Origin of the sequence: Streptomyces sp. NPDC087428 (assembly GCF_044744085.1) — a bacterium.
In the GTDB taxonomy this organism is placed as follows: domain Bacteria; phylum Actinomycetota; class Actinomycetes; order Streptomycetales; family Streptomycetaceae; genus Streptomyces.
Map to the genome: position 1 here is coordinate 681006 of NZ_JBIUXR010000002.1, position 56591 is coordinate 737596.

Here is a 56591-nt window from a genome sequence, read left to right on the forward strand (position 1 = left end):
GGCCACGTTGACGACGGAGACGTCGAGGACGACGAGGAACTGGCCGACACAGGCGGCGAGCACCACCGCCCACGTGCGGGTACGGGTCCGGGGGGTACGGCGTGTGGGCGTCGAGACGTCAACCATGGCGTCATACTCGCAGCCGCCCGGCACCCCGTACATCGGTTTCCGGACCGTACCGCCCCCCGGTCCGGGGGGGGCGGGACCGGCGCCCCACCGGGCCCCGCGGACCCGCCCGTCCTCAGCGGCGCAGAAGTGTCACCACGGCCGCGCCGCCGAGCCCGATGTTGTGGGCGAGTCCGGTGCGGGCGCCGGGCACCTGGCGGGCGCCGGCCTCGTCCCTGAGCTGCCAGGTGAGTTCGGCGGCCTGGGCGATTCCGGTGGCGCCGAGCGGGTGCCCCTTGGAGATCAGGCCGCCCGACGGGTTGACCACCCAGCGGCCGCCGTGGGTGGTGGCGCCGGACTCGACGAGCGCCCCGGACTCGCCCTCGCCGCACAGCCCGAGCGCCTCGTAGGTGAGGAGTTCGTTGATGGAGAAGCAGTCGTGGAGTTCGATGACGTCGAGGTCGTCGGCTCCGATGCCCGCGCTCTCGTACACCTGGCGGGCCGCCTCCCGTGACATGGGCAGGCCGACCGCGTCGATGCAGGTCCCGGAGGCGAAGGAGTCCCCGGTGTCGGTCGTCATGGCCTGGGCGGCGATCTCGACGGCCCGGTCGCCGAGCCCGTGCTCCTCGACGAAGCGCCCGGAGACGACGACGGCCGCGGCCGCGCCGTCGGAGGTCGGTGAGCACTGGAGCCGGGTCAGCGGGTGGTGGATCGGTTTCGCGGCGAGGACCTCGTCGACCGTGTACGGGGCCTGGAACTGGGCGTACGGGTTGCCCGTCGAGTGGCGGTGGTTCTTGGCCGCGACGGCGGCGAGCTGCGCCTCGGTCGTGCCGTACTTCTTCATGTGCTCGCGGGCCGCGTTGCCGAAGATCTGGGCGGTGGGCGGGGTCATCTCGAAGCCGTGTCCGGCGGCCATGATCCCGTAGTGGCGGGCGACCGGGGACGTCTTGAAATCACCCGCTCCGCCGTCGGACCCGCCGCCGCCGAGCGATCCGCGCGCCATCTTCTCGAAGCCGAGCGCGAGGACGCAGTCGCTGCCGCCGCCCTCGACGAACTGCCGGGCCATCATCAGCGCGGTGGAGCCGGTGGCGCAGTTGTTGTTGACGTTGTAGACGGGTATCCCGGTCAGCCCGAGCTCGTACACGGCGCGCTGTCCGGCGGTGGAGGCCTGGAAGCAGTAGCCGACGGCGGCCTGCTGGACGTCCTCGTAGGCGACACCGGCGTCGGTGAGCGCGGCCGTGCCCGCTTCCTTCGCCATGTCCCAGTACTGCCAGTCGCGGGTCTCGGGCTTCTCGAACTTCGTCATCCCTACGCCGACGATGTATGCCTTCGCGGCCTTCGCTGTCATGGTGTGTCCTTTCGGAGGGGCGGTGGCCCCTCTCAGTCCCTCGGCAGGCCGAGGATGCGCTCGGCGACGACGTTGAGCTGGACCTGGGTGGTGCCGCCCGCGATGGTCAGGCAGCGGGACATCAGGAATCCGTGCACGGCCCGTTCGCCCGCTCCCTCGGCCACCGCGCCTGCGGGGCCGAGGAGTTCGAGGGCGAGTTCGGCGACCTTCTGCTGGTGGGCGGTCTGGATGAGCTTGCGTACCGAGGCGCCGGCGCCGGGTTCGAGGCCGGAGACCTGTTGCAGCGTGGTGCGCAGCCCGATGCAGGCCAGTGCGTGGGCCTCGGCGGCGAGTGCTCCGATCCGGGCCCGGCAGGCGCCGTCGAGTCCGGCGGAGCGGTCGATCAGGGCTTCGAGGCCGGTGTCGAAGGTCATCTGGTCGGCCATGTGGACGCGTTCGTTGCCCAGGGTGTTGCGGGCGACCTGCCAGCCGCCGCCGGCCTCGCCGACCAGGGCGTCGGCGGGCAGCGTCACGTCGTCGAAGTACACCTCGTTGAAGAGGGAGTCCCCGGTGATCTCCTTCAGCGGGCGGATGTCGATGCCCTCGGTGTTCTTCATGTCGACGAGGAAGTAGCCGAGGCCCTGGTGCTTGGGGGCGTCCGGGTCGGTCCTGGCGAGCAGGATGCCGTGGTCGGCCCACTGGGCCGCGCTCGTCCAGACCTTCTGGCCGTTGATCCGCCAGCCCTCCGGGGTGCGTTCGGCCCGGGTGCGCAGCGAGGCGAGGTCGGAGCCCGCTTCGGGTTCGGAGAACAGCTGGCACCACAGGAGTTCGCCGCGCAGGGTCGGCAGCAGATAGCGGTCCTGCTGCTCGGGCGTCCCGTGTGCGAGGAGGGAGGGCACCACCCAGGTGGCGATCTGGAGGTCGCTCAGTTTCACGCCCTGTTCGCGCAACTCCTGTTGTACGGCGAGTTGTTGTACGGGGCCGGCGTCCAGGCCGTAGGGCGCGGGCAGATGCGGGGCGGCGTAGCCGGTGGGGGCGAGGGCGCGGCGGGCCGCCTTCGGGTCCAGGCCCCGGGCGGCGGCGACGGCCTCGCGGGCCGCCGTGCGGTGTGCGGCCGCCTCCGCCGGTAGTTCCAGGGTGAGTTCGCGGCGCGCCCCGGCGGCGGCGAGCCGGACGGCGCGCTGCCGGTGGACGTCCCCCGACCCCAGCAGTTGGCGGGCCACCAGGGCGCGGCGCAGGTACAGGTGGGCGTCGTGCTCCCAGGTGAAGCCGATCCCGCCGAGGATCTGGATGGCGTCCTTGGCGCAGGTGTACGCGGCGTCCAGGGCGGTCGACGCGGCGAGGGCCGCGGCCATGCCCCGTACCTCCGGTGCCTCGTCGGCCGCGCGGGCGGCATCCCAGACCAGCGCGCGGGCCTGTTCGACCCGTACGAGCATGTCCGCGCAGAGGTGCTTGACGCCCTGGAACTGTCCGATGGGGCGGCCGAACTGCTCGCGGACCTTGGCGTGTCCGGTGGCGGTGTCCAGCGAGCGGGCGGCGGTGCCGCAGGCCTCGGCGGCGAAGAGGACGGCGGCGAGGTCGCGGACGAGTCCGGAGTCGGTGGGCAGCAGCCGCCCGGCGGGGACCAGGACGCCTTCGGCCCGGACCTCCGCGGTGGGGCGGGTCGGGTCGGCGCCGCGGTGCGGGCGTACGGCCAGTCCCCGGGTGCCGGTGTCGACGGCGAACCAGCGGGTGCCGGTGACCGTGGCGGCGGGGAGCAGCAGCAGGTCGGCCCCGGCGGCGGAGAGCACCGGCGGGAATTCGCCGTCCAGCAGGTGGCCGTCCTCCTGTTCGACGGCGGTGAGGCTGCCGGGGCCCAGCGCGACGGCACCGATGCGGCGGCCCGCGGCGAGGCCCCGTACCAGGGCGGACGTGTCCGGCGCCGAGGCGTGCAGCACCGCGGAGGCGAGGGCGCTCGCCAGGAAGGGGCCGGGGAGCGCGGCCCGGCCCGCCTCTTCGAGGACGACGGCGAGATCGAGCAGCCCGCCGCCTCCGCCTCCGTCCTCCTCGGGAAGATGGATGCCGAGCAGGCCCTGTTCCGCCAGCCCGTCCCAGTAATCGGGGCGTGCGCCGGTGGCGGTGGGGGCGTCCGCGTCAAGAATTTTCCGTATTTCCCCGGGCGGTACGGTCCGCGCGAGCCACCCCCGTACGGCCTGCGCGAGCTCCCTGTGTTCTTCGGTGATTCCGATGCCCATGCGGATCCTCGCCGGTCGCAGCCACTGGAACGGCGCAAGAGTAGAACACGTTCCAATCTGACGGAAGGTCAGATGCGCATCTGTTTCCGGCCGGAGGCGCACTCGCGGCCGCCGCCGTGTCCTGTTCGCACCTCGTTCACCGGAATACCTCGGACGTGCGGAAGGTTGCACCCTGCACACACTTGGCGGGCGACGCTGCCCGCAGCACGGCCCGCACGCCTTCCCGTCCCTCCCTCTTCCGCTGCCCGGAGGCCGCACGTATGCCACAGACGACGCACGAACAGCAGCCCGCGGAGCTTCCCTCGCCGCGGACGTCGAAGACGGGCAAGGGGATCGTCCCCGTGCTCGCCTTCGCGGGTATCACCGTGGCGGTGATGCAGACCCTGCTCGTCCCCGTCATCAAGGACCTGCCCGCCCTTCTCGACACCGACCCGTCCAACGCCACCTGGGTGATGACGGCGACCCTGCTCGCCGGAGCCGTCTCCACACCGATCATGGGGCGGCTCGGAGACCTCAACGGCAAGCGGAGGATGCTGCTGGCCAGCCTCGCCGTCATGGTCGTCGGCTCCCTGATATGCGCCTTCACCGATGACCTCGTGATCATGATCGTGGGCCGCGCGCTCCAGGGCTTCGCCATGGGCGCCATCCCGCTGGGCATCGGCATCATGCGCGACGAGCTGCCGCGCGAGAGGCTCGGCTCGGCCATGGCCCTGATGAGCTCCTCGATCGGCGTCGGGGGCGGACTCGCCCTGCCCGCCGCCGCCCTGGTCGCCCAGCACACCGACTGGCACACCCTCTTCTTCGGCTCGGCCGGCCTCGGCGTGCTCGCCATGGGGCTGACCGTGCTCGCGGTGCCGGAGCCCGAGCTGCGGGCCCCCGGCCGGTTCGACGTCACCGGCGCCCTCGGCCTCTCGGCCGGACTGGTCCTGCTGCTGCTGCCCATCACCAAGGGCAGCGACTGGGGCTGGACCTCTCCCACCACCCTCGGGCTGGTCGCCGCCGGACTGCTGGTGCTGCTGCTGTGGGGCGTCTTCGAGCTGCGCAGCGACGCGCCCCTGGTCGACCTGCGGACCACCGCACGCCGCGAGGTGCTGCTCACCAACCTCGCCTCGATCATGGTCGGGGTCGCCTTCTACGCCGTCTCGCTGGTCCTGCCGCAACTGCTCCAGCTGCCGCTGTCCACCGGCTACGGCCTCGGCCAGTCGATGGTGGTCGCCGGGCTGTGCGTGGCGCCGCTGGGCCTGACGATGATGCTCGTCGCCCCGCTGTACGCCCGGCTGTCCGCCCGGTACGGCCCCAAGGTCACACTGATGCTCGGCATGGCGGTCATCGCCGTCGGATACGGGGCCGGGCTCGGCCTGATGAGCGCCGCCTGGCAGACCGTCGTGATCGCGGTGGTGCTCGGTGCCGGCATCGGGCTCGCCTACTCCTCGCTGCCCGCACTGATCATCGGGGCCGTCGACGCCTCGGAGACGGGTGCGGCCACCGGGCTCAACACCCTGATGCGCTCGATCGGCACCTCGGTGTCCAGCGCGGTGATCGGCATGGTGCTGGCCCACACCTCCGTACAGACGGGGCCGGTCGCGGTGCCCAGCATGCAGGGCTTCCGCACCTCGTTCATGATCGCGACGGGTGCGGTGCTGGCCGGACTGGTGCTGGCCGCGTTCCTGCCGTCGCAGCGGGCGGCCGCCGCGCCGGTCCTGCTGGCGAGCAGCGCGGGCGACGCGACGGCCCGGCTGTCCGGCCTCCCGCTCCCGCTCCCCGGCTCCGGCTTCCGCGGCCGGGTCCTCGAGGCCGACGGGACCCCGGTGGCCGGCGCCAACGTCACCCTGATCGACCGGCAGGGCCGGCAGGCCGGGCTCACCACGACGGACGCGGAGGGCCGGTACGCGCTCGCCGCCCCGGCCGGCGGCAGCTTCGTCCTGGCCGGATCGGCCGCCGGATACGCGCCGCGCGCCTACCCGGCGGCCCACCCGGCGAGCGGCCGGCCCGCCGAGGCCGATCTGGTGCTGTCCCTCAGCGCACCGGCGCGTCGAACCTCGGTGCGGTCGTGAGCAGATGAGAGACGTCCGTCCCCGCCGGGAGCTCCTGCGGCCGCGCGCCGCGGGTGAACAGCCGCGCAGGGCGGGCGCCCTGGACCCGGGCCTGGCGCCCGTTGACCCGCAGCCATGAGCCCTCGCGCAGCCCGAGCACCGGGACGTCGTTCTCCTCCAGGAACTCGGTGAGCCGTTCCTCGCGGGTCTCGCCCTTGTGGGTGCTGTCCGGGTCCGGGTCCAGGTAGTGCGGGTTGATCTGGAACGGGACGAGGCCGAGCGTCTCGAAGGACGGCGGCTGCACGATCGGCATGTCGTTGGTGGTGCGCAGGGTGGGCGACGCCATGTTCGTGCCCGCGCTGGCCCCCATGTACGGCAGCCCGTCGCGCACCGCCTCGATCACGGCGTCGCGCAGCCCGGTCCGGTAGAGCGCGCTCAGCAGCCGGAAGGAGTTGCCGCCGCCGATGAACACGGCGTCGGACGCGGCGAGTTCGGCGACCGGGTCGGCGTTCTCATGGACGCCGCGGACGCTGATGCCGGCCGGCTCCAGGGCGTCACGGACCCGCGCGGTGTACGTCGTGTAGTCCGCGAGCGCGTACGGCACGAAGGCCAGCCGGGCGTCGGAGGGCAGGAACGCCCGCACCGTGTCGAGGGCGTGTTCCAGGTAACCGCAGCCGTGCTGGGTGGAGTTGGAGAGCAGGAGCAGATTCACGGGGTTCCTCTTGGGTTCTCTTCGGTTCAGGTCGTGCGGGTGGAGCGGGGCCCGATCGCCGGTCAGGTGGTGCGGCGGGACCGGGGCTTGGGGCGTTGCGGCGGGTGGGTGAGGCGCCTCTCCAGCATGTCGGCCGCCTTGCGCAGCGCGTCGATCCGGTTCTCCGGCGCCCCCTCGAACCGTGCCTCCGCGCCGCCCAGACTGAGGCTTCCGTACGGCTCGCGCCCGAGGAAGACCGGTACGGCGAGGGTCGCGATGCCGGTGTCGTACTCACCGACCGTCCAGGCGTACCCCTGGGCGCGCACCTTCAGCAGCTCCCGCTCCAGCAGGTCCGGATCAGTCACCGTCCGGTCCGTGAACCGGGCCATCGGGCGTCCCCGGAAGAGCCGGTGGCGCTGCTCGTCCGGCAGGTAGGCGTAGAACGACTTACTGGTCGCCCCGGCGTGCGCCGGGTAGAGCTCACCGACCAGGGGGTAGTAGCGCAGCGGCCCGGTCTCGCCCTCCTCGGCCGCCACGCACCGCATGTGGAAGCTGTCCGGCAGGCAGAACAGCACGGTGTCGCCGGTGACCCGGCGCAGCTCCTCCAGGACCGGCCCGGCGAGCAGCTCCAGCGATCCGGAGCGCTCCCAGAGCCTGCCCAGGCGCAGCACGGCGGGGCCGATGCGGTAGCGGCGGGTGGCCGGGTCGGAGACCAGGAAGCCGCGGCCCGCGAGGGTGGCGAGCAGCCGCTGGGCCACCGAGGTGTCCCAGCCGAACTCCTCGGCGACCTCGGTGACGCCCCAGTCGGGCCTGGTCCGCTCGAACGCGAGCAGCACGAGAAGCGCCCGGTCGACGGTTTGCAGGGCTCCGGCGGGCGTCCGCCGGTCAAGATCGAAGTCCGCCATCGTCATCTCACCCTTCAGACCCGAGTTGCAAATAACGGGAAATGGTTGCGCTCAACGCTATCGGATCCCGAATCTGCTCTCAGCACCCCGTCCGGCGTCCTTCTCCCTGCCGGGCGCCGGACGGGTGTGATGGATGCGCGAGAAAGGCCCCCCATGTTGAAGTACGTACTGGACATCGTCGACCTCCTCGACGACCCGCAGGCCAATGGCAAGACGGTCGTCGAGTACCTCGACGCCGTGGCGGGGGCCGAGGGCTCGTCCGCGGAGGTCACCACGGTCACCGGCGAGCGGGGCTCGACGGACTTCGTGATGGTCCGCATCCCCGGCTCCCGGGGACGCACGGCCGGGGGCACCGCCCGCACCCTGGGCGTGGTCGGCCGGCTCGGCGGCATCGGCGCCCGGCCCGAGGTGACCGGCCTGGTCTCCGACGCCGACGGGGCGGTCTCCGCCGTCGCCACCGCCGCGAAGCTGCTCGACATGCGCCGCCGCGGCGATGTGCTGCCCGGCGATGTGATCGTCGCCACCCACATCTGCCCGAACGCGCCGACCGAGCCGCACGACCCGGTGCCGTTCATGGGCTCGCCCGTGGACATCGCCACCATGAACCGCCACGAGGTGACGGACGCCATGGAGGCCGTGCTCTCCATCGACACCACCAAGGGCAACCGCATCATCAACCACAAGGGCCTCGCCCTGTCGCCCACCGTCAAGGAGGGCTGGGTGCTCCGGGTGAGCGAGCAGCTCGGGGAGCTGCTGGCCGTGGTGACCGGTGAGCCCTTGGTCACATACCCCGTGACGACTCAGGACATCACGCCGTACGGTAACGGTGCACATCACATCAATTCGATCCTCCAGCCCTCCACCGCGACGGCCGCCCCCGTCATCGGTCTGGCCATCACCTCGGCCGCCGCGGTGCCCGGCTGCGGCACGGGCGCGAGTCACGAGAGCGACATCGCGTCCGCCGCCCGCTACGCCGTGGAGGTCGCCAAGGCCTACGGCGCGGGCCACCTGGACTTCCACGACGCCGTGGAGTTCGACAACCTCGTCAACCGCTACGGGTCGCTGTCCCACCTGCAGACCTTCGGCCGCACACCCCAGGAGTCCTGATGGCTGCCGCCCCTCCGGCCGACGCCGCGGTCAACGAGACCAAGAGCATCGGCAGCGACGACTACTCGCTCTCGCGCGTCCCGCGCGACAAGCGGTTCGGCTTCTGGTCCATGCTGCTCCAGTGGCTGGCCCAGTCCGGCTCGATCTCGCAGTTCACGCTCGGCGCCACCATCGGCGTCGGCATGACCTTCGGCAACGCCTTCCTCGCCTTCACGCTCGGCGCGGTCATCCTGGAGATCGTGATCTTCGCGATCGGCCTGGCCGGTATGCGCGAGGGTCTCGCGACCCCGATGCTGACCCGCTGGGTGGGCTTCGGCCGCAACGGCTCCGCGCTGGTCAGCTTCGTCATCGCGGTCAGCCTGGTCGGCTGGTTCGGCGTCCAGAACACGATCTTCGGCAACAGCGTCTCTGCGCTGGTCGGCGGACCGTCCTGGATGTGGTGCGTGATAGCGGGCATCGCCATCACCGCCCTGGTGATCTTCGGCTTCAAGTACATGGCCGTCTTCGCGAAGATCGTCACCCCGCTCTTCTTCGCGATGGTCGCCTGGTCGGTCATCACGACGCTGAAGGACCACTCCCTCAGTGACCTGATCAACTCGCCGCCGCCCGGCCAGACGATTCCCCTCGCGGTCGCCGCCACCGCCATCGCGGGCGGCTTCATGACCGGCGCCATCGTCGCGCCGGAGATGACCCGCTACAACAAGAAGGGCTCGCACGTCTTCGTGCAGAGCGCCTCCTCGATGATCCTCTCCGAGTACATCGTCGGCATGACCGGCGTGCTCCTGGGCCACCTGGTCAAGAGCAACGAGGTCTCGCACATCGTGCTCTCCACCTCCGGCGCCTTCGGCGTCATCGTGGTCCTGATGTCCACGGCGAAGATCAACGACTGGAACCTGTACGGCTCCTCGCTCGGCGTCGTCAACTTCTTCCAGGTCGTCTTCGGCAAGCGGATCCACCGCGGCGCCGTCACCATCGTCCTCGGCATCGCGGGCACGCTCCTGTCCGCCGTCGGGATCATGACCCACTTCACCGAGTTCCTCACGATCCTCGGCGTCGCGATCCCGCCGATCGGCGGCATCATCGTGGCCGAGTACTGGGTCGTGAAGCGGATGCGCAAGCCGCTGGACGAGACCCGCGAGGCCGAGACCCTGCCGAAGTCCTCGCCGACCTGGGTGCCGATGTCCATCGTCATCTGGATCGTGGCCTTCTGCGTCGGCAAGTTCTACGACGGCGGCATCCCGGCCCTGAACTCGCTGGCCACCGCATTCGTCCTGTACTGCGTCCTCGGCCTGCTGGGCTGGGTGAAGCCGTACGGCACCTCCACCACCGAGGACGACGAGGACAACGCGGTCCCCGACGCCCCCGCCACCACCCCTGTGGGAGCAGCATGAGCACCCCCGAACCCACCGCCGCCGCCCTGGTCCCCGCCTCCGACGAGGCCCAGGCCGAGGTCATCGACCTCTGCGCCGAACTGATCAGGTTCGACACCTCCAACCCCACCAGCAACGAGCGCGCGAGTGCCGACTGGGTGGTGGGCCGCCTCGCCGAGGTGGGCATCGACTCGGAGCTGATCGAGTCCGCCCCGGGCCGGGCCAGCGTCATCGCCCGGATCGCCGGCCGTGATCCCGAGCGCGGCGCCCTGATGGTCCACGGCCATCTGGACGTCGTCCCCGCCGACGCCTCCGAGTGGCAGGTGCCCCCGTTCTCCGGTGAGATCCGGGACGGCTACCTGTGGGGCCGCGGCGCGATCGACATGAAGGACACGGTGGCCGTCATGCTGGCCACCGCCCGGCACTTCGCCCGCACCGGCACCCGGCCCTCGCGCGACCTGGTCCTGGCCTTCCTCGCCGACGAGGAGGCGGGCGGCAAGTTCGGCGCCCACTGGCTCGTCGAGCACCGCCCGGAGCTGTTCGCCGGGGTCACGGAGGCGATCGGCGAGGGCGGCGGGTTCTCCTTCGCCCTCGACGACACCCGGCGCCTCTACCCGATCGAGAACGCCCAGCGCGGCATGGCCTGGATGGAGCTCACCGCGACCGGCCGGGCCGGCCACGGCTCCTCGCCCAACGACGAGAACGCGGTCACCGACCTCGCCGAGTCGCTGACCCGGATCGGCCGCGAGACCTTCCCGATCCGGCTGATCGAACCGGTCCGCGCGCTGCTCGAAGAGGCCGCCCGCCTCTACGGCGTGGAGTTCGACGAGGACGACATCGAGGGCAGCCTCGCCAAGCTGGGCCCGGTCTCCGACTTCATGCAGGTGGTCCTCCGCAACTCGGCGAACCCCACCATGTTCAACGCCGGTTACCAGACCAACGTCATCCCCGGAAAGGCCACCGCCCGCGTCGACGGCCGCTTCCTGCCCGGCCACGAGCAGGAGCTGATCGACACGATCGACAGGCTGCTGCTCCCCTCCGTCAGCCGCGAGTGGGTCAACCACGACATCGCGATGGAGACCACCTTCGACGGCCCGCTCGTCGACGCCATGTGCGACGCGGTGCGCGCCGAGGACCCGGACGGCCACCCCGTGCCGTACTGCAACCCCGGCGGTACGGACGCCAAGGCCTTCACCCACCTGGGTATCCGCTGCTTCGGGTTCAAGGGCCTGAAGCTCCCGCACGACCTTGACTACGGCCGCCTGTTCCACGGCGTGGACGAGCGCGTCCCGCTGGAGGGACTGCGCTTCGGCGTCCGTGTCATGACCCGACTCTGGCAGAGCTGCTGACCACTGCGTCACGGCTCCACCAGGGGCCCGCCCCGACCCGGGCTCACCCCACCTGCGCCCCCGCCGACACTCTCGGCGGGGGCGCAGGCATTCCCCCGCGGCCCGGACACACCCCCGCGCGCGCCCCCGGCCCGGACGTGCGGCACGATGGGGCGCCGTCGACATGCCCCGTCCCCGCATCCCGCCCCATCAGGAGGAACCCCGTGGCCGCCGAGCCCCAGCCGGAGATTCTTGCCGCGTTCCAGGCCGCCAAGGGCTTCATGCCGGTGGTGGAGGGGCTGGCGCTGTACGCGGCCGCCACCGAGGCCGCCGCGCTCGGGCTGCCGCTGCTGGAGGTGGGCACGTACTGCGGGCGCTCCACCCTCCTGCTCGCCGACGCCGCCCGTGCCGCCGGGGCAACGGCCCTCACCGTCGACCACCACCGGGGCAGCGAGGAGCAGCAGCCCGGCTGGGAGTACCACGATCCGACCGTGGTGGACCCGGAGGTCGGCCGGATGGACACGCTGCCCACCTTCCGCCGGACGCTGCACGCGGCCGGTCTGGAGGAGCACGTGGTGGCGCTCGTGGGGCGCTCCCCGCAGGTCGCGGCCGTCTGGGGCGGGCCGCTCGGCCTGGTCTTCATCGACGGCGGGCACACCGACGAGCACGCGAACGGCGACTACGAGGGCTGGGCGCCGCATGTCGCAGAGGGCGGGCTGCTCGCGATCCACGACGTGTTCCCCGACCCGGCGCACGGCGGCCAGGCCCCGTACCGGATCTATCTGCGGGCGCTGGCCTCCGGGGCGTTCACCGAGGTCTCGGTGACCGACTCGCTGCGCGTCCTGCGGCGTACCGGGCCCGGCGTCTGAGGCCTCCGGACGCCGGACGGGCTCCCGGATAGCATCGCCGGGTGCGTGACGACGAGAGCGTTCCCCCCACCCCGCGCCGCCCGGCCCTGTTCGCCGCCGCGACGCTGACCGTGCTGTGCCTGGGCGCCACCGGCTGCGGCGGCGGCGATGACACCGCGCAGGCCCGGCCAGGTCCGGCCGGCACCACGGCCACCGGACCGGCCCCCGCGCAGGCCTCCTCGCCGGCCCCGGCCTCCCCGTCGCCGGTGCGCAGCAGTCCGGCCGCCCCGCGGTCGCCCTCCCCGTCGGCGTCCGCGCCGGACGCCCCGTCCGGGCCCCTGTCGGGGAAGACGGTCGTCATCGACCCCGGGCACAATCCGCGCAACCACCTGCACACCGCCGAGATCGGCCGCCAGGTGGACATCGGCACCACGCACAAGGAGTGCGACACCACCGGAACCTCCACCAACTCCGGTTACGCGGAAGCCGAGTTCACCCTTGACGTGTCGCACCGGATGCGCGCACTGCTGCGAGCACAGGGCGCGAAGGTGGTGCTGACGCACGACGACGACCGGCCGTTCGGCCCGTGTGTCGACGAACGGGCCCGGATCGGCAACAAAGCCGGGGCCGATGCCGTCGTCTCGGTACACGCGGACGGATCGGCGGCCGGCAACCGGGGCTTCCATGTGATCCTTCCCGGCCCGGTGCGCGGCGGCGACGCAGACACCTCGGAGATCGTCGGCCCGTCGCGCGATCTCGGTACGCGTATCGCCGGACTCTTCGTCCGCGCTACCGGAAGTGCGCCTTCCAATTACATCGGCGGCAATACCGGACTGGACACCCGCAAGGATCTCGGCGGACTTAATTTGTCTACCGTGCCCAAAGTGTTCATCGAATGCGGCAATATGCGTGATCCGAAGGACGCGGCCCTGCTCACCAGTGCGAGCTGGCGCCAGAAGGCGGCGCAGGGGATCGCCGACGGCATCAGCAGCTACCTCAACGGGTAGTAAGAGGTGGTTCTGCGATGAATTCGGGAGGATGCCGGCCCAACGTCCGGACGGGGGCCACCACCCGACCGGGCAGACGATAGATTCATCCGTACGATGGGGAGCCGCCCCCGAGCTTCGCGCCGTGCCCGCCCGTACCGGTGGCAGCGACGACCGCCCCGACGAGACGACCGACTAAGGACCTTCACGTGAATATCCGCTCCCTCACTCGAGGCGATGGCGTGGTGATCGGAGCAGCGGTCGTGCTGTTCATCGCCTCTTTCCTCGACTACTTCTCCTATGGGAACTCCAGCATTGACGCGCCGAACTCCTGGGATTCGCTGGGCAACGCGATCGGTGTCTACATGGTCGGGGTGGCCGGAGCCGCGCTGATCGTGCTCTCCCGTTCCCAGCCGCAGCCGCGCAAGGTCGCCGGTCTGGATCTCGCCCAGTTCGGCGTGGCCGCCACGGTGTTCACCGCGTGGAACCTGTTCTGGACGATCATCGACCTCGGCCAGATCGACGCCGGTGCCGGTCTGATCCTCGGCATGATCGCCGCTCTGGTGCTGGCCGCCGGCGCGGTCGCCTCCCCGCTGCTCCCCGCGCTCAAGGCCCCGCTCATGGGCGCCCCGAAGCCGCAGGCCGTGCACCCGCCGTACGGCGGCCAGCCGCAGCCCGGCCAGGGTTACGGCTACCCGGGCGCGCAGCAGCCGTCCTTCGGTGGTCAGCAGCCGGGCCAGCCGCAGCCGTACGGTGCCCAGCAGCCCGGTCAGCCCGAGCCGCAGCAGGCCGGTGCGCCGGCCCAGCAGACCCCGGCGGCCGGCGGTGCGCCGGCCGGTGAGTTCACCCCGTTCTGGTTCGCGGTTCCGGTGGCCCGCCCGCTGTACGGCGAGGACGGTTCGCCGTCCCCGATCGCCGAACTGGCCCCGGGTACCTGGTACCTGGCGGTCGAGCAGCGCGGTCCGGGCCTCATCGCCCAGACGCAGGACGGCCGTCGTGGCGTGCTCCAGGACACCACGGGCATCCAGCGCGGCTGACGACGCGGCGCGCGGACAACCGACAGCGGCCCCCCGCCCCTTCCGGGCGGGGGGCCGCTGTCGTACCCTCCGGCTATATCTGATGCATCGTCAGAAATGCTGGGAGGCACCGGAATGCGGCTCGGACTCGCTCTCGGATACTGGGGCCGCGGCCCGAACCCGGCCCATCTGGACCTCGCCCGCGAGGCGGAGGACCTGGGCTACGCGTCGGTGTGGACGGCCGAGGCCTGGGGTTCGGACGCCTTCACCCCGCTGACCTGGATCGCCGCCCACACCTCCCGGATCCGGCTGGGCACCGGCATCGCGCAGATGGCGGCGCGCACCCCGACCGCGACCGCCATGCACGCCCTGACGCTCGATCACCTCTCCGGCGGCCGGATGATGCTGGGCCTCGGGCTCTCCGGTCCACAGGTCGTCGAGGGCTGGTACGGGCGGCCGTTCCCCCGCAGCCCGCTGACCGCGACCCGGGAGTACGTCGACGTGGTGCGCCAAGTGCTCAGCCGCGAGGCACCTGTTGAGCTGGACGGCCGGTTCCACTCGCACCCGTACAACGGTCCGGACGCCACCGGGCTCGGCAAACCGCTGAAGCCGATCACCCATCCGCTGCGGGCGGACCTCCCGGTGCTGCTCGGCGCGGAGGGGCCGAAGAACATCGCGCAGACCACCCGGATCGCGGACGGCTGGCTGCCGCTGTACTGGTCGCCGATGCGCGCCGACGTGTACGAGACCTCGCTCACCGGCCTCCGCGAAGGGTTCATGATCGCGCCGATGGCCCGTGCGCAGGTCTGCGACGACGTCGCGGAGGGACTGCTGCCGGTGAAGGCGATGCTCGGCTTCTACATCGGCGGCATGGGCGCCGCCGCCCGCAACTTCCACGCGGACCTGATGGCGCGGATGGGGTTCGGGGAGGAGGCCCGGCGGATTCAGCGGCTCTTCCTGGAGGGGCGCAAGGAGGAGGCCGTCCTCGCCGTGCCGGACGCGTTCGCCGATGAGATCTCGCTGGTCGGCCCCCGCGAACGGATCGCGGAACGGCTGGAGTTGTGGCGCAAGGGGCCGGTCACCGACCTCCTGGTGACGGCCCCCGACCCGCACACCCTGCGGGTGCTGGCGGAGCTCAACCAGTAGCGCCCGCGGGAAGCCGTCCCTCCCGCGTCCAGGCCGTCAGCTCGTCGGCCGTCCACGTCGTGACGACGCGTTCCGCCGGGACCCCGCACTCCTCTGCACGGGCGCAGCCGTGGATCTGCCAGTCCAGCTGTCCGGGCGCGTGCGCGTCGGTGTCGACGGCGAAGAGCGTGCCCGCCTCGACGGCCCGGCGCAGCAGCCGCCTGGGCGGGTCCAGCCGCTCGGGTCTGCTGTTGATCTCCACGGCCGTGCCCGCCTCCGCGCAGGCGGCGAAGACCTCGTCCGCGTCGAACTGCGACTCGGGCCGGCCCCGGCCGGTGATCAGCCGCCCTGTGCAGTGGCCGAGGACGTTCGCCCGCGGATGGCGGACGGCCGCGAGGAGGCGCCGGGTCATCGGTCCCGGGTCCATCCGCAGCTTGGAGTGGACGGACACCACCACCAGGTCAAGCTGTTCCAGCAGCTCGTCCTCCTGGTCGAGGGTGCCGTCGAGATTGATGTCGCACTCGATGCCGGTCAGCAGCCTGAACGGGGCCCACTGCTCGTTGAGTTCGGCCACCTCGGCCAGTTGCCGGCGCAGCCGCCGGGGCGAGAGTCCGTTGGCCACGGTCAGTCGGGGCGAGTGGTCGGTGAGCACCGCCCAGTCGTGGCCGAGCTCGGCGGCCGTGCGGCCCATCTCCTCGATCGGGCTGCCGCCGTCCGACCAGTCGGAGTGCAGGTGGCAGTCGCCGCGCAGCAGCGCGCGCAGCCGTTCACCGCCCTCGGCGAGCGGCCCGCTCTCCTCGGCCTCGGTCTCCAGCCGCTCCAGATACGCGGGCGCCTGCCCGGCCACGGCCTCGCGGACGACCTGCGCGGTCCGGGGGCCGATGCCCTTGACGCGCTCCAGCGAGCCGTTCGTCACCCGCTGGACGGCCTCGCCCTCGCCCATCGCGGCGACGGTGCGGGCGGCCGTGCGGAAGGCCTGGACGCGGTAGGTGTCGCCCCCGCCGCGCTCCAGCAGGAAGGCGATCCGCTCCAGGGCCCGGACCGGGTCCATCGGCACCTCCTCGCCGGACGGGACGGGCTGCCGTTCCAGCTTGGCCCAGCGGCGCCCGCCCCGCACACCGGCCGGAGCCGTCGCGGCCCCCGCCCGTCAGCCGAAGGACGACCGCGCCAGCCAGAAGTCCAGCAGCGCCGCGTCGCCCAGGACCTCCACCCGGTCGCTGTCCGGGGCGAGGCGGCGGTTGAAGACCAGCATCAGATCGGTGAGCGGCCCGCGCAGCGCCACGGTCGCCTTCTCGTGCGCGCGGCGCCAGGTGAAGCCGTCCTCGCCGAACTCGATCAGCCATTCGGCGCCGGGGGTGTCGGTGGCGTGCAGATGGATGGAGCGCCCGGCGCCGCGCAGCTCCGCCGCCTCCCGGTCGTCCCCGGCGGCCTGGGCGAACGCGACGATCTCCAGCCATTCGTCGATGGTGTCCGCGGCCAGGTCGGCGGCCATCGCATAGGGCACCTTCGCGGTCAGGGCCGCGTCCGCCTGGTGGACGACCGTCTCGATCGCCATGCGGCGGGCCCAGAACCCGGTGCTGTTGTCCCGGAACCAGGACCACACCTTCAGCCCGGGTCCCGCCTCCCGCAGCGCCCCGGCGGTCAGCGTCGCGCCCTCCGCCAGCCAGGCGTCCAGCACGGCGGGGTCGTCGCCGTCGGGGGTGAAGTGCGGCACCTTCTCCTCCGGGACCGCCTCGGTGGCCCGGGTGCGCACGATCTCGGCGGCCCAGCGGTGGGCGCCGCCGACGTGGACGGCGAGGTCGCGCAGGGTCCACTCGGGGCAGGTCGGCACGGTCGCGTCGAGGTCCGCGCCGCGCACGGCTGCCCTCAACGCCTCGGTCCTCAGGACGATTTCGTCGCAGTAGCGCTCATGGGGAAGAAGGCTCATGCCCGCACCCTAATCGGGGCCTGAGCCGTCCCCCCACGGGTTATCCGCCGAGCTGCGAGGTGGACGGCACCTTGTCCTTCACCTCGGCGCCCGCGCTCTTCCCGGCGTCCTTGATGCCGCTGATGACGCTCTCGAAGGCGCCGATGTCGCCTCCGCCCGCCTCGCCCTTGCTGAGCTTGCCGGCGAGGCCCTTGAGGGAGGCGATGCCCGCGGTCAGCGGGGCGACTGCCTTCGAGAGGAGCGGGTCGCCCTTGGCGTTGTCGGCGGCGGCCTTGAGCCGGTTGTAGGCGAAGCCGCCCGCGAGTCCGGCCTTGACGAGCGCGAAGGTCCGGCCGTCCGCGCCCTTCTTGAACTTGCCGGCGCGGTACGGCTTGACGACCCACTGGTACGTGGCGCCCGCGGCCAGCCCCGCGTTGGTGACGAAACGGGTCTTGGCGAACTTCTGCGCCTCGGCGGACGACGTGCCGGAGGGGGACGCCGAACTGCTCGCGGAGCTGTCGCCGTCACCGCCGCACGCGGTGGCGCCCACCAGCACGGTGCAGGACAGCAGCAGCGCCACCACCAGGCGGCGGAGCGGTACGGAACGGGGCACGGCGGGCCTCCCTGACCGGGCACGTCACGACGGGGCGCCGGGGCCCGGCACTCCCCCGCCAGGCTTGCCCCGGCCCGGACGGTCCGCCACCCGGGTACGCCGTCCGGGTACGCCGTCCGGGTACGCCGTCCGGGTTTCACCCGGCGGAAACCGGCAACCCGGTGTCCATGGCGTACAGAAGAGGCAACGGAAGCAGCACCGCCGCGCGTGTCATAGCCGTCGTGGCCGACATCATGGCCTTCATCATCGGCCTGTGGATTCTGATGTACCTGCTCGATGCCAACCGGGGCAATGACCTGGTCGAATTCGTGCGGCACACGGCACGCTGGCTCGCGGGCTGGTCCTACGACCTGTTCACGTTCGACAGGACGTGGGCCAATGTCGTCGCCGGATACGGCCTCGCCGCGGTCGTGTACCTGTTCATCGGGCACGCGGTGGCCGGCCGGATCCGACGCTGAGGAAGCCCGGTCGGGACGTCAGCCGCAGCAGTCCGGCTCCAGCCCCTTCGGCAGCCGTTCACCGCTGAAGACCGCGGTGGTCGCCTCGTCCCCACCGAGCGCGGCCACCGCCAGCAGCAGCGAACCGGCGGTCCAGGCCGTGCGCTCCTCCGGCCAGAACGCCCGGTTGCCCTCGAAGACGTACCCCGTCCAGTACATCCCGTCCCCGGCCCGCAGGTGCTGGATGGACTGCAGGACCTCCAGGGCCCGGTCGGACTCGCCCATCACCCAGAGCGCCAGGGCGAGTTCGCAGCTCTCGCCGCCCGTCACCCACGGGTTGGGCAGCACGCAGCGCACCCCGAGGTCCGGGACGACGAAGCGGTCCCAGCCCTCCGCGATCCGCTTGGTGGCCGCCGGTCCGTCGAGCGCGCCGCCGAGGACCGGGTAGTACCAGTCCATCGAGTACTGGCTCTTGTCCAGGAAGCGTTCCGGATGGCTGCGGATCGCGTGGGCGAGTGCGCCGGTGGCCAGCTCCCAGTCGGGCTGGGGCTCCTCGCGGCGTTCCGCGATGGCCAGCGCGCAGCGCAGCGCCTGGTGGACGGAGGAGGAGCCGGTCAGCAGCGCGTCCTGGACCGGGGTGCCGTCGGCCTCCCGCTTCCAGCCGATCTGGCCGCCGGGCTGCTGGAGCCTCAGCACGAACTCGACGGCGGCGAAGACGGTGGGCCACATCCGGTCGACGAACGCGTCGTCGCCGGTGGCCAGGTAGTGGTGCCAGACGCCGACGGCCACGTACGCGCAGAAGTTGGTCTCCTGACCGCGGTCGGTCGGCTGCCGCGGGTCGCCGTCGTGGTAGGCGGCGTACCAGGAGCCGTCACCGTTCTGGTTGCGGGCGAGCCACTCGTAGGCGCGTGCGGCGGCGTCGTGCTCCCCGGCGGCGTCCAGGGCCATGGCGGCCTCCGTGTGGTCCCACGGGTCGAGGTGGTGCCCGCGGAACCAGGGCAGCGCGCCGTTCTCGCACTGCACGGCGAGCAGCGCGGCGACGGTCTCGGTCGCCTGCCCGGCGGTGAGCACTCCGGGCAGCACAAGGTGTTCGGTCCGCTCGGGAAGTGTCACGCCTCGGCCTTGGCGGAGTCGTCGGCCTTCGCCGGGGTGTCGGTGGCCGGGACGGCGGGCAGGTGCGGCTTGGTCGCGTAGGCGACGAAGCTCTTGCCGACGACGGGGTTGAGCAGTTGCTCGGCGACCCGGGTGGCCATCGGCTTCTTCATGATGTCCCAGACCAGCAGCTTGTGGTACGCCCGCACCGGCAGTGCCTTGTCGTTGTCGACGCCGAACGCGCACTTGAGCCACCAGTACGGCGAGTGCAGCGCGTGCGCGTGGTGGGTGCCGTACGGCTTGAGGCCGGCGCCGCGCATCCGGGCGAGGAGCTCCTGCGCCCGGTAGATGCGGATGTGGCCGCCCTCGACCTCGTGGTAGGCGTCGGAGAGCGTCCAGCAGACCTTCTCGGGGCCGTAGCGCGGCACCGTGACCGCGATCCGGCCGCCGGGCCTGAGCACCCGGACCATCTCGGCGAGCACGCCCTTGTCGTCGGGGATGTGCTCCATCACCTCGGAGATGATCACGACGTCGAAGGACTCGTCGGGGAACGGCAGGTTGAGCGCGTCGCCCTCCATCGCGGTGGCGGTGGCGCCCTCCGGGGCCTCCCCTGCCTCCTTCATCGCGGCGAACCACTTCGCGACCTCGCGGATCTCCTCACCGTTCCGGTCGAGAGCCACCACCTGGGCGCCGCGCCGGTAGCACTCGAAGGCATGGCGTCCGGCGCCGCAGCCCAGGTCGAGCACTCGGTCGCCTGCGGCGAGCGGGAAGCGGGTGAAGTCCACGGTCAGCACGAATGCCTGCTTTCGCGGTCGGGGGTTCGAAGGGGGCGGGAGAACGGAGACGTCAGGGGTGGGGCGGTGTCACCGACGGCCGTCGGGTCCGGTGGCGGCGCGGGCGGCGATGGCCTCCCGGTAGCGGGCGGCGGTACCGATCGCCGCCTGCTTCCAGGTGAACCGGGCGAGGACCCGCGCGCGGCCCGCCGCCCCGAGCCGCTCGCGCAGCGCGGCGTCACCGAGCAGCCGGCCGAGCGCGTCGGCCAGGGCCCCGGCGTCGGCGGGCGGCACCGCGAGACAGGTCTCGCCGTCCGGTCCCGCGACCTCGGGGATCGCGCCGCCGGTGGTGGCGACGAGCGGGGTGCCGGTGGCCATGGCCTCGGCGGCGGGCAGCGAGAAGCCCTCGTACAGCGAGGGGACGCAGGCGATCTGGGCGCCGCGCACCAGGTCGACGAGTTCGGCGTCGCTGATGCCCTTGACGAACTCGACGGCGTCCCCGAGCCCGTGCCGCTCTATGGTCTGCGCGACCGGCCCGTCCTCGGCCCGCCGGCCGACGACCACGAGGTGCGCCGCGGGGTTCTCGGCACGGAGTACGGCGAGCGCCTCGACGAGGTGGACGAGGCCCTTGAGCGGTACGTCGGCGCTGGAGGTGGTGACGATCCGGCCCTCGACCTCCTCGACGGCGGGGTCGGGCGACCACAGGTCGGTGTCGGCGCCGATGTGCACGACGTGGACGCGGCCGGCGCTCACCCCGAGGTGCTCGACGATCTCCTGCTTGGAGGAGCCGGAGACGGTGAGCACGGACGGCAGCCGGCGCGCGACCCGCTTCTGCATACGCGTGAAGGCGTACCAGCGGCGTACGGAGACGCGGCGGCGGCGGGTCGGGGCGGCGTCCAGGTCGAGTTGCCGGTCGACGGTGATGGGGTGGTGGATCGTGGTGACGAGGGGCGCGCCGAGGTCGCCGAGGAGCCCGTAGCCGAGTGTCTGGTTGTCGTGGATGACGTCGAACTCGCCGCGCCGGGCGGCGAGATGGCGCCGGGCCCGCAGGCTGAAGGTGAGGGGTTCGGGGAAGCCGCCGGTCCACATGGTGGCGACCTCCGCGGCGTCGATCCAGTCCCGGTACTCGCCGCGCCCCGGTGTGCGGAACGGGTCGGGGTGCCGGTAGAGGTCCAGGCTGGGCAGCTCGGTGAGCGGGACGCCCTCGTCGAGCACGGGGTAGGGCTGGGCGCCGATGACCTCGACGCTGTGGCCGAGGCGGGCGAGCTCGCGGGCGAGGTGGCGGACGTAGACGCCCTGGCCGCCGCAGAAGGGATTGCCCTTGTAGGTGAGGAGGGCGATGCGCAACGGCCGCTCGCCGTCGGGCCCTGCCTCCGTGTCCGACGTACCGACGCCCGTGCGGGGGCCCGACTCTATGGCCTCAGCGGTCACACTCGGCCCCCTTCTCACTGCGTGTTCGCCGGAGCGTAACCGCTCGCGCTAATCTAGAACAAGTTATAGACCGGATCGTTCAATGAGCTACGAATCTACCGGCAGGTAGCGTCGGTGCAACGGCCGGATCAGGTGATTCGCGCCACGACACACACCCTGGCATGCTGTGCGCCGCCGGACCGGCCGCCGCGTCCTCGCGGTCGCGGTCAGAAGCCACGGGGATGGGACACATGACAGCGGAAGCCAGACCGGCATCGCCGCCCCTGACGGAACGCCAGGAGGCCCGCCGCCGCCGCATCCTGCACGCCAGCGCGCAGCTCGCCAGCAGAGGCGGTTTCGAGGCCGTCCAGATGCGTGAGGTGGCGGAGGCCGCCGGGGTCGCGCTGGGCACCCTGTACCGCTACTTCCCGTCCAAGGTCCATCTGCTGGTCGCCACCATGCAGGACCAGCTCCAGCACATGCACGGCACCCTGCGCAAACGTCCGCCGGCCGGCGCCGACGCGGCGGACCGGGTCGCCGACACCCTGATGAGGGCGTTCCGGGCACTCCAGCGCGAACCGCACCTGGCGGACGCGATGGTGCGCGCGCTGACCTTCGCGGACCGCAGCGTGAGCCCCGAGGTGGACACCGTCTCGCGCCTCACGACGGCGATCATCCTGGACTCGATGGGACTTGAGCACCCGACGCCGGAGCAGCTCTCGGCCGTCCGGGTGATCGAGCACACCTGGCACTCCGCGCTCATCACCTGGCTGTCAGGCCGGGCGTCGATCGCCCAGGTGAAGATAGACATCGAGACGGTGTGCCGGCTGATCGACCTGACGGCCGAGGGCCCGGTCCGCTGACTCCCGCGGGGCCCCGCCCCGGCCGGGGTCCTGCCCATGTACGGCACCCACATGGGTCCCCCGTCAGGTGAGGTGCCCTGCACCATATCGACGACGGCACGGTGTTCATACGGTTCGGCGACATCACAGGAACTCGCCGAGGAGCCGGTCACCATGCGTCGCAGATCCAGCAGGGCCAGCAGGGCCAGCAGGACGAACGGAACCGTTGGAGCCGGCGGGGACACCCGCACCGCCCGGCCCACCGCCCTGTCCGCCGTCGCCGTACTGGCCGCCGCCGGCCTGCTGCTGACCGGGTGCAGCGCCGCCGGCAAGGCGGGCAGCGCCGACTCCGGGGCCGGGAAGTCCGGCAGCGGCTCGGCCGTGAAGGTCGGCCTGGTCTACTCCAGGACCGGGCTGCTCGCGGACTACGGCAAGCAGTACCGGGACGGCTTCATGGCGGGCCTGGACTACGCCACCCAGGGCACCGGCAAGGTCGCCGGCCACCGCGTCGAGGTCACCGAGCAGGACGACGCGGGCGACCCCGGCAAGGCCGTCTCGGCGGCGAAGAACCTGATCGGCAAGGGCTACAAGGTGCTGGCCGGCACCACCGACTCCGGCGTCGCCCTCCAGATGGCACCGCTCGCCGCCCAGAACAAGGTGCTGTTCATCAACGGCCCGGCCGCCACCGACGCGGTGACCGGGATCAACGGCTACACCTTCCGCTCGGGCCGCCAGTCCTACCAGGACATCCTCACGGCGGGGGCGATGCTCGGCGACGCCGAGGGCAAGAAGGTCACGGTGCTGGCCCAGGACTCCACGTTCGGCCAGGCGAACGTCGCCGCGGTGAAGGCGGTGCTCGGCGCGAAGGGCGCGAAGGTGGGCTCCGTACTGGCGCCGCCCAGCGCGACGGACCTGACGCCGTTCGCCCGGCAGGTGAAGGCGGGCGGGCCGGATCTGGTCTTCGTGGCCTGGGCCGGTTCCACCGCACCGGCGCTGTGGACCGCGCTGGACCAGCAGGGCGTGCTGGGCGCGGCCAAGGTCGTCACCGGGCTCGCCGGGACGGCCTCGTACCCGGTCTTCGGGACGGCCGGCGCCAAGGTGTCGTTCCTCGCCCACTACTTCCCCGGCGCGGGCGGCGGCAACGCCGCGGAGAAGGCCATGCTCGACTCGGTGACGAAGGCGGGCGGCACCCCCGACCTGTTCACCCCGGACGGCTTCACCGCGGCCCAGATGATCGTGCACGCCGTGGCAGAGGGCAGCGCCACGGACCCGGCCGCGATGGTGAAGGCCCTGGAGGGCTGGACCTTCGACGGGGTGAAGGGCAGGACGCGGGTCCGGGCCGAGGACCACGCCCTGGTGCAGCCGATGTTCGTGGCCCGGCTGACCGGCAAGGGCGCCGCCGCGAAGCCGGTGCTGCTGGACACCGAGCCGATGGACGCCGTGGCGCCGCCCGTGAAGCCCTCGGCGGGCTGAACCATGACCGCACCGCACACCCTCGGGCGCCGGGACGGCCGGGCACGGTCCGCGGCCCCCGTGCTCCGGCTGGACGGACTCGGCTGGAGCATCGGTGGCGCGACCATCCTCCAGGACATCACGCTCGGCGTCCGCGAGGGCGAGTTCCTCGCCTTCATCGGCCCCAACGGGGCGGGGAAGACCTCCCTGTTCAACCTCATCAGCGGCACTGCCATGCCGACCGCCGGCACGGTCACGCTGGACGGCGCCGATATCACCGGCCGGCCCGCGCACGTGCGGGCCCGGCGCGGGATCGGCCGCACGTTCCAGACGTCCAGCCTCTGGCCCGCCATGACCGTGGCCGACCACGTCCGGCTGGCGGCGCAGGCCGCACGGGGCGGCTCGTACCGGCTCTGGCGGCGCGCCGACCCGTACACCGCGGAGGTGGCCTCCGTACTGGAGCGCACCGGTCTCGGCCACCGGGCCGGGGCGACGGCGGCCGAGCTGTCGCACGGCGAGAAGCGGAAGCTGGAGCTGGCCGTGCTGCTGGTGGGCGAGCCCCGGCTGATGCTGCTCGACGAGCCGATGGCCGGGGTGAGCGCGGAGGAGGTCCCGGCGCTGACCGAGCTGATCCGCAGCCTGCACCGGGACGAGGGGCGCACCGTCCTGATGGTCGAGCACCACATGGACGTGCTCCTGGGCCTGGCCGACCGGCTCGCGGTGATGCATCACGGCCGGCTGCTGGCCCTGGACACCCCGGAGGCCGTCACCGCCGATCCGACCGTGCAACAGGCCTACCTCGGGGAGGGGTTGTGAGCGAGCGGGTCCTGCTCGCCGTACGGGACCTGCGGGTCCTGATCGGCGGCAGGCACATTCTGCACGGCGTCGACCTGGACGTCGCCGCCCACGGCGTGACCGCGCTGCTGGGGCGCAACGGCGCCGGGAAGACCACGACCGTACGGGGCGTCCTGGGCCTCGTCCCGCGCAGCGGCAGTGTGCTGCTGGACGGCGAGGAGACCGTGGCCCTGCCCACCCACGCCGTGGTCCGGCGGGGTGTGGGGTACGCCCCCGAGGACCGGGGCGTCTTCGCCGGGCTGACCGTGGCGGAGAACCTGCGCCTGGCGGAACGGCGCGGCGCGGGCGGCCCCGACTACCCCCTGGTGCATGAACTCTTCCCCGAACTCAAGCAGCGGGCACGGCAGTTGGCTGGAACTCTCTCTGGCGGGCAGCAGCAGATGGTCGCCATCGGCCGCACCCTGCTCAACGCCAACCGGCTGATCATCGCGGACGAGCCCACCAAGGGCCTGGCACCGAAGGTGGTCACCGAGGTGGCGCAGGTGCTGGAGCGGGCCGCCGAGGCGGTGCCGGTGCTGCTCGTGGAGCAGAACCTCGCCGTCGTACGCCGGCTCGCCGAGCACTGCGTGGTCCTGGCCGACGGCCGGACCGCCCACCGCGGCCCGGCCGCCGCACTGCTCGGCGACCCGGAGGCGGCCCGCCGACTGCTCGGTGTGGGGCACGGCCCGGCCGCGGAAGCACTCTCCGTGGAGGCGGATTCCTGATGTCCACCCTCGTGCTGCTCACCATGACCGGACTCGGTCTGGGAGCCCTCTACTTCCTCATCGCGTCCGGACTCTCGCTGATCTTCGGCCTGATGGACGTGCTCAACTTCGCGCACGGGGCGCTGCTGTCCATCGGCGCGTACGGCACCTGGTGGGCGGCGTCCGGCCATCTGCCCGGCGCGGGACCCGGCGGGGCCGGCTTCGTCCTCGCGGTGCTGTTCGGCACGGCGGTGGGCGCCGCCGCCGCCGTGCTCCTCGAACTCGCCGTCGTCCGCCCGCTCTACACCCGGCCGCGCGAGCAGGTGCTCGCCACGGTCGGGGTGGGGCTCGCGGTGCCCGCGCTGCTGTCGGGGATCTGGGGTTCGGACGCCCGGACCTTCCCCGGCCCGGAGGCACTGTCCGGCACCTTCGGGCTGCTGGGCGCGCAGGTCCCGGTCAACCGGCTCGTCCTGGTGGCGGCGGCGGTCGTGGTCCTGGTGGCGCTGCGGCTCTTCCTCGGCCGGACCCGGCACGGCCTCGTCGTACGGGCGGGGGTCGAGGACCGGGCGATGGTCACCGCGCTCGGCATCGACGTCCGCAGGGCGTTCACCCTCGTCTTCGCGATCGGCGGGTGCGCGGCCGCACTCGGCGGGGCGCTCGGCGGGCTGTACTTCGGCTCGGTCGACCCCCGTCAGGGCACCTCGCTGCTGATCTTCGCGTTCGTCGTCGTGGTCACCGGCGGCATGGGTTCGGTGACCGGCGCCGCCGTGGCGTCCGTGGTCATCGGCCTGGTCCAGCAGTTCGCCAACTACTACACCGCGGCGGGTCTCGGCGATCTGGCGGTCGTCGTCCTGCTCGCCGCGCTGCTGCTGATCCGCCCGCGCGGACTGACGGGGAGGCTCGCGTGAGCACCGCCACCGAGACACACGACCGCACCGACGGCAGCCCCCGGGCCGCACCGGCTCCTCCCGGCCGGTCCCGGCGACTGCTGCGCTGGTGGCCCGCCGCCGTCCTGCTGGTCCTGGCCGTGGCGCCCTACAGCGCGCTGCCCGTGCCCGGGCTGCTGGACGGCCCGCTGGGCAGTGCGGGCAGCCTGCAACTCATCGCCACCTGCCTGCTGTTCGGCGCCCTGGCCACCGGGTACGACCTGCTGCTCGGCCGCACGGGGCTGCTCTCGTTCGGGCACGCCCTGTACTTCGCGGCGGGCAGCTACGCCACCAACGTGTTCCTGCTGGAGGCGGGGCTCCCGTTCGCGGCCGCCGCCGTCCTCGGGCTCTGCTTCGGGATCGCACTGGCCCTGGTCCTGGGGTCCGTGAGCCTGCGCGTCACCGGCATCGGCTTCTCCATGGTGACGCTGGCGTTCGCCCAGGCGGGCTCGATCCTGGTCGCCCGCAACCCCGGTGGCGTCACCGGCGGCGAGGAGGGCCGGGCGGCACCGGCGGACCTGCTGCCCTCCTGGCTCGTCGGCATCGACAACACCGCGAACCTCTACTGGATCGCGCTCGCCTACCTCGTCCTCACCCTGGCCGTCGTCCACCGGGCGGTCCGCTCCCCCACGGGACGCGTCTGGGAGGGCATCAAGGAGAACGAGCGCCGGGTGGAGGTGCTGGGGCTGAAACCGTACGGATTCAAGCTGACGGCCTTCGTCCTCGCGGGCGCGCTCGCCGCGCTCGGCGGCATCGTGCACCTGCTGCTGACCGGTGGTTCCACCCCGCAGACGACCACGTCCGACTTCACGCTGTCGCTGCTGGTGATGGTGGTGCTGGGCGGCTCAGGGACCCGCTGGGGCCCGATGGCCGGCGGCGTCCTCTACACCTGGGCCGACCACCGGCTCGGCGACCTGGCCGGCTCGGGCGCGGTCGCCGGTCTCCCGGCGGTGCTCCGCGTCCCGCTCTCCCAGCCGCTGTTCCTGCTGGGCGTGCTGTTCGTGGCCGTGGTACATCTGCTGCCGGGCGGACTGGCCCGGCTGCCGTCCAGACTGGCCGCGTCGCGCCGAAGCGGGCCCGCACAGGAGATCCCGCCCCGGAAGGAGAACGGAAACCCGTGATTCCGTACGAAGAGATCAAGGTCCCGGTCGCCGGGGGCGAGCTGGCGGCCGTGCGCTGGCCGGCCGGCGATCCGGCGGCGCCGGTGGTGGTGGCGCTGCACGGCATCACGGCCAACGCGCTCTCCTGGGGTCCGGTGGCCCGGCTGCTGGCCGGCCGCGTCACGCTGGTCGCGCCGGATCTGCGAGGCAGGGCGGGGAGTTCGGGGCTTCCCGGCCCGTACGGCATCGCCGCCCACGCGGACGACGTCGCCGCCCTGACCGAGTCGCTGGGCCCGGACCGGGTGGTGCTGGCGGGCCACTCGATGGGGGCGTTCGTGGCGGCGTTCGCCGCGGTACGGCACCCGGAGCGCTTCGGGCCGCTGCTGCTCGTCGACGGCGGCATCGGCTTCCCGGCGCCCGTGCACCTGTCGCCGGACGAGCTGATGACGGCGGTGATCGGTCCGGCGATGGACCGGCTGTCGATGACGTTCGCGGACCGGGCCGCCTACCGCGCCTTCTGGCAGGCGCACCCGGCGTTCGCGGGCGCCTGGTCGGACGAGGTGGACGCGTACATCCAGCGCGACCTGACGGGCACCGAACCAGCCCTGCGCTCGACGTGCCGGATCGAGGCGGTCCGCACGGACGGCATCGGCCTCTTCGACGAGGAGGTGCTCTCCGCGGTAAGGAGACTGCCGGTCGAGGCGACGCTGCTGTGGGCGGCGCGCGGCCTGATGGACGAGGAGCAGGGCCTGTACGACGAGAAGCGCCTCGCGGCGGCGGACCTGGCCGGGACCCGGCTGACGCCGGTGGCGGTGCGGGACGTGAACCACTACACGGTGCTCACGGGTGACCGGGGCGGGCGGGAGATCGCCGACCGCCTGGTGGCGTACGCGCGGCAGGGCGGCCGCCGTTCCGGATCAGCCGGTGCAGCCGCTGTCCGCGATCACGAAGTACCCCGCCGGTGACTCCTTGAGGGTGTGCGTGACGAAGACGTTGTAGAGGCCCATGTTCGCCTCCGAGCCGTTGGCGTAGACGTACCCGCCCGTGGTGCGGGCCCTGCCCGCCGCCACATGCGCGTAGTTGGTGGCGGTGAAGCACCGCGCGGTCGCGCCGCCCGTCGTGACCGCCGTCACCTGGGCGGACGTGGTGCCGGCCGTCCCCGATCCGTCGACCGCCGCCACGGTGTAGCGGTAGGTGGTGCCGGCGGTCAGGCCGGTGTCCGTGTACGCCGTACCGGCCGGGGACGCGACCTTCGTACCGTTGCGGAACACCGCGTACGAGGCGGCGCCCTCGACCGCGCTCCAGGACAGGGCCGCGGTGGTGTCGGTGACGCCGGTGACCGTCACGCCCGCCGGGGCCGGCAACCGGTCGCCGCCGCCCGGGGTGCCGCCTCCGTCGAGGCCCCAGAAGACGCCCGTGTAGTACGTCGAGCAGATCGTGTTCAGGAAGTACGCGGCCGCCGTCCCGCACTGCTCGGCGCCCGTACCCGGGCCCACGGGAAGGCCGTGGCCCATGCCGGAGACGGTGTACGTCTCCACGGCCGGCCGGCCCGCGGAGTCGTTGTAGACGGCGCGTGCGGTGTTGCCGGGGAGGGTGTCGGTGGACGACGGGGTCTGGCCGATGCCCCAGACGTCCGTCCACTGGTCGCGCAGGGCCGTGGCGTTGGCCGGGTAGACGGTGTAGTCGGCGGTGCCCTGCCAGATCGCCACCCGGGGCCACGGGCCGCCGTATCCGGGGTAGGCGCCGCGGACCTTGTCGCCCCACTGCGCGGGGGTGAGCTTCTGCGGGCCCGTCTGGCAGCCCGAGGCGGCCGCCTGGCTCGTCGCGCACTGCGCGGGCAGCCCCGAGGCCACCGCGCCGCCCGCGAACACGTCCGGGTAGGCGGCGAGCAGGTCCGCCGCCATGCCGCCGCCCGCCGAGAGGCCGGTGACGTACACCCGTTGGCCGTCGGAGCCGCGGCTCTGCTTCGCGTGCTCCACCATCTGCGCGATCGACGCGGCCTCGCCCTTGCCCCGGCTGTCCTCGGACGCGTCGAACCAGCCGAAGCAGGAGAGCGCGTTGTTCGCGGACGTGGTCTGCGGGAAGACGACGTCGAAGCCCCACTGGTCGGCGAACTTCGGCCAGCCGGAGTTGGTGTAGTACGCGTCGGCCGTCTGGGCGCAGCCGTGCAGGGCGACGACCAGGGGCGCGTTCGCGGGGAGACCGGCGGGGGTGTACTCGTACATCTGGAGGTTGCCGGGGTTGGAGCCGAAGCCGGTGACCTGCTGGAGGCCCCCGGCGGCAGTGGCGGGGGTCGTGGTCAGTGTGGCCGCGAGCAGGCCGAGGACGGCCGTGGACGCGACGCGGCGGAACAGGCGTCTCAGGATCGGTGGGCGCACGGGTGCCTCCCTGGTCGGTACGTGCGGGTACGGGCTGCTGCCGGAACCTATGAGCAGGGGCGCCGCACGCCCATGTGGCAGGCGGACACCCGTGGGTGCGGGGTGTGTGCGGCGGGTCCCTTGTGCGGGCCGCCCGCCGTGCGGCGGGGCCGCCCGCCGCCGCACCGCACCATGTACGCCGCCACCATGCCGGGGCGGGAGGGTGTGTGCACCGGCCCCGTGTGACACGGGCCGCCGCGTACCTACGGTGACGGCCATGGAGACTTCCCGCAGACCCGACCACGAGCCCCCCGCCCCCTCCCCGGGCGGCGGACCGACGCAGGTACCCGCAGTACCGTTCCTGGCCGGGCGGACCGCGCTGGTGACCGGTGCGGCGAGCGGGATCGGGCGGGCCTGCGCACAGGCGCTGGCGGCGGCCGGCGCCCATGTGCACGTCGTGGACAAGGCCGGTGAGGCCGCCAGGAGCCTGGCCGGGGAGATCGGCGGGACGGCCTGGGTGGTGGACCTGTCCGACCCCGGAGTCGTCGACACCCTGCCGGCCCACGCGGACGTGGTGGTCAACAACGCGGGGCTCCAGCACGTCGCCCCCGTCCACACGTTCCCGCCGGAGCGCTTCGCGCTGATCCAGCGCGTCATGGTGGAGACCCCGTTCCGCATCTTGCGCCGGACCCTGCCGGGCATGTACGAACGCGGCTGGGGGCGCGTGGTCAACATCTCGTCGGTGCACGGGCTGCGCGCGAGCCCGTACAAGTCGGCCTATGTGACGGCCAAGCACGCACTGGAGGGGCTGAGCAAGGTGGTGGCGCTCGAAGCGGCGGAGCACGGGGTGACGAGCAACTGCGTCAGCCCCGGTTACGTGCGCACCCCGCTGGTCGAGAACCAGATCGCCGACCAGGCCCGTACCCACGGCATCTCCGAGGAGGAGGTGGTGGGGCGGGTGATGCTGGAGCGCAGCGCGATCAAGCGGCTGATCGAACCGGCGGATGTCGCCGAGGCCGTCCTGTGGCTGTGCGGTCCGCGTACCGGCCACATCACCGGTACCTCGCTCTCGATGGACGGCGGCTGGACCGCCAACTGACCCCCTCGCCGTCCCTGTCTACGAACGCTGGCCGCCATGTCTGAACCGTCCCCCTCCGCCGCACCCCACCTCCGGCACCTCTTCGACCTGCTGGCCGACGACGCCCCCGCGGAGGCGCTGGGCGCGGTCCTCCCGACGGCGCGGGCCGACGGGGTGGCGGAGGGCGAGCTGGCCGAGGTGGAGCGGGCCACCGCCGTCGCGCTGCGGATCAGGGGCGCCCTGCGCCAGCACCGGCGCCGCGAACTCCAGCTGACCGCGCTCTTCGACACGGCGGGCGACCTGGCGGCCTCCCGCGACCTGGACGACGTGCTGAAGGCGATCGTGCGGCGGGCCAGGATGCTGCTGGGGACGGACACGGCCTACCTCACGCTCCCGGACGAGGAGGCTGGCGACACCTACATGCGGGTGACCGACGGATCGGTGTCGCTGCTTTTCCAGCGGCTGCGCCTCGAACTCGGCGAGGGCCTCGGCGGTCTCGTGGCGCAGACGGCGAGCCCGTACGCGACCCCCGACTACCGCACCGACGAGCGCTTCCGCCACACCCACAACATCAACGCCGGGGTCCTGGACGAGGGGCTGGTCGCCATTCTGGGCGTGCCGCTGCTGCTCGGCTCCAGCCGCGGGGGCACGGGGAAGGTGATCGGCGTCCTCTTCGCGGCGGACCGGGCGCCCCGGGTCTTCAGCCCCGACGAGGTCGCCCTGCTGTGCTCGCTGGCCGCCCACGCCGCGATCGCCATCGACACCGCCCGCGCCCTGGCCGACACCACCTCGGCCCTCGCCGAACTGGCCGCGGCGAACGCCGAGCTGGCCGAGGCCAACGCCTCCGTACGGGCCCACTCCGCGGCCATGCGGCGGGCCGAGGAGTCGCACGACCGGCTGACGGACCTGGTGCTGCGCGGCCGGGACGTCAAGGACGTGGCGGCGGCCGTCGCCGGACTGCTCGACTCCCCGCTGACCATCCACGACCCGGGCGGGCGCCCGCTGGCGGCGGTCCGCCCGGACGGTACGGGCTTCGCCGCCGACAGCATGGACGCCGGCTGGCTCGCGGAGGCGGCAGAGGAGTCCCGTACGGGGGCCCGCGCCGTGCACCGCGACGGGAGGGTGGTCTGCGCGGTGCTCGCCGGGCAGGAGCTGCTCGCCGGTCTGGTGCTGCACCGGAGCCGGCGGCTGGACGACTCCGACCGGCGGCTGTTCGAGCGGTCGGCGGTGGTCACCGGGCTCCTTCTGCTGCTGCGGCGCACGGTGGCCGAGACGGAGAACCGCATCCGCGGCGAACTGATCGCCGACCTGCTGACGGACAGCGGCCGCGACCCGGCGGGCCTCGCGGAGCGCGGCCGCCGGCTGGGCATCGACCTGGACCGCCCGCATCTGCTGCTGGTCGCGGAGACCGGCGCGCGGGAGCGGCTGGCCCCGGCCGCGATGCGCTATCTGTTCGGCGGGGACATCCACGGCGTGAGCGCCGAACACGCGGGCGGGGTCGTGCTGTTGATCGAGGCGGACGGCTCCGGCCCGGCGGCCGGGACCGTGGCCCGCTCTGCGGCGGCCCAGCTCGGCCAGTTGGCGCAGGGCCCGGTCACCGTCGCCGCCGCGGGCCCGGCCCGGGGCCCGCGGGAGCTGGCCGCCGCGTACGCGGAGGCGGCGCGCTGCCTGCGGGCGATGCGGGTGCTGGGGCGTACGGGCGAGGGCGCGTGCGTGGACGAACTGGGCTTCCTGGGCGTGGTGCTGGGCAACGGGCAGGACGTCGGCGGCTTCGTGTCGGCGACGCTGGGGCCGCTGCTGGAGTACGACGCCCAGCGCGGCACCCACCTGGTGCGAACGCTCGGCGCGTACTTCGGCGCGGGCGGCAGCCTGATCCGGGCCAAGGACGAGCTGCACGTACACGTCAACACGGTGGTGCAGCGGCTGGACCGGATACAGGTGCTGCTGGGACGGGACTGGAACGAGCCGGACCGCGCCCTGGAACTGCAACTGGCACTGCGCCTGCACCTGCTGTCGGGGGTCCCGGAACGCTGACGGTGCGGCCGCGGCGTGTTCCGTCCGTCCTGCTCTCTGCCGGGCCGGAGCGCCGCCGGGGGCGCGATTATGCTGAGGAGATGGCTGAGTCGTTGCCCTCCGTGGTCGCGGGCCGGTGGCGGCCGGGTGCCGGGCCCGTCGTCCGCGTCGGGCGTCGCACGCTGGTGGAATCCCTGTATCTCCTCACCGCGCCGCTGAGCGCCGCTGCCGGTCTGCTGCTGGTGGCCGGCGGCCTGTGCGCCGGAACGGCCGGTTCGCTGGTGCCGAGCGGCTCGCCCGTCACGGCCCGCGCCCTGGCACTGGCGCGGTGGCCCGGCGATCTGGAGTGGTGGCGGATCGGCGCGGTGCGCTCCGGGACCGGCAGGACGGGCGGCGCGGGCCGGCGGCCGAGGTCGAAGGAGCCGGACGGCGCGGCCGACCCGGAGCTGTGGCTCGACCTGGCGCACGCGGTGCTGGTGCTCCCTCTCGTCCTGGTCACCTCGGTGGTGACGGCGCTGTGGTGGTTCGTGGGGGTCGCGACCGTCACGTACCCCCTGCGCAACGAGGTCGCGCCCGGCTCGCTGCGGCCCATGACCCTGTACGCGGGCAGCGACCGGTCCCATGTCGCACTGAGCCTGGGGCTGACGTCACCGTCCGGGCGGGTCGCGTTCGTCCTCTCGATCGGGGTGCTGCTGCTGTCGACCCTGCCGCTGGTGACCCGGGTGTGCGTCGCCGCCCAGGCGGGTCTCGGGCAGGCGCTCCTGTCCCACATGTCCGCGCTGCACCGCAGGATCAGCGGGCTGGAGCAGGAGCGCGACACCGCCCGCGCGCAGGCCGTCGCGGCGGTGACGGCGGAGACGGCCGCGCTGCGCCGGCTGGAGCGCGACATCCACGACGGGCCCCAGCAGCAGCTGGTCCGGCTGGCGATGGAACTGGGCCGCGCCCAGCACCACTTCGACCGGAATCCGAAACTGGTCAGGGCCGCGCTCGCCGACGCGGTCCTGCGGACGCAGGAGGCGCTGGACGAACTGCGGGCCCTGTCGCGGGGCATCGCTCCGCCGGTCCTCACCGACCGGGGGCTGCGGGAGGCGCTGCGGGCCCTGGCCGCGCGCAGCGTCGTGCCCGCCGAGCTCGACGCCGCGCCCCTGAGCCGCCGGCCGGAGCCCGGCGTCGAGACGGCCGCGTACTTCGTGGTCGCCGAGGCGCTGACGAACGCGGCCAAGCACAGCCACGCCCGCCGGTGCACGGTCGGCATGCGTCACACCGGGGGAATCCTGCGGGTCTGGGTGACGGACGACGGGGTGGGCGGGGCCGTTCCGGCCGAGGGACACGGGCTGCGGGGCCTGGCCGACCGGGCGCGGGCGGTCGGCGGCCGGCTGCGGGTCGACAGTCCGCAGGACGGCCCGACGACGGTCACGGCGGAGCTGCCATGTCGCTGACCGGGGAGGGAACAGCACCGGGTGTGGCGGCCGGAACCGGGGTGAGCGCAGGGGACCCGGTGGTCCGGGAGCCGCTGCGGATCGTCGTCGCCGACGACTCGGTGCTGCTGCGCGAGGGGCTGGTCCGGCTGCTCTCCGAGGACGGTCACCAGGTGGTGGCGGCGGTCGGTGACGGCCCCGCCCTGGTCGAGGCGGTGCTCGTACACCGCCCGGACGTGTCGGTCGTCGACGTGCGGATGCCGCCGACGCATACGGACGAGGGTCTGCGGGCGGCGGCCACCGTCCGCGGCCGGCTGCCGGGCACCCCCGTGCTGGTGCTCAGCCAGTACGTGGAGGTGTCGTACGCCACCGATCTGCTCGCGGACGGCTCCGGTGCGGTCGGCTATCTGCTGAAGGACCGGGTCGCCAGGGTCGAGGAGTTCCTGGACGCCCTGGTCCGCGTCGCCCGTGGCGCGACGGTGCTCGACCCGCAGGTCGTCGCGCAGTTGCTGGCCAGGCAGCGGCGGGGCGACCCGCTGGAGAAGCTGACCGCGCGTGAACGGCAGTTGCTGGCGCTGATGGCCGAGGGCCATTCCAACACGGCCCTCGCCCGGCGCATGGTGCTCTCGAACAGCGCGGTGGAGAAGCACATCGGCAACGTCTTCGCGAAGCTCGGCCTGCCGCCCGACGACACGCGGCACCGGCGGGTGCTCGCCGTCCTCGCCCACCTCGGCGCCTGACGGCGGTGCCCCTCACCAGCCGCCCTCGAAGAAGGCCAGGAGCGCCGGCGCGGGGTCGGCCGTGGTGGCGGTGTTCGCCGCGGCGATCACGAGGACGGCCGCCGCCAGCAGGGCCGAGAGCAGACCGGCCGACCTGAGGACACGCCTGGTCCGCCGGTCGGACGCCGCCGTTCCCGCGAACCTCCGCCACGACAGCGCGCTGAGGGCGGCGAGGGCGAGGGCCACCACCGTCGCGGCCACGGCCACCACCGCGTGGTAGCGGCCGAAGTCGCTGACCATCACCTTGAGGGGAGGCGCGGTCGCCCCGCCGGCGTCCGGGTAGCCGGCCAGTTGCTGTCTGATCCGGTCGAGCACGTCGGCGAGTTCGCCGTGGGACGCGTGGACCGGCAGCATCGACATCAGCGAGGAGAAGGGCGCCACGGCACCCTGGATGTTGGCCACGGCCAGCGCCAGGGAGAACAGCGCGAGCGCCGTGACGACCACCCCGGCGGACGCGAGAGCGGCCCTGCTTCCCGCCGTGAGCGCGCCGCCCCGCAGGAACGCCTTCCAGAGCAGCGCGCCGAGCGCGATGAGCACGGCCAGCAGGACCGCGGCGACCACGGCCTTGACCACGTGGTAGCGGGACCAGTAGTCGACGACGCCCCGCAGAGCAGGGGGAAAGCTCCGCTCGCCGGATCTCCAGTAGTCGACGAACGACGCGGAGAGACGGGCGTCGAGACCGCGCCGACCGCCGTAACCGCCGCCCGGCATGCTCCCCGCCACCGGGCCGGGGGCGAGGACGAAGGCGAGGCCGAGGGCCACGGCGAGGGCGGCGAGCGCGGTGACGGCGCGAGCGGGGACAGCGGTGGTTCCGGGGGATGTTCCGGGCGTGCGGGTGGACCGTGAGGTGGTGGACATGCCGGTGACGATGTCGCACCGGCACCCACCCGGTCACTGCGGTCCGCCACCCGTTCGGGGTGTGGCAGGCCACACCCCGGGCGGGTCAGCGGGTTCACGGAACGGCTCTCAGTCCTCCGGAGGGAACACCACTTCTCCCGAGTCGGCCAGGGCGACCGTGATCGCCTCGACCGGGCACCCCTCTGCCGCGGCGAGCACCCGCTCGTTGGCGTCGGTCTCCGGGCCGACGGGATGCGACTGCCGGGCGGAGTCCAGCCGGAAGCCGTCCGGTGCGTGGTTCACGCACATCCCCGACCCGATGCACACCCCGCGGTCGACCTCGACGCTCCAGCGGTCGCCCATCAGGCCCCTCCCCCGTACCCGGCGGGCAGGTGGATCATCTTGTGCTCGAAGTACTCCCCGTAGCCCTCGGGCCCGAACTCCCTTCCCAGACCGGAGTTCTTGTAGCCGCCGAACGGCCCGAGCATGTCGAGGCTGAAGGTGTTCACGCTGTACGTGCCGGTCCTGACCCGGCGGGCGATGTCGATGCCGCGCTCGGTGTCGGCGGTCCAGACGCTGCCGCTCAGCCCGTACTCGGAGTCGTTGGCGATCTTGACGGCCTCGTCCTCGTCGCCGTACGGCAGCAGGCAGACGACCGGGCCGAAGATCTCCTCGCGGGCGATGCGCATGGAGTTGTCGACGTCGCCGAAGAGCGTCGGCTCGACGTACCACCCGCGTTCCTGCGAGGCCGGACGGCCGCCGCCGGTGAGGATCTTGGCCCCCTCCTCCTGTCCGATCCGGATGTAGTCGAGGGAGCGCTGCTGCTGGCGCCGCGCGACGAGCGGGCCGAGTTCGGTGGCCGGGTCGAGCGGGTCGCCGACCTTCAGCGCACCGGCGGCGGCGGCGAACGCCTCGGCCATCTCCGCGTAGCGGGAGCGCGGCACGAGGATCCGGGTCTGGGCCACACAGGCCTGCCCGTTGATCATCCAGGCGAAGGGCACGATGCCCGCGACGGCGGCGTCGAGATCGGCGTCGGGGAGGATCACGGCGGCGGACTTCCCGCCGAGCTCCAGGGTGACGCGGGTGAGGTTGCGTGAGGCGACCTCCATGACGCGCCGTCCGGCGGCGACGGACCCGGTGAACGAGACCTTGTCGACGCCGGGGTGCCCGACCAGGTACTCACTGACCTCGCGGTCGGCGGGCAGGATCGACAGCACGCCCTCCGGCAGCCCGGCCTCGGCGACGATCTCGGCCAGGATGTAGGCGTCGAGCGGCGATTCGGGCGACACCTTCAGGACGGCCGAGCACCCGGCGAGCAGCGCGGGCGCGAGTTTGGCGGCGGCGGTGAACTGCGGCACGTTCCACGGCACGACGGCCGCGACCACCCCGACGGGCTCCCGCCGCACGAGCAGCGGCCCCAGCGCCCCGTCCCGGCGCTCCTCGTACGGGAAGGTGCGGGCGACGGTGATCGCCGCGTCCCACACCATCATCGCGGCGAGGGCCTGCACCATGACGCTGGAGCTGTACGGGGTGCCGTTCTCCGAGCTGATGACCCGGGCGATCTCCTCGTACCGGACGGCGAACGCGTCCTTGATCCGGGTGACGACGGCGATCCGCTCGTCCAACGTCATCCGGGGCCAGGGCCCCTCGTCGAACGCCCGCCGGGCGGCGGCGACGGCCCGGTCCACATCCCCCTCGGCGGCGTGCGGCACCCGGCCGATGACCTGCTCGGTGTGCGGGGAGATGACCTCGATGACTTCCCGCCCGAGCGGATCGACCAACTCCCCGCCGATGAACAGTTTTCCGTGTTCGACAAGCTCGCTCATGGCTGCTGCCTCCCGCGACGCGGCATGTGACCCGACTCGTTGACTGGTTCCGAGTCCTGCGTTCCGGGGCTCTGCTCCCGGTCCACATCTGACTCCATGTCAGAACTGATACCAGTTCCAGTTCCAGGAGTCCACGGATGGGCCACACGCACCGGGGCGGCATGCCGGACACCTCGGCGCCGTCCCGCGTCAAACACCCCCGACGCGACGGCAATTGGTCTGTACCAAATCTGGCCACACTCTTGCCAGAATCCGCGCGCCTGGGCAGGATTTGACTGGCGATCAAGCAGGTAATCACCCGCTTTCGCCTCTATTGTCGACGCCTTGGTGTCTGCCGGCGTCCGTGGCACCCCACGGAACCCCGCCCATCGAAGCCGGATCGGTCCGCTCGACGCTCCACCCGCACATGTCCCTCTTCCCGCTCACGCATCGTCATCGGATGAAGGAGTCACCCATGTTCGCGAAGCCCCTGTCCAAGAAGCGCTGTGCCGCCGTGGCCGTAGCCGCCGCCGCGGCGGGCATCATGCTGGCCGCGGCGCCCGCCGCCCAGGCGGCACCCGGCAACTGCACGATCTCGTCGGGGAGCAGCCTGTCCAGCCTCTGCACCAGCGGTACCGGTCAGCACCGGATCCACGCGGTGCTCAACCCGCTCGACCCCAGACTTCCGCAGCGCATCATCCTCGGTAACTGGGCCCCGGTCGGGCAGGCTTCGGTCGCCTCCAACCCGTGGGGCGCGTCGTACGTCGTGAACGCCTGGACGGACCTCGCCGACTAGGAAGTGCGCGAAGTCCCGTCGGGCGCACCCCCGGCGTGCGACGGGACCTCGCGGCCCGGGACCCGTCCGGCGGCACTCCGCCCCGAACGGACAGGTGCCCAGGGCTACCACTGGAACAAGTTCTCGTTACAGTGGACGCGGCGCGTCGTGGCCGTACCCCGCACGCCGCCGAGACCGCGGAGAGATGGGGAGTCCATGACGCAGGTGATGAACCACGGTGGAGGCGTCCACAGCATCAAAGTCCCCATCCCGGACAACCCGTTGGGCCACACCCTGGTCCATGTCCTGGAGACCGGCCGGGGGCCGGTCCTGATCGACACGGGCTGGGACGACCCGGAGGCCTGGGACACCCTGACGGCCGGGCTCACGACCGTCGGCGTGGACATCGCCGATATCCACGGCGTCGTCATCACCCACCACCACCCCGACCACCACGGCCTCTCCGGCCAGGTGCGCGAGGCCTCGGGGGCCTGGATCGCGATGCACGCCGCCGACACGGCGATCGTCCGCCGCACCCGGGAGTCGGAGCCGGGCACCTGGCTGTCGTACCTCGCGGCGAAGCTGGCCACGGTCGGCGCGCCAGAGGACCACATCGCCCCGCTGCTGGCCGCCCGCGAGAAGGGCGGCCGGATGCGCACCCTGCCCGGTCTGCGCGCCGCCCTCCCGGACCGCGAGATCGTGCCCGGCGAACTCCTCGACCTCGCGGGCCGCGAGCTCCGCGCGATCTGGACCCCGGGCCACACCCCGGGCCATGTCTGCCTCCACCTGGAGGAGGACCACCCGGCCAACCTGCCCGGCCGCGGCCGCCTCTTCTCGGGCGACCACCTGCTCCCCGGCATCAGCCCGCACGTCGGCCTCTACGAGGACCCGGACAGCGCGACCGAGACCGACCCGCTCGGGGACTACCTCGCCTCGCTGGAACGGATCGGCCGCCTGGGCGTCGCGGAGGTGCTGCCGGCCCACCAGCACGCGTTCCCGGACGCGGCGGGCCGGGTGCGGGAACTCCTCGACCACCACGAGGAACGCCTCACCGGCCTCCTGTCCCTGCTGGCCGAACCGCTGACGCCCTGGCAGCTCGCCGAGCGGATGGAGTGGAACCGGCCCTGGGAGCAGATCCCTTACGGATCACGGAACATCGCCGTCTCCGAGGCAGAGGCGCATCTGCGCCGACTGGTGAAACTGGGGCGCGCGGAGGCGGTCACGGGAAGCGAGCCGGTGACCTTCGTGGCGGTGTGACGCACCGGCCACCGGAGGGCCGTCCGCCGGCCTGCGGCCTGTTCGAAGGCCCAGCCGATGCTCGAGCGGCTGTGAAGCGGAAGGTCCGGGACCCGGCGACGGGCCGCGCCGGTCGCGACGCCTGCGTCACCGTGTGCACACGGAAGAAGGTTTCGGTCAACCGCCCCTGCCCGGAGGCGGGGTGTTTCGAGCCGCGCGCCGGGCACTGAGGACCGGCGCGGTTCCCCGGCCTCGAACCGGCCGCCCCGGGCTCTCCCGGTACCCGCCCGGTAGAGTGTGCGAGTCGTCATCATGCCCGTTCAGGGGGAAGCCGGTGCGAATCCGGCGCTGGCCCGCAACCGTGTATGCCGCCTCTCCGGCGGCCAGCCGGAATGCCCTGTCCGTGTCGTGACCGGCTCGCGCCACCGGGACCCCGGTGGCCGGCACCGTCGAGGTATACGGAGCCGGAGCCTGGTGCCTGTGTGTGCCTGTGCCCGGTTTCCCGCAGGAGAGGCCCCGCCCGCCATGACCGTACGCCGCAGCGCAGCCGCGCTCGCCGCCACCGCCACCGTGCTCTGTGCGGCCGCAGCCCCGGCCGCGGTCGCCGCACCGTCCCCCTCCCCGTCCGCGGCGCTGCCCTCGGGGCTGTACGGCACGACCGACCCCACGTACGACGGGGTGTGGCGGCAGTCGCTGGCCTTCGTCTCGCAGCGGGCCGTGGGCGTCACGCCCGCCGCGAAGGCGGTGGACTGGCTGATCGGGCAGCAGTGCGACAGCGGCGCGTTCCCCGCGTACCGCCCCGACTCCTCCGTGCCGTGCGACGCCAAGACCGTGATCGACACCAATGCGACGGCGGCCGCCGTGCAGGCGCTGCACGAGGTCGGCGGGCACAAGGACCTCGTCGCCAACGGGGTCCACTGGCTGAAGTCCGTGCAGAACGAGGACGGCGGCTGGGGGTACAACGCCGGCGGGGCCAGTGACGCGAACTCCACCTCGATCGTGATCGGCGCCCTCGCCCGCGCCGGGCAGAAGCTCGGCGACGTGACGACGGACGGCGGCCGGACCCCGTACGCCGCCCTGCTCACCTTCGCCATCCCCTGCGGCGGCAAGGACGGCGGCGCGTTCGCCTACCAGCCCGACAAGGCCGGCAAGCTCGTCGCCAACGGGGACGCCACCGCGGCGGGCGTGCTCGGCTCGCTCGGCAAGGGGCTCCTCGTCGGCAACAACGCCGCGGTCAAGGACCCCAGCTGCCACAAGGGCACCGCGCTCCGGCCGGAGCAGGCCGCCCAGAACGGCGCCTCCTACCTGGCCGGGGCCCTCGCGAAGACCGGTCACCTGGACCAGCCGCCGATGCCGGGGGCCGAGGACAGCACCCCGCAGCCCGACTTCGGCAACACCGCCGACGCGGTCGTCGCCCTGTCCGCCGCCGGGCACAAGGACAAGGCCGCCGCGTCCGTCAAGTGGCTGGCGAAGAACTCCGCGGGCTGGGCCGAGCAGAGCGGCCCCGCCGCCTACGCCCAGCTGGTCATGGCCGCCCACGCGGCCGGCGCCGACGTGCACGACTTCGGCGGCGCCGACCTCGTCGCGCAGCTGAACGCGACCGGGCCCGCACCCGCCGCCGTGAAGAAGCCGACGGCGAGCGCCACCCAGGACGAGGAGAAGAAGGACAGCGGCGACGGGGACGGGATCGGCGGTGTCTGGTGGTTCGTCGGAATCGGGCTCGCCGTCGGCGCGGGCGCCGGATTCCTGATCAGCGGCCGCCGCAAGAACCAGCAGTTGTGAGAAGACGTGGAAGGGCCACCGCGCTGCTGGTGGTCCTGGGCGCCGTTCTGGCCGTGCTCGGCACGGGCACGGCCCAGGCGGCGGGTTACCGCTACTGGTCCTTCTGGGAGGGTTCCGGCAGCGGGTGGGCGTACGCCACCCAGGGGCCGTCCCTGGTCCGGCCGGACGACGGCGCGGTGCAGGGCTTCCGGTTCGCCGTGAGCGCCGACTCCCAGGACGCGGCGAAGCCGCGCCGCTCCCCCGACTTCTCGGAGATCTGCGCGGGCACCCCGGCCCAGAGCGGCACCAAGCGCGTGGCGCTCGTCATCGACTCCGGCACCGCCGCCGACGCGCCGGCCGGGGAGACCCCGCCCCCGCCGCGCACCGCGTGCGCGCAGGTCCCGAAGGACGCGAGCAGCGCGGTGGCGCTCGCGTCGGTCGCGAAGCCGCTGCGTTACGGAAGCGACGCGCTGCTCTGCGCGATCTCCGGCTATCCGGTCACCGGGTGCGGTGAGCAGATCTCCGGGAACGGGAACAGCAGTCCACGGGCCACGGCGGACGCGTCCCCGCCCCCGCCCACGTCCGCGTCCGCCGCCGGCGACAGCGGTGACGGTTCCGGCGGCGGCGGGCCGTCCGCCGGGGTGCTCTTCGGGGTCGGCGCGGTCCTTCTGCTCGGCATCGCCGCAGTCGCGCAGGCCCGCCGCCGCCGCGGATGAGCGGCCCGACGGCCGGCGCCGGGGAGGACCCGGTGACCGGCACCGCGGGCCGTGCGGCGTCCGGCCGCTCCCCGGTCCCCGCCTGGCGCGCGCCCGCCGCGACCCGGAGCAACGCGCTGCCCGCCGGGGCGTGGTGGCTGTGGGCGCTGGGGCTCGCCACCGCCGCGTCCCGGACGACCAACCCGCTGCTGCTCGGCCTGCTGGTGGGCGTGGCGGGGTACGTGGTGGCCGCGCGCCGGACGGACGCGCCGTGGGCCCGGTCCTACGGGGCGTTCATCAAGATCGGGCTGTTCGTCATCGGGGTGCGGCTGCTCTTCTCGGTGTTCCTCGGCTCGCCGATCCCCGGCACGCATGTGGTGTTCACGCTGCCCGAGGTACCGCTGCCGGACTGGGCGAAGGGCGTCCGGATCGGTGGCCGGGTCACCGCCGAGCAGCTGCTCTTCGCGCTGTACGACGGGGCGAAGCTGGCCACCCTGCTGATCTGCGTCGGCGCGGCGAACTCCCTCGCCAACCCGGCCCGGCTGCTGAAGTCGCTGCCCGGCGCGCTGTACGAGGCGGGGGTGGCCGTCGTCGTCGCGATGACGTTCGCGCCGAACATGGTCGCCGACGTGGTGCGGCTGCGCACCGCCCGGCGGCTGCGCGGCCGGGCCACCGGCGGGGTCGGTGCCGTCCTCCAGATCGGGCTGCCGGTCCTGGAGGGGGCACTGGAGCGGTCGGTCGCGGTGGCGGCCTCGATGGACGCGCGCGGCTACGGGCGCACCGCGCGGGTACCGGCCGCCGTCCGGCACACCACGAACGTCCTCACCCTCGGCGGGCTGCTCGGTGTCTGCGCCGGTACGTACGGGCTGCTGGCGGCGCAGGGCGCGGTGTACGGGCTGCCGCTGCTGATCGCCGGGCTGGTCGCCGCGATGGCCGGGCTGCGCCTGGGCGGGGCGCGTTCGGTACGGACCCGCTACCGGCCCGACCGGTGGGGCGTACGGGCCTGGCTGGTCGCGGGCTCCGGTGCCGCGGTCGCCGTCGCGATGATCCGGGCGGGCGGCGCGGATCCGGCGGCGCTGCACCCCGGCGTCGTACCGCTGACCGCGCCGGTGCTGCCGCTGTGGCCCGCCGCCGCGGTGCTGATCGGTCTGCTGCCCGCGCTGGTCGCGCCCGTCCCGCCTTCCCCCACAGGCTTCGAGGAGCAGGTGTGATCCGGTTCGACGATGTTTCCGTGCGGTACGAGGGCGCGGAGCGCCCCACCCTGTCGGGGGTCGATCTGACCGTTCCGGAGGGTGAGCTGGTGCTGCTCGTCGGTCCTTCGGGGGTCGGCAAGTCGACTTTGCTGGGTGCCGTGTCGGGGCTGGTACCGCACTTCACCGGGGGCCGGCTGACCGGGCGGGTCACCGTCGGCGGGCGCGACACCCGCACGCACAAGCCCCGTGAGCTGGCCGACCTGGTCGGCACGGTGGGTCAGGACCCGCTCTCCCACTTCGTGACCGACACGGTCGAGGACGAGCTCGCGTACGGCATGGAGTCGCTGGGCCTGGCCCCGGACGTGATGCGGCGGCGGGTCGAGGAGACCCTCGATCTGCTGGGCCTCGCCGGGCTGCGCGACCGGCCGATCGCCACGCTCTCCGGCGGTCAGCAGCAGCGGGTCGCGATCGGCTCGGTCCTCACCCCGCACCCCCGGGTCCTGGTGCTGGACGAGCCGACGTCCGCGCTGGACCCGGCGGCGGCCGAGGAGGTCCTCTCCGTGCTCCAGCGGCTCGTCCACGACCTGGGGACGACGGTCCTGATGGCCGAGCACCGGCTGGAGCGCGTCGTGCAGTACGCCGACCAGGTCGTCCTGCTGCCCGCGCCGGGCGCCGCCCCGGTGATGGGCACGCCCGCCGAGGTCATGGCGGTGTCGGAGGTGCATCCGCCGGTCGTGGCGCTGGGGCGGCTGGCGGGCTGGGACCCGCTGCCGCTCTCGGTGCGGGACGCCCGGCGGCGGGCTTCGGGGATGCGGGAGCGGCTGGCGGACGTGGAGCCGGGCCCGGTCGGCGGTGCGGCCGGGCCGGCGCTGCCGGCCGAGGTGACCGCCGCGCCCCGCCCCGCCGCGCGCCGGAGCGCCCTGGCCAGGCTGTTCGGCCGGGGGCCGCGGGAGAGCGCCGCCCCCGGGCCCGTCACCGACGCGACCACCCGGATCGAGCGCCTCGGGGTGCGGCGCGGCCGGGTCGAGGCGCTGCGCCGGGTGACCCTCACCGTCGCGCCCGGCGAGACCGTCGCCCTGATGGGACGCAACGGCGCGGGCAAGTCCACCCTGCTCGCCGCCCTCGTCGGCATGGTCGAGCCGACCTCCGGCAGCGTCCTGGTCGGCGGCCGGACCCCGCACCGGACCCCGCCGCGCGAAATGGTGCGCCGGGTCGGCCTCGTACCGCAGGAACCGCGCGATCTGCTGTACGCGGACACGGTCGCCGCCGAGTGCGCGGCGGCGGACGCCGACGCGGGCGCCGCGCCGGGCAGCTGCCGGGCCCTGGTGTCCGAGCTGCTCCCCGGCGTACCGGACGACACCCATCCCCGTGATCTCTCCGAGGGGCAGCGGCTCGCCCTGGCGCTCGCCCTCGTGCTCACCGCCCGGCCCCCGCTGCTGCTCCTGGACGAGCCGACCCGGGGTCTGGACTACGCGGCGAAGGCCCGGCTCGTCGGGGTGCTGCGCGCGCTGGCGGCCGAGGGCCACGCGATCATGCTGGCCACGCACGATGTGGAGCTGGCCGCCGAGCTGGCGCACCGGGTGGTGATCCTCGCGGACGGGGAGGTGGTGGCGGACGGGCCGACCCCGGAGGTCGTGGTGTCGTCCCCGGGGTTCGCCCCGCAGATCGCCAAGATCCTGGCCCCGCAGGAATGGCTGACCGTGACGCAGGTGCGCGAGGCGCTGGGGGGCGCCGCATGAGCGGCACGACCGGGCGCGGGGCGCGGCCGGTGCGGCTCGGGCCGCGGGCCGTCGCCGCGCTGGTGCTGATCAGCGCGATCGGTGTGGTCGCGTTCGGCTGGCCGCTGCTGGCCGGGGCCGACTCGGGTCTCGCGCACTCGCGGGACGCGCCGTGGCTGTTCGCCGCGCTGCTGCCGCTGCTGGTCGGGGTGGTGGTCGCGATGATCGCGGACGCCGGGCTCGACGCGAAGGCGGTGGCGATGCTGGGGGTGCTGGCCGCGGTCGGCGCTGCGCTGCGGCCGCTGGGGGCGGGGACGGCGGGCCTTGAGCCGATGTTCTTCCTGATGGTGCTGAGCGGGCGGGTGCTGGGGCCCGGCTTCGGCTTCGTGCTCGGCTCGGTGACGATGTTCGCGTCCGCGCTGCTGACCGGCGGGGTGGGCCCGTGGATGCCGTTCCAGATGCTGTCGATGGGCTGGTTCACGATGGGCGCGGGCCTGCTGCCGGCACCGGACCGGCTGCGCGGGCGCGCCGAGCTGCTGATGCTGGCGGTGTACGGGGCGGCGGCGGCGTTCGCGTACGGGACGGTCATGAACCTGTACGGGTGGACGATCGTGCCGGGCCTCGGTTCGGGTATCTCCTTCCGTCCCGGTGACCCGCTGTCCGAGAACCTGGTGCGCTTCCTCGCGTACTGCACGGCCACCTCGCTGGGCTGGGACCTGGGCCGGGCGGTGCTCACCGTCGTACTGACGCTGACCGTCGGGGCGGCGCTGCTGAAGGCGCTCCGCAGGGCCACTCGCCGCGCCGCGTTCGAGGCCCAGGTCACATTCGACGTCCCGGAGGAGTGAGGGCACCCACAGGACCTTGGTCCTCTACTACGCGTGATAGGAGCGGCGGCGGCGGTGCGCGGCCCCCCGTCCCCTCCCCTCCGACCTGCTATGAAGCGTTTTGGGGCGGTTCGGGACCTTTGGTCCTGGGTGCGAAGCGGGGTCGTACCGGGGGTCATTGCGGTGGTCGAAAAGCGCCGCTATCACTGGAGATGTCGCCGAGCACCGCAGCGTCCACCGGAAACGGACAGCGGTCAACGAGCACCGGGCCAGGCAGGATTCGGACCGGCGGGCGACTCATCCGTTCCCGATGTTAGGTTCTCTGTGTCGTTCGCCAGCACCCTTCTCGCCAAGCCCCGCAACGCCCGTCGCAAGACCGTCATGGCCGGCGCCGCCGTGCTCCTCAGCGTCGGCGGTGTGGCCGTGGGCGCGACCTCCGCCATGGCGGCCCCGTCCGCCGCGCCGGCCGCCGCCGGCGGCAGTGCGCAGGACACGGCCCGGCAGCTGATCGGTGACGAGGCGCAGTTCCAGTGCTTCAGCAACATCGTCAGCCACGAGAGCGGCTGGAACCCGAGCGCCACCAACGCCTCCTCCGGCGCCTACGGCCTGGTCCAGGCCCTGCCCGGCTCCAAGATGGCGTCCGCCGGCTCCGACTGGCAGACCAACCCCAGCACCCAGATCAAGTGGGGCATGGACTACATGAACTCCCGCTACGGCAGCCCGTGCGGCGCCTGGTCGTTCTGGCAGTCCAACAGCTGGTACTGAGCCGGCCCGGACTCCCTCCGGCAGTGACCGACAGCCCCGACCGCGACGCGGTCGGGGCTGTCGGCGTCCGCGCGCGGGGTCAGCGCCGCGCCGCCGCGGCGTCGAACCAGCGCACGATCTGCGGACCCGATTTCAGGAACGTCTCGTTGTGGCTGGTCGCTCCCTGGTCGATCACCGGCGCCCGGACACCCCGCTCCGCCAGGTCGGCCGCGCAGCTGCGGGCGTTGGCGAGGGGCACGTCGGTGTCGCCCGACGAGGAGTAGAGCCGTACGGGGACGCCGGGCTTCCAGGCGCAGGTGCCGTCCTGGGCGCGGATGACCGCGCGCAGGGCACCGGTCGGGTGCTGGATCTTCCGGTAGAAGTCGTCGGTGAGCAGTTCCTTCAGCGTCGCGGGGAGGGCCGGGATGATCTCCTCCTCGAAGTGGTTGGTGTCGAAGAGGTCGTCGACGATGTCCGCGTACGGCTCCCGGAACGCCTCGGAGGGGTCCTTCCAGAGCGGGTGGAGCCGGTTCTGCGCGGTGAGGAAGTACGTCATGTAGAAGAGGGCGCTGGTGGCGTTGACCCTGCCGTCGAAGATGGCGGGCGTCTCCGCGTGCTCCAGGTCGTAGGGGCCGGACACGGGGGCCAGCGCCCGCAGGGTGAACCGCCGGTCCGCGCCGTTCCGGAGCTCCCTGCCCAGCGCCATGGCGACCTGGCCGCCCTGCGAGAAGCCGCTCGCGTACACGTCGCCGGTGAGCGGGCGGCCGAGCCGCAGGGCGGCGGTGCGCGAGGCGCGGAGCATGTCGAGCGACGCGGTGACGGCCGAGCCGGTGTCCATGTACGGGTGGCGGCCGGGGCCCTTGCCCAGGCCCAGGTAGTCGGGGGCGGCGACCGCCCGGCCGGCCGAGGCGTGGAGGTAGGCGGCGTAGCGGCCGGAGTCCTCTGCGACGGAGGGCGCGTAGTCGCGGTGGGCCATCGTGCCGTGGGTGTCGGAGACCAGGTCCAGCCGGCGGGCGCCGCCCTCGGGGAGCACGAACAGGCCGGTGGCGGTGGTGGGCCCGCCCTGCGGGGTGACGGTGCGGTAGGTGAGCCGGTAGGCCCGGACGCCATGTCTCACGGTGGCCGTGTCCATGCCCCCAGAGGCGAGAAAGTCCGCGACGCCGTCCCGGCCGACGTGGGCGAGGGGCGTGAGCGCGACGAGTTCACCGCGTGCGTCGTGCCGCTGGGCGGTGGATGCGGGTGGCGCGGCGGCCGGGCGGCCGGGCGTCGGCTGCCCGGCCGCCGCGGCGGGGACCGCGCTCAGTGCGGCGAGGACCACCACGGTGGCGGCGGCCAGGAGTCGTCGAGTGCCGTTCTTCCGGGCGGAGTTGCTCGCGTTGTTTTCCATGGCCATGACGCTAGGCAACGGCGGCCGGGGCCGACATCCGCGTACGCCCCCGGCCATGGGTGTACCTGACGGCACCATCGGGCGGGGGCGTCCCCCCGCACCGGCCCCTTACAGCCGCTGGATGATCGTTCCGGTGGCGAGCGCTCCGCCCGCGCACATGGTGATCAGCGCGAACTCCTTGTCCCTGCGCTCCAGTTCGTGCAGGGCGGTGGTGATCAGCCGGGCCCCGGTGGCGCCGACGGGGTGTCCGAGCGCGATGGCGCCGCCGTTGACGTTGACCTTCTCCAGATCCTGTTCGAAGACCTGGGCCCAGCTCAGCACGACGGACGCGAACGCCTCGTTGATCTCCACGATGTCGATGTCCTTGAGTGACATCCCGGCCTTGCCGAGCACCGCGCGGGTGGCGTCCACGGGGCCGTCGAGGTGGAAGTGGGGGTCGGAGCCGACCAGCGCCTGGGCCACGATCCGGGCCCGCGGCTTGAGCTTGAGCGCCCGCGCCATGCGCTTGGACGCCCACATGATCGCGCAGGCGCCGTCGGATATCTGCGAGGAGTTGCCCGCGGTGTGGATGGCGGTGGGCATCACCGGCTTGAGCCCGGCGAGCCCCTCCGTCGTGGTGTCGCGCAGCCCCTCGTCGCGGTCGACCAGCCGCCACATGCCCTGCCCGGCGGCCTGTTCCGCCTCCGTGGTGGGCACCTGGACCGCGTACGTCTCCCGTTTGAAGCGCTCCTCGGCCCAGGCGGCGGCCGCCCGCTCCTGCGAGAGGAGTCCGAACGAGTCGACGTCGGCGCGGGTGAGGCCGCGCTTGCGGGCGATGCGCTCGGCGGCCTCGAACTGGTTGGGCAGGTCGACGTTCCACTCGTCGGGCCAGGGCTTGCCCGGCCCGTGTTTGGAGCCGCTGCCGAGCGGCACCCGCGACATCGCCTCGACGCCGCAGCTGATGCCGACGTCGATCACTCCGGCCGCGATCATGTTGGCGACCATGTGGGAGGCCTGCTGCGAGGAGCCGCACTGGCAGTCCACGGTCGTCGCGGCGGTCTCGTACGGAAGCCCCACGGTGAGCCAGGCGTTGCGCGCGGGGTTCATGGACTGTTCGCCGGCGTGGGTGACGGTGCCGCCGACGATCTGTTCGACGCAGTCGGCCTGGATGCCGGTCCGGCCGAGAAGTTCACGGTAGGTCTCACCCAGCAGATAGGCGGGGTGCAGATTGGCGAGCGCGCCTCCGCGCCTGCCGATGGGAGTGCGTACGGCTTCGACGATGACGGGTTCCGCGGCCATGAGCTCGTCCTCTCCTCGCACTTCCGCAGAGGCGTCCCGGCGCCCACGGAAGGAACTAGTACGCGTTCTAGTTCTGTGTGCAGTCTTATGAGGATTACCCCGGGTACGCAAGGGGCTTGCACGCACCTTGCCCATGCTTCAGGGGCAGGACCCACCGCAAACCGGCCGGGTTCGCCGAGGCTTCACGCAACAGATCCGGCCACGCCTCTTGTCAGTTGTAGAACTCGTTACTACCTTTCGGGCAACTTCTGATGGGTCGTCAGACATCGCTCGGGCGGCTCTCGGACCGACCTGGAGTTGCCGATGCCCTGCCCCCATCTGCCCGAAGGGTTCGACTTCACCGATCCCGACCTGCTCCAATCCCGCATACCGCACCCGGAGTTCGCCCGGATGCGCGAGACCGCGCCGGTCTGGTGGTGCACCCAGCCAGCCGGTATCTCCGGCTTCGACGACGAGGGCTACTGGGTCGTCACCCGGCACGCGGACGTCAAGTACGTCTCGACCCGTCCCGAGTTGTTCTCGTCGAACACCAACACCGCGGTGATCCGCTTCAACGAGACGATCAGCCGCGACCAGATCGACGTCCAGAAGCTGATCATGCTGAACATGGACCCGCCCGAGCACACCCGGGTCCGCCAGATCGTCCAGCGCGGCTTCACTCCCCGCGCCGTCCGCTCCCTGGAACAGGCGCTGCGCAGCCGGGCGCGCTCGATCGTCGAGACGGCGCTGGCCGGCGCCGACGACGACGGCTCGTTCGACTTCGTCAACAACATCGCCGTCGAACTGCCGCTTCAGGCCATTGCCGAGCTGATCGGCGTACCGCAGGAGGACCGGACCAGGATCTTCGACTGGTCCAACAAGATGGCCTCGTACGACGATCCGGAGTACGCGATCACCGAGGAGATCGGTGCGGAGGCGGCCATGGAGCTCGTCTCGTACTCGATGAATCTCGCGGCGGCGCGCAAGGAGTGCCCGGCCAAGGACATCGTCTCCCAGCTGGTCGCCGCCGAGGGCGAGGGCAACCTGCTGTCCGACGAGTTCGGCTTCTTCGTCATCCTGCTCGCCGTGGCCGGGAACGAGACCACCCGCAACGCCATCAGCCACGGCATGCACGCCTTCCTCACCCATCCCGAGCAGTGGGAGCTCTACAAGCGGGAGCGGCCGGAGACGACCGCGGAGGAGATCGTCCGCTGGGCGACGCCCGTGGTCTCCTTCCAGCGGACCGCCACCCAGGACCTCGAACTGGGCGGTCAGCAGATCAAGAAGGGCGACCGGGTCGGGCTGTTCTACTCCTCGGCCAATAACGACCCCGAGGTCTTCGAGAGCCCGGAGAAGTTCGACATCACCCGCGATCCCAATCCGCACCTCGGCTTCGGCGGCGGCGGCCCGCACTTCTGCCTCGGCAAGTCCCTTGCCGTGATGGAGATCGACCTGATCTTCAACGCCATCGCGGACGTGCTGCCGGACCTGCGGCTGGTCAGCGATCCTCGGCGGCTCCGGTCGGCCTGGCTCAACGGCATCAAGCAGCTCCAGGTGAGCACCACGAGCGGCTGAGACCGGCCAGAACTCGGCGCCGGGCGGGACCTGTTCGACCGGTTCCGGTACGCCCGTCCGCACCCTTGTGCGAGGGACGGACGGGCGTGGCGGGATCATGGCGGACATGCACGCCCTGCTCTCCGCCTTCGCGCCGATCTGGATGCTGACCGCTGCCGGATACGCCGTCGGCCGCAGCGGCCTCCTGGGGGCGCAGGCAGAGGCGGTGCTCGGCCGGTTCGTCTTCCATGTCGCCATGCCCGCCGCCCTGTTCGGCATGGTGTCGAGGTCCCGTCCGGCCGGCTTCGGCCATCTGCCGGTGGTGGCGTTCGCGGCGGCCACGGCGCTGGTTTCCGGTCTGGGATACGTGGTGGCGCGGCGGTTCTTCGGCCGCGGGAGGGCCGACGGGGCGATCAGCGGCATGGCGTCCGGCTACGTCAACTCCGCCAACCTGGGCATCCCGGTGGCGGTGCAGGTGCTCGGCGACGCCTCGTTCGTCGCGCAGGTCATCCTCTTCCAGGTGCTGCTGGTCTCACCGGTGATCCTGACCCTGCTGGACTCGGGGACCCGGGCGGCCGACGGGCCCGGCGGCGGGCGCCCCGGCGGCGGGCTGCGGCGGATGCTGACCATGCCGGTGCGCAATCCGGTCATCATGGCCTCGCTGCTCGGAGTCGCCGTCTCAGCCACCGGTCTGCGGCTGCCGGCCGCCCTCACCCACTCCTGCGACCTGCTGGGCGCCGCGGCCGTACCCACGGCCCTGGTCACCCTGGGCCTGTCCCTGCACGGCGGCCCGGCCCGCGGGACCGGACGTGTCGCGGGCCGGGCGGAGGCCGGGACCGCGGTCGCGCTGAAGACGCTGGCGCAGCCCCTGGCCGCCTTCCTCGTCGCCGGTCCGCTCCTGGGCCTGCCGGACCACCAGGTGCTGGCCGTGGTGCTCTGCTCGGCGCTCCCGACGGCGCAGAACGCCTTCGTCTACGCCCGTGAGTACGGCCTGGACACCGGCCTCGCCCGCGATTCCGTGGTGGCCTCCACGGTGGTGTCGATGGCCACGCTGTCCTTCGCCGCCTGGGCGCTGGGGCCGGCCCGCTGAGCCGTTCGGGTGGCGGGCGGTGGCTACGGCTTGCCGGCCACCGCTTCGCCCTCCACCGCCGGTACGGGCTCCGGCACCGACATCCCGCCCGGCGGCGGCCCGGCCTCCGGGGGCTGCTTGACCGGCGGCGGCGCGGCCTTCGCCCCCTTCGCCACCGGCTCCTGGAGCCTGCGCGGTCCGGCCAGCACGTAGGTCAGTCCGAAGCCGAGCGCGACCACCGCCGCGCCGCCCACCGCGTCGAGCACCCAGTGGTTGCCCGTCGCGATGATCGCGGAGACCGTGAACAGCGGGTGCAGCACGCCCAGCAGCTTCATCCAGACCTTCGGCGCGAGCATCACGATCACCACACCGCACCACAGCGACCAGCCGAAGTGCAGCGAGGGCATCGCGGCGTACTGGTTGGTGACTCCCGTCAGCGTGCCGTAGTCGGGCTTCGCGAAGTCCTGGACGCCGTGGACCGTGTCGATGAACCCGAGCCCCGGCATCAGCCGGGGCGGGGCCAGCGGGTAGAGCCAGAACCCGACCAGGGCCAGGAGCGTGGCGAAGCCGATGGAGCTGCGCACCCAGCGGTAGTCCGCCGGGCGGCGTGCGTACAGCACACCGAGGATCGTCAGCGGCACGATGAAGTGGAACGTCGAGTAGTAGTAGTCGAAGAAGTCCCGCAGCCAGCCGACCTTGACGACCGCGTGGTTGGCCCAGTGCTCCATGTCGATGTGCAGCCACTGCTCGACCGCGTGGATCTGCCGCCCGTGGTGCTCGGCGGTGGCACGGCCGGCCGTCGCGGCCAGCCTGACCTGCTGGTACGCGGAGTAGACGACCCTGATCAGCAGGAGTTCCAGCAGCAGGTTGGGCCGGCTGAGCACCCGCCGCCAGAACGGCAGCAGCGGCACCCGGCTCCAGCGGGCGGGGACCGGGGCCGCGTAGTCCGTGGGGACTGGCTGCTGCCAGTGCGGCGAGGTGCGCGGCAGGAACGGGGCGAGGCACGCGGCCGCGAGCGCGGCGATCAGCAGCACGTTGTCGCGTACCGGGAACACCGCCTCGATGTTCGGCAGCAGCATCTTGCCGGGCAGCGTGATCACGAGGACCACGACGGCCGGCCACACCAGCCGGTCCGAGGCCCGCGTGCCGACCCGGCCGACCACCGCGAGCAGCACCCACAGCAGCTGGTGCTGCCAGGCCGTCGGCGAGACGGCGACGGCGACGCAGCCGGTCACGGCCACGGCGAGCAGCAGCTGACCGTCGCGGGCGTACCGTGCGGCGCGGCGCAGACCGACGAAGCAGACGGCCGCGGCCAGCACCACGAAGAGTGCGATCTCCAGCGGGCCCTCCAGCCCGAACCGGAGCAGCGCGCCGTGCAGGGACTGGTTGGCGAGGCTGTCCGCGTGGTCGCCGAGTCCGGCCCCGGCGACGTGGTGCACCCAGTACGTCCACGAGTCGTGCGGCATCGCCGCCCAGGCCAGTGCCGTGCAGGCGGCGAACGCGGAGACACCGGTCACCGCCGCCCGGCGTCTCCCGGTCAGCCAGAGCAGCGCGGCGAACAGCAGCACGGTCGGCTGGAGCGCGGCCGCGATGCCGATCAGGACGCCCGAGGCGCGTTCCCCGCGGACCACGAAGCAGCCGACGAGCACCAGGAGGACCGGCAGGATGCTGGTCTGGCCCAGGTAGAGGGCGTTGCGGACCGGCAGCGAGAGCATCAGCAGGGTGATCGCGACGGGCGCCGCGAACAGGGCCGTACGCCGGTTGACCGGGCCGGGCAGGGCGCGTGCCGCGATGACGCCGAGCGCGGCGACCAGCAGCAGCGAACCGAAGGTCCAGGCGACCCCGAGGCTCTGTTCCGCGGTCCGGGTGAGCGGCTTCAGCACCAGCCCGGCGAAGGGAGTGCCGGTGAACCGGTCGGTGTCGTAGAGCGAGCCCGTCACATGAAGCACACCGTTCTCACCGGTCCAGGTCTCCAGATCGGTGAGCCGTTCGCCAGGCGGCTGCCGCAGCACCACCGCCATCTGCCGGACGGCCAACGCGGCCACAACCAGCCAGAGAACCACCCGGGCCGCCCCGGTCCTCGTCCCTGCCGTCGCATCTCCGCGCACACTGTGCTCCGCATTCGCCACGCTGCGCCGACCCTCCCGCCGTCTTGTGCCGGCCCTCGATTCGGGCATGCTGTGAAACCTTCGCATTGCGCTATGAGGTAGACCCAATCAACCCCCTCTTCACCTGACTGTCATCCGGCTTTTGTCCGAAAGAATGCCCGGAGGGCCGGCCGGGCCGGGACCGAACCGCCGGAACCGGCCGGGCAGCCCCCACGCCTGAACCCGTGACCAGGGCCGACGGGGGAGTAGCCGGGACATGCGGTGGGCCGGGACGGATCGGACGGGGCAAGGGATACGGGCCGGATCGCGTGCGTGGGCGGTGCGCGCTCTCGTTGCTCATGATGCTGGTGGCGCTCCAGATCGGCTCGCTGATCGCACCGGCGTACGCCTGTGGCTGCGGGGCGATGGTGGTGGACCGGAACAGCCGGGTCACGGTCGAGCGGGAGACCTCCGTGGTCAGCTGGTCGGGCGGCACCGAGCAGATCGTGATGCGGCTCACCGTCCGCGGGAACGCCCGGCGGCCGCGTGGATCATGCCGGTGCCGCACCGGGCCTCGGTCGAGCTGGGCGACGCCGCGCTCTTCTCCGAGCCCGAAACCCTCACCGCGCCGGTCCGCGAGACGCGGCACTGCTTCTGGCCACGCGCAAAGGACTCGCCGTTCGGCGGTTTCAACGCTGCGAGCGTGCGTGCCCAGCCCCGTGACGCCGCGGGACAACCCGATACCGGCCCGAGGGCCGTTCGACGTGGCCCGGCTCACCGCGACCGACCCGGCGGCCCTGGAGGGCTGGCTGACGGAGAACGGCTTCGAGCTGCCGGACCGGCTGTCGACGGCGCTTTGGCCCTACGTCGACCGGAAGTGGGAGTACGGGGCGATCCGTCTCGCCCCGCAGGAGAAGGGCAGTCCGCTGCGCGGCCGGCTCGACCCGCTGCGGCTGCGTTTCGCCGGCGACGGGCCGGTCTACCCGATGCGGCTGTCCCGGCTCGCCAGGACGCCGCAGTCGCTGGGGCTGTACGTGCCGGCCGCGAACCGGATGGAGCCGCGCGGCGCGATCGGCGGCGCGCCGCCCGAGGTGACCTACGCGGGGCGGATCGGCGCCGGGCGGGAGAAGCGTGCGTACCCGGCTCTGGGGGCGCTGACGGGCGGGAAGCCGGTGTTCGTCACGGCGATCGACCAGGCGTTCCCGCGGCCGGAGCTGATCGACGGGGACCACGAGCTGCGGGCGGCGGCCGCCGACACCCCGTACCGGACCACGTGCTACCGCGACGAGCTGCCGACCGCGGGGCCCGTCCCGGCCTGGGTGCTGTCGCCGCTCGGTGCCGGGGCGGTGGCGGTGACGGCGGTGCCTCTGGTGGTGCGGGCCCGGCGGCGGCGACCGGTCGCACCGCCGCCGCGGTCACCGTGCCGCCACCCCTGCGGTGAGCGCGGGGGTCAGCCCTCCACCGGGGTGTCCGCCTGCCAGCCCGTGAAGAGCGGGACCTCGCCGCTGCCGTCCAGGACCACGATCCCGAACGGGCGGTCGAAGGCGATGTGCAGGAAGCGCTGCCGCACGGGCGCCGCGCCGCCCGGTGCGGCGATGACGGTCACGGCGGCGGCCCGCACGCCTTCCTCGGCGACCTTCACCACGGCCTCCTGCACCACCTGGGAGATCAGCAGCGGCTCGGGCGACATCCAGCCGAAGTCGGCGGCCGCGCTCGTCGAGACCCGGATGCCCAGGGCCGCCAGCTGTTCGGTGACCTGAACGTTCGTACGCAAGGTGAATCGCGGGACGGCGATACTCAGGACGTCCGCGTCCAGCGGGGTGCGCAGCGCCTGCGGCGCCCAGGCCGCGGGCAGCACGTCCGCCGCTCCCGCGCCCGGCTCCCCCAGCACCAGCCGGACCCGCGCCGGGGCGCCGCCGGGGCGCTCGGTGCGGCAGCGCAGCTCGACGACGTGGGTGCCGCGCACCGTCCAGCCGTCCCACGGCCCACGTGTGGCGGACATGGTCGGGACCGCACGGCTCACTCCGGCCGCGTCGGTGAACGGCCGGTCCCAGGTCTCCCCGGGGTCGAACGGCTCGTCCCAGCGCGCCTTCAGCGCCAGCACGTTGACGAGCACCAGCAGCATCTCCTCGCTGATGTCCAGCGGCAGCCGCTCGATCAGACCGCCGGTGGCCTCCCGCACCCACGCGTCGACCCCGGTGGCGTCCATCGGCCCGAACCCGATGTCCGCCAGCGCCTCCCGGTACTCCCGGTAGACCGGCACCCGGGTCCACACCCGGGTCGCCACCCCCAGCGCGTCGGTGGCCGCCAGCTCGCGCGCCCCGGCCGTCACCGCGTCGGCGGCCTGCCGCTCCGCCACCCCCAGCACCGCCCGCAGCTCGTCGGCGGTCTCCCCGCGGGCTCCTGCCGCGACCGTGGCCAGGGCCAGCCAGAGCCCGGCCGGCGAGCACACGAAGCTCCCGCCGCCCGGCCCGGCCAGCTCCCGTATCCACCTCTCGCCGAGCCGCTGGACCGCCCCGGCCCTCGTCGTCGAACCCGTCTCCCGCGTCATCGGTGCCCCCTGCGAGCAATTCGTTTCTCCGCACAGCTGTGCGGAAGTCAGAATGAACCAATGACGTGGACCGTGACCCCAGAACGCTTCGACTCCCCCGACGCCGCCCTGCTGCGCCGGGACTACTACGACGAGGTCGCGAGCCGCTACTGGGGGCGGCCCGCGACGGTCGAGGAGATCGAGGAGGGGCTCACGGACGACGGCGCCGAACTGCTCGTTCCGCCCACCGGTGAGTTCGTCGTCGGCCGGTTCGACGGGCGGGCGGCGGCGTGCGCCGGGCTGGTCGTGA

At 73.0% G+C, this 56591-nt stretch carries 50 protein-coding genes, 1 pseudogene and 1 riboswitch (2 of these 52 cut by a window edge); of the genes and pseudogenes, 32 read left to right on the top strand and 19 right to left on the bottom strand.

The genetic code is table 11. From position 1 onward, the window contains the following. From ACIO3R_RS06735 to ACIO3R_RS06745, 3 genes are all read right to left on the bottom strand, one after another. Positions 1-126, bottom strand: partial view of an MFS transporter gene (locus tag ACIO3R_RS06735; protein ID WP_402103954.1) — the 5' end (the start) only. It extends 1296 nt beyond the left edge of the window; only the first 126 of its 1422 coding nucleotides appear in the window; the start codon lies at positions 124-126; its stop codon lies off the left edge, out of view. A 115-nt stretch (positions 127-241) separates the two neighbouring features. Further along, entirely contained in the window at positions 242-1453 is a 1212-nt protein-coding gene (locus ACIO3R_RS06740; RefSeq protein ID WP_385346419.1) for a lipid-transfer protein, read from the bottom strand. 32 nt (positions 1454-1485) lie between these two features. Continuing rightward, positions 1486-3666, bottom strand: a complete 2181-nt coding sequence (locus tag ACIO3R_RS06745) for an acyl-CoA dehydrogenase (protein WP_402103958.1) — start codon at positions 3664-3666, stop codon at positions 1486-1488. A gap of 260 nt (positions 3667-3926) precedes the next feature. Between ACIO3R_RS06745 and ACIO3R_RS06750 the strand changes: the two genes are divergently transcribed. After that, the gene (locus tag ACIO3R_RS06750) at positions 3927-5720 is read left to right on the top strand and encodes an MFS transporter (protein ID WP_385029274.1); all 1794 of its coding nucleotides are present in this window, start codon (positions 3927-3929) and stop codon (positions 5718-5720) included. Here ACIO3R_RS06750 and pepE read toward each other — a convergent pair. Next, positions 5683-6411, bottom strand: coding sequence for a dipeptidase PepE (pepE, locus tag ACIO3R_RS06755; RefSeq protein ID WP_402103961.1), 729 nt, complete (start codon positions 6409-6411; stop codon positions 5683-5685). The genes ACIO3R_RS06750 and pepE overlap by 38 nt on opposite strands. Positions 6412-6473: 62 nt before the next feature. After that, positions 6474-7301, bottom strand: a complete 828-nt coding sequence (locus ACIO3R_RS06760; protein ID WP_363027066.1) for an IclR family transcriptional regulator — start codon at positions 7299-7301, stop codon at positions 6474-6476. A 147-nt stretch (positions 7302-7448) separates the two neighbouring features. On the opposite strand from ACIO3R_RS06760, the gene ACIO3R_RS06765 reads away from it, so the two are divergent. The 7 genes from ACIO3R_RS06765 (at position 7449) to ACIO3R_RS06795 (ending at position 15096) form a co-directional block, all read left to right on the top strand. Further along, positions 7449-8402 (top strand): DUF1177 domain-containing protein, encoded by a 954-nt coding sequence (locus ACIO3R_RS06765; RefSeq protein WP_402103964.1) that lies wholly within the window; start codon positions 7449-7451, stop codon positions 8400-8402. Then, positions 8402-9793, top strand: a complete 1392-nt coding sequence (locus ACIO3R_RS06770; protein ID WP_385040978.1) for a cytosine permease — start codon at positions 8402-8404, stop codon at positions 9791-9793. The genes ACIO3R_RS06765 and ACIO3R_RS06770 overlap by 1 nt, the downstream gene beginning before the upstream one ends. After that, positions 9790-11121: a M20/M25/M40 family metallo-hydrolase gene (locus ACIO3R_RS06775; RefSeq protein ID WP_402103967.1), complete on the top strand. Its 1332-nt coding sequence runs from the start codon at positions 9790-9792 to the stop codon at positions 11119-11121. Before ACIO3R_RS06770 ends, ACIO3R_RS06775 begins: the two co-directional genes overlap by 4 nt. A 203-nt stretch (positions 11122-11324) precedes the next feature. Further along, positions 11325-11969, top strand: a complete 645-nt coding sequence (locus tag ACIO3R_RS06780; protein WP_402103971.1) for a class I SAM-dependent methyltransferase — start codon at positions 11325-11327, stop codon at positions 11967-11969. 41 nt (positions 11970-12010) lie between these two features. After that, on the top strand, positions 12011-12955 hold the full coding sequence (locus tag ACIO3R_RS06785; protein WP_385346408.1) for an N-acetylmuramoyl-L-alanine amidase: 945 nt from the start codon (positions 12011-12013) through the stop codon (positions 12953-12955). A 221-nt stretch (positions 12956-13176) separates the two neighbouring features. After that, entirely contained in the window at positions 13177-13971 is a 795-nt protein-coding gene (locus ACIO3R_RS06790) for a hypothetical protein (protein WP_385040992.1), read from the top strand. A gap of 114 nt (positions 13972-14085) precedes the next feature. Then, positions 14086-15096, top strand: coding sequence for an LLM class F420-dependent oxidoreductase (locus tag ACIO3R_RS06795; RefSeq protein WP_385039364.1), 1011 nt, complete (start codon positions 14086-14088; stop codon positions 15094-15096). Here the strand turns inward: ACIO3R_RS06795 and ACIO3R_RS06800 are convergent. From ACIO3R_RS06800 to ACIO3R_RS06810, 3 genes are all read right to left on the bottom strand, one after another. Next, the gene (locus ACIO3R_RS06800; protein WP_385039367.1) at positions 15086-16126 is read right to left on the bottom strand and encodes a PHP domain-containing protein; all 1041 of its coding nucleotides are present in this window, start codon (positions 16124-16126) and stop codon (positions 15086-15088) included. The genes ACIO3R_RS06795 and ACIO3R_RS06800 overlap by 11 nt on opposite strands. 96 nt (positions 16127-16222) lie before the next feature. Then, positions 16223-17002, bottom strand: a complete 780-nt coding sequence (locus ACIO3R_RS06805; RefSeq protein ID WP_402103976.1) for a maleylpyruvate isomerase family mycothiol-dependent enzyme — start codon at positions 17000-17002, stop codon at positions 16223-16225. 40 nt (positions 17003-17042) lie between these two features. Beyond that, positions 17043-17594, bottom strand: a complete 552-nt coding sequence (locus ACIO3R_RS06810) for a hypothetical protein (protein ID WP_385039372.1) — start codon at positions 17592-17594, stop codon at positions 17043-17045. 167 nt (positions 17595-17761) lie between these two features. Between ACIO3R_RS06810 and ACIO3R_RS06815 the strand changes: the two genes are divergently transcribed. After that, positions 17762-18052, top strand: coding sequence for a hypothetical protein (locus ACIO3R_RS06815; protein WP_385039375.1), 291 nt, complete (start codon positions 17762-17764; stop codon positions 18050-18052). A gap of 18 nt (positions 18053-18070) precedes the next feature. Here ACIO3R_RS06815 and ACIO3R_RS06820 read toward each other — a convergent pair whose 3' ends face one another. From ACIO3R_RS06820 to ACIO3R_RS06830, 3 genes are all read right to left on the bottom strand, one after another. Next, positions 18071-19144, bottom strand: a complete 1074-nt coding sequence (locus ACIO3R_RS06820) for a prenyltransferase (protein ID WP_402103979.1) — start codon at positions 19142-19144, stop codon at positions 18071-18073. Next, entirely contained in the window at positions 19141-19917 is a 777-nt protein-coding gene (locus tag ACIO3R_RS06825) for a methyltransferase domain-containing protein (RefSeq protein WP_385039380.1), read from the bottom strand. Before ACIO3R_RS06825 ends, ACIO3R_RS06820 begins: the two co-directional genes overlap by 4 nt. A gap of 69 nt (positions 19918-19986) precedes the next feature. Further along, positions 19987-21327 (bottom strand): glycosyltransferase family 4 protein, encoded by a 1341-nt coding sequence (locus ACIO3R_RS06830; protein WP_402103982.1) that lies wholly within the window; start codon positions 21325-21327, stop codon positions 19987-19989. 230 nt (positions 21328-21557) lie between these two features. On the opposite strand from ACIO3R_RS06830, the gene ACIO3R_RS06835 reads away from it, so the two are divergent. From ACIO3R_RS06835 to ACIO3R_RS06865, 7 genes are all read left to right on the top strand, one after another. Next, entirely contained in the window at positions 21558-22169 is a 612-nt protein-coding gene (locus tag ACIO3R_RS06835; RefSeq protein WP_362958820.1) for a TetR family transcriptional regulator, read from the top strand. Between the two features lie 153 nt (positions 22170-22322). Further along, a complete protein-coding gene (locus tag ACIO3R_RS06840) occupies positions 22323-23621 on the top strand; it encodes a substrate-binding domain-containing protein (protein ID WP_402103985.1) in 1299 nt (432 codons plus the stop codon). A gap of 3 nt (positions 23622-23624) precedes the next feature. Next, positions 23625-24416 (top strand): ABC transporter ATP-binding protein, encoded by a 792-nt coding sequence (locus ACIO3R_RS06845; RefSeq protein WP_402103988.1) that lies wholly within the window; start codon positions 23625-23627, stop codon positions 24414-24416. Further along, positions 24413-25159 (top strand): ABC transporter ATP-binding protein, encoded by a 747-nt coding sequence (locus tag ACIO3R_RS06850; RefSeq protein WP_402103991.1) that lies wholly within the window; start codon positions 24413-24415, stop codon positions 25157-25159. The genes ACIO3R_RS06845 and ACIO3R_RS06850 overlap by 4 nt, the downstream gene beginning before the upstream one ends. Next, positions 25159-26046: a branched-chain amino acid ABC transporter permease gene (locus ACIO3R_RS06855; RefSeq protein WP_385039395.1), complete on the top strand. Its 888-nt coding sequence runs from the start codon at positions 25159-25161 to the stop codon at positions 26044-26046. Before ACIO3R_RS06850 ends, ACIO3R_RS06855 begins: the two co-directional genes overlap by 1 nt. Next, entirely contained in the window at positions 26043-27185 is a 1143-nt protein-coding gene (locus ACIO3R_RS06860; protein WP_385039398.1) for a branched-chain amino acid ABC transporter permease, read from the top strand. Before ACIO3R_RS06855 ends, ACIO3R_RS06860 begins: the two co-directional genes overlap by 4 nt. Continuing rightward, positions 27182-28129: an alpha/beta fold hydrolase gene (locus ACIO3R_RS06865; protein WP_402103994.1), complete on the top strand. Its 948-nt coding sequence runs from the start codon at positions 27182-27184 to the stop codon at positions 28127-28129. The genes ACIO3R_RS06860 and ACIO3R_RS06865 overlap by 4 nt, the downstream gene beginning before the upstream one ends. On the opposite strand, the gene ACIO3R_RS06870 is transcribed toward ACIO3R_RS06865, so the two are convergent. After that, positions 28082-29542 carry a PHB depolymerase family esterase gene (locus tag ACIO3R_RS06870; protein ID WP_402103997.1) on the bottom strand — a complete coding sequence of 487 codons (1461 nt, stop codon included), beginning with the start codon at positions 29540-29542 and terminating at the stop codon, positions 28082-28084. The two genes, ACIO3R_RS06865 and ACIO3R_RS06870, sit on opposite strands and share 48 nt — an antisense overlap. Positions 29543-29798: 256 nt before the next feature. Between ACIO3R_RS06870 and ACIO3R_RS06875 the strand changes: the two genes are divergently transcribed. From ACIO3R_RS06875 to ACIO3R_RS06890, 4 genes are all read left to right on the top strand, one after another. After that, the gene (locus tag ACIO3R_RS06875) at positions 29799-30620 is read left to right on the top strand and encodes a 3-hydroxybutyrate dehydrogenase (RefSeq protein WP_402104000.1); all 822 of its coding nucleotides are present in this window, start codon (positions 29799-29801) and stop codon (positions 30618-30620) included. A gap of 36 nt (positions 30621-30656) precedes the next feature. After that, a complete protein-coding gene (locus ACIO3R_RS06880) occupies positions 30657-32633 on the top strand; it encodes a helix-turn-helix domain-containing protein (protein ID WP_402104002.1) in 1977 nt (658 codons plus the stop codon). Between the two features lie 80 nt (positions 32634-32713). Then, positions 32714-34051, top strand: a complete 1338-nt coding sequence (locus ACIO3R_RS06885) for a sensor domain-containing protein (protein WP_402104005.1) — start codon at positions 32714-32716, stop codon at positions 34049-34051. Between the two features lie 74 nt (positions 34052-34125). Beyond that, a complete protein-coding gene (locus ACIO3R_RS06890; RefSeq protein ID WP_402104235.1) occupies positions 34126-34770 on the top strand; it encodes a response regulator in 645 nt (214 codons plus the stop codon). A 12-nt stretch (positions 34771-34782) separates the two neighbouring features. On the opposite strand, the gene ACIO3R_RS06895 is transcribed toward ACIO3R_RS06890, so the two are convergent. From ACIO3R_RS06895 to ACIO3R_RS06905, 3 genes are all read right to left on the bottom strand, one after another. Then, positions 34783-35667, bottom strand: coding sequence for a hypothetical protein (locus ACIO3R_RS06895; protein ID WP_402104008.1), 885 nt, complete (start codon positions 35665-35667; stop codon positions 34783-34785). A 108-nt stretch (positions 35668-35775) separates the two neighbouring features. Beyond that, a complete protein-coding gene (locus ACIO3R_RS06900; protein ID WP_385038183.1) occupies positions 35776-36009 on the bottom strand; it encodes a ferredoxin in 234 nt (77 codons plus the stop codon). After that, positions 36009-37472 carry an aldehyde dehydrogenase gene (locus tag ACIO3R_RS06905; RefSeq protein ID WP_402104011.1) on the bottom strand — a complete coding sequence of 488 codons (1464 nt, stop codon included), beginning with the start codon at positions 37470-37472 and terminating at the stop codon, positions 36009-36011. The genes ACIO3R_RS06900 and ACIO3R_RS06905 overlap by 1 nt, the downstream gene beginning before the upstream one ends. 454 nt (positions 37473-37926) lie before the next feature. Here ACIO3R_RS06905 and ACIO3R_RS06910 point away from each other — a divergent pair, with 454 nt between their 5' ends. The 8 genes from ACIO3R_RS06910 (at position 37927) to ACIO3R_RS06945 (ending at position 46418) form a co-directional block, all read left to right on the top strand. Next, a complete protein-coding gene (locus tag ACIO3R_RS06910) occupies positions 37927-38247 on the top strand; it encodes a hypothetical protein (protein ID WP_385038188.1) in 321 nt (106 codons plus the stop codon). 195 nt (positions 38248-38442) lie between these two features. Next, a complete protein-coding gene (locus ACIO3R_RS06915) occupies positions 38443-39483 on the top strand; it encodes an MBL fold metallo-hydrolase (RefSeq protein ID WP_402104015.1) in 1041 nt (346 codons plus the stop codon). Positions 39484-39784: 301 nt separating this feature from the next. Beyond that, a riboswitch (cobalamin riboswitch) is annotated at positions 39785-39860 on the top strand. Between the two features lie 127 nt (positions 39861-39987). After that, a complete protein-coding gene (locus tag ACIO3R_RS06920) occupies positions 39988-41244 on the top strand; it encodes a prenyltransferase/squalene oxidase repeat-containing protein (protein ID WP_402104018.1) in 1257 nt (418 codons plus the stop codon). Further along, a complete protein-coding gene (locus ACIO3R_RS06925) occupies positions 41241-41939 on the top strand; it encodes an SCO2322 family protein (RefSeq protein ID WP_385038197.1) in 699 nt (232 codons plus the stop codon). Before ACIO3R_RS06920 ends, ACIO3R_RS06925 begins: the two co-directional genes overlap by 4 nt. Before the next feature lie 32 nt (positions 41940-41971). Further along, positions 41972-43129, top strand: coding sequence for an energy-coupling factor transporter transmembrane component T (locus ACIO3R_RS06930; protein ID WP_402104021.1), 1158 nt, complete (start codon positions 41972-41974; stop codon positions 43127-43129). Further along, positions 43126-44850: an ABC transporter ATP-binding protein gene (locus ACIO3R_RS06935; protein WP_402104024.1), complete on the top strand. Its 1725-nt coding sequence runs from the start codon at positions 43126-43128 to the stop codon at positions 44848-44850. The genes ACIO3R_RS06930 and ACIO3R_RS06935 overlap by 4 nt, the downstream gene beginning before the upstream one ends. Beyond that, a complete protein-coding gene (locus ACIO3R_RS06940) occupies positions 44847-45674 on the top strand; it encodes an ECF transporter S component (protein WP_385346370.1) in 828 nt (275 codons plus the stop codon). Before ACIO3R_RS06935 ends, ACIO3R_RS06940 begins: the two co-directional genes overlap by 4 nt. 303 nt (positions 45675-45977) lie before the next feature. Further along, the gene (locus ACIO3R_RS06945; RefSeq protein WP_385038208.1) at positions 45978-46418 is read left to right on the top strand and encodes a transglycosylase SLT domain-containing protein; all 441 of its coding nucleotides are present in this window, start codon (positions 45978-45980) and stop codon (positions 46416-46418) included. A 79-nt stretch (positions 46419-46497) separates the two neighbouring features. Here ACIO3R_RS06945 and ACIO3R_RS06950 read toward each other — a convergent pair whose 3' ends face one another. Together ACIO3R_RS06950 and ACIO3R_RS06955 are read right to left on the bottom strand one after the other, a co-directional pair. Further along, positions 46498-47790 carry an alpha/beta hydrolase family protein gene (locus ACIO3R_RS06950; protein ID WP_402104028.1) on the bottom strand — a complete coding sequence of 431 codons (1293 nt, stop codon included), beginning with the start codon at positions 47788-47790 and terminating at the stop codon, positions 46498-46500. A 102-nt stretch (positions 47791-47892) separates the two neighbouring features. After that, on the bottom strand, positions 47893-49062 hold the full coding sequence (locus ACIO3R_RS06955; protein ID WP_363027126.1) for a steroid 3-ketoacyl-CoA thiolase: 1170 nt from the start codon (positions 49060-49062) through the stop codon (positions 47893-47895). A gap of 303 nt (positions 49063-49365) precedes the next feature. On the opposite strand from ACIO3R_RS06955, the gene ACIO3R_RS06960 reads away from it, so the two are divergent. Both ACIO3R_RS06960 and ACIO3R_RS06965 read left to right on the top strand, forming a co-directional pair. Next, entirely contained in the window at positions 49366-50616 is a 1251-nt protein-coding gene (locus ACIO3R_RS06960; protein ID WP_385028253.1) for a cytochrome P450, read from the top strand. Positions 50617-50713: 97 nt separating this feature from the next. Beyond that, a complete protein-coding gene (locus ACIO3R_RS06965; RefSeq protein ID WP_402104033.1) occupies positions 50714-51685 on the top strand; it encodes an AEC family transporter in 972 nt (323 codons plus the stop codon). 23 nt (positions 51686-51708) lie between these two features. On the opposite strand, the gene ACIO3R_RS06970 is transcribed toward ACIO3R_RS06965, so the two are convergent. Beyond that, positions 51709-53841 carry a bifunctional glycosyltransferase 87/phosphatase PAP2 family protein gene (locus ACIO3R_RS06970; RefSeq protein ID WP_402104036.1) on the bottom strand — a complete coding sequence of 711 codons (2133 nt, stop codon included), beginning with the start codon at positions 53839-53841 and terminating at the stop codon, positions 51709-51711. Between the two features lie 272 nt (positions 53842-54113). Here ACIO3R_RS06970 and ACIO3R_RS06975 point away from each other — a divergent pair. Next, positions 54114-55192: pseudogene (locus ACIO3R_RS06975) on the top strand (DUF2330 domain-containing protein). A 9-nt stretch (positions 55193-55201) separates the two neighbouring features. Here the strand turns inward: ACIO3R_RS06975 and ACIO3R_RS06980 are convergent. Beyond that, a complete protein-coding gene (locus tag ACIO3R_RS06980) occupies positions 55202-56302 on the bottom strand; it encodes a serpin family protein (protein ID WP_385028244.1) in 1101 nt (366 codons plus the stop codon). A 60-nt stretch (positions 56303-56362) separates the two neighbouring features. On the opposite strand from ACIO3R_RS06980, the gene ACIO3R_RS06985 reads away from it, so the two are divergent. Further along, a protein-coding gene (locus ACIO3R_RS06985) for a GNAT family N-acetyltransferase (RefSeq protein WP_385028241.1) crosses the window boundary here: on the top strand, positions 56363-56591 show its start. Its footprint extends 263 nt past the window's final position; the window shows 229 of its 492 coding nt (coding positions 1-229); it begins with the start codon at positions 56363-56365; its stop codon lies beyond the right edge, outside the window.

Coding starts and splice junctions, on each gene's coding strand:
- ACIO3R_RS06740 (WP_385346419.1), bottom strand. CDS start 1,453: ATGACAGCGAAGGCCGCGAAGGCATACATCGTCGGCGTAGGGATGACG.
- ACIO3R_RS06745 (WP_402103958.1), bottom strand. CDS start 3,666: ATGGGCATCGGAATCACCGAAGAACACAGGGAGCTCGCGCAGGCCGTA.
- ACIO3R_RS06750 (WP_385029274.1), top strand. CDS start 3,927: ATGCCACAGACGACGCACGAACAGCAGCCCGCGGAGCTTCCCTCGCCG.
- ACIO3R_RS06760 (WP_363027066.1), bottom strand. CDS start 7,301: ATGACGATGGCGGACTTCGATCTTGACCGGCGGACGCCCGCCGGAGCC.
- ACIO3R_RS06765 (WP_402103964.1), top strand. CDS start 7,449: ATGTTGAAGTACGTACTGGACATCGTCGACCTCCTCGACGACCCGCAG.
- ACIO3R_RS06770 (WP_385040978.1), top strand. CDS start 8,402: ATGGCTGCCGCCCCTCCGGCCGACGCCGCGGTCAACGAGACCAAGAGC.
- ACIO3R_RS06775 (WP_402103967.1), top strand. CDS start 9,790: ATGAGCACCCCCGAACCCACCGCCGCCGCCCTGGTCCCCGCCTCCGAC.
- ACIO3R_RS06795 (WP_385039364.1), top strand. CDS start 14,086: ATGCGGCTCGGACTCGCTCTCGGATACTGGGGCCGCGGCCCGAACCCG.
- ACIO3R_RS06800 (WP_385039367.1), bottom strand. CDS start 16,126: ATGGACCCGGTCCGGGCCCTGGAGCGGATCGCCTTCCTGCTGGAGCGC.
- ACIO3R_RS06805 (WP_402103976.1), bottom strand. CDS start 17,002: ATGAGCCTTCTTCCCCATGAGCGCTACTGCGACGAAATCGTCCTGAGG.
- ACIO3R_RS06815 (WP_385039375.1), top strand. CDS start 17,762: ATGGCGTACAGAAGAGGCAACGGAAGCAGCACCGCCGCGCGTGTCATA.
- ACIO3R_RS06835 (WP_362958820.1), top strand. CDS start 21,558: ATGACAGCGGAAGCCAGACCGGCATCGCCGCCCCTGACGGAACGCCAG.
- ACIO3R_RS06840 (WP_402103985.1), top strand. CDS start 22,323: ATGCGTCGCAGATCCAGCAGGGCCAGCAGGGCCAGCAGGACGAACGGA.
- ACIO3R_RS06845 (WP_402103988.1), top strand. CDS start 23,625: ATGACCGCACCGCACACCCTCGGGCGCCGGGACGGCCGGGCACGGTCC.
- ACIO3R_RS06855 (WP_385039395.1), top strand. CDS start 25,159: ATGTCCACCCTCGTGCTGCTCACCATGACCGGACTCGGTCTGGGAGCC.
- ACIO3R_RS06875 (WP_402104000.1), top strand. CDS start 29,799: ATGGAGACTTCCCGCAGACCCGACCACGAGCCCCCCGCCCCCTCCCCG.
- ACIO3R_RS06880 (WP_402104002.1), top strand. CDS start 30,657: ATGTCTGAACCGTCCCCCTCCGCCGCACCCCACCTCCGGCACCTCTTC.
- ACIO3R_RS06885 (WP_402104005.1), top strand. CDS start 32,714: ATGGCTGAGTCGTTGCCCTCCGTGGTCGCGGGCCGGTGGCGGCCGGGT.
- ACIO3R_RS06895 (WP_402104008.1), bottom strand. CDS start 35,667: ATGTCCACCACCTCACGGTCCACCCGCACGCCCGGAACATCCCCCGGA.
- ACIO3R_RS06900 (WP_385038183.1), bottom strand. CDS start 36,009: ATGGGCGACCGCTGGAGCGTCGAGGTCGACCGCGGGGTGTGCATCGGG.
- ACIO3R_RS06905 (WP_402104011.1), bottom strand. CDS start 37,472: ATGAGCGAGCTTGTCGAACACGGAAAACTGTTCATCGGCGGGGAGTTG.
- ACIO3R_RS06910 (WP_385038188.1), top strand. CDS start 37,927: ATGTTCGCGAAGCCCCTGTCCAAGAAGCGCTGTGCCGCCGTGGCCGTA.
- ACIO3R_RS06915 (WP_402104015.1), top strand. CDS start 38,443: ATGACGCAGGTGATGAACCACGGTGGAGGCGTCCACAGCATCAAAGTC.
- ACIO3R_RS06920 (WP_402104018.1), top strand. CDS start 39,988: ATGACCGTACGCCGCAGCGCAGCCGCGCTCGCCGCCACCGCCACCGTG.
- ACIO3R_RS06940 (WP_385346370.1), top strand. CDS start 44,847: ATGAGCGGCACGACCGGGCGCGGGGCGCGGCCGGTGCGGCTCGGGCCG.
- ACIO3R_RS06950 (WP_402104028.1), bottom strand. CDS start 47,790: ATGGCCATGGAAAACAACGCGAGCAACTCCGCCCGGAAGAACGGCACT.
- ACIO3R_RS06955 (WP_363027126.1), bottom strand. CDS start 49,062: ATGGCCGCGGAACCCGTCATCGTCGAAGCCGTACGCACTCCCATCGGC.
- ACIO3R_RS06960 (WP_385028253.1), top strand. CDS start 49,366: ATGCCCTGCCCCCATCTGCCCGAAGGGTTCGACTTCACCGATCCCGAC.
- ACIO3R_RS06965 (WP_402104033.1), top strand. CDS start 50,714: ATGGCGGACATGCACGCCCTGCTCTCCGCCTTCGCGCCGATCTGGATG.
- ACIO3R_RS06970 (WP_402104036.1), bottom strand. CDS start 53,841: ATGCCCGAATCGAGGGCCGGCACAAGACGGCGGGAGGGTCGGCGCAGC.
- ACIO3R_RS06980 (WP_385028244.1), bottom strand. CDS start 56,302: ATGACGCGGGAGACGGGTTCGACGACGAGGGCCGGGGCGGTCCAGCGG.